We start from the raw sequence: 57671 nt of genomic DNA on the forward strand, positions 1-57671 counted from the left end.
GACTCCTGCTGGACGGCCTTGCCCGCGGAGGTGGAGGCCCCGGCGACCCCGGCGCACTTGCCGCTGTTGCCGGCGGCCAGGCGGAAGCCGCTGCCTTGGGTGGACAGGTTCCAGGTCTGGTTGCTCGCGCCGGTGCAGCCGGAGACCGTGAGCTGCACGCCGTCGGAGCCGCTGCTGCCCGGAACCGTGAGGCACAGGCCGCTCGCGCCGTTCACGATCCGGTAGGCGCCCGCACTGGGTGCCGCGTTGGAGACGCCGGTGAAGACGCCGCCGACCAGGGCGGCGACCCCGACGACGGTGCCGATCACCCCGACTCCGGTTCTGGTACTCCTTCTCAAAACCGAGCTCCTCGCAGGTCGTGCAGGACCCCTGACCGAGGCGGTGGCGGCGCCACTCCTGGTCCCGCTGGGGGAATTCATGAATGTGAACGACATCCATGAACAGGAACGCGGCTTAAGTTACGGACCACGGGAACCCGGGTCAATGCCACGTGTCACACGATGACGATCCGCTTCAGGACGCTCGCCGATTTGGCCAGGTGGGAGCCGACACGCCACGGCCTTCTCCGTGAAATTTTCATGAAACACGAGCCGCCGGGGTCGCGCCCCGGCGCACGGCCTTCGCGCCACCGGCCATCCGGGAACCCACGGATGTAGGTGAGATCACACCATGACCGGGCTCAGGACCACGCGCTTCCGGCGCTATGTTTTGTACCGACTGGTCAGTTCAAAGAAGGGAGAGTCGACGTGGATGCCGGGGGCTCGGGGAACGTCGCCACACCCTCTGCCGGAACACCCTCCGATCCGCCCCGCGCGGTCTTCGGGGGTGTCGAGGTGGCGGCGCGCGGGCTGGGCGTGCGGGGCGGTCACGGCTGGGTCTACCGGCACGTCTCGCTGCGCGCGGCTCCCGGTACGCTCACCGTCGTCACGGGTGAGGCGGGCAGCGGCCGTACGAGCCTGCTGCTCACCCTCGCGGGACGGATGAAGCCCGCCGAGGGGACGCTCACCGTGGGCGGCCTCGCGGCACCCCGCAGAATCAGGCAGGTCTCGGCCCTGGGGCTCTTCCCCCAGGTGAACCCCCTCGACGACGCCCTGTCCGTACGCGAGCACCTGCAGGAGCGGTCGCGCACGCACGGGTTCCTGTGGCGCAGGCGGCACCCTGATGCGGCACGGTCGGCGCTCACCCACGCCGGGCTCGATCCGGACGCGCTGCCCCACGGTGATCGGACGCCGGTCAGAGAGCTCATCCGTGGTCAGGCGGTGCGGCTGGGCGTCGCGCTCGCCCTGCTCGACCAGCCCGGCCTGCTCCTCGTGGACGACGCCGACACCGGGATCCCCGCGGGCAGGCGCCACGAGCTGTGGGACACGCTCCGCGGCCTGGCCGACGGGGGGCTCACGATCATCGCGGCGTGCACGGACGCCGAAGAGGCGGCCGGCGTCGCCACCGCACTGCTGCCGCTGCCCGTTCCCCCGCCCCCGGTCGCCGGGGACGCGGTCGCCGGGGACGCGGTCACCGGGGACGACACCGAGAAAGGTGAACGGCGATGAGCGTCCCCCTTCCCGGCCGGCTCGAACTGCGCAGGTTCATGCGCTCGCGGCTCACCAGGGCCGCGCTGGTCGCCGTCGTCATGCTGCCGCTGCTGTACGCGGGGCTCTATCTGTGGTCGTTCTGGGATCCCCAGGCGAACCTGAACCGCGTGCCGGTGGCCCTCGTGGTGGAGGATCGTCCCGCCACGGCCACCGGCGCCGCGCAGGGCCCGGCGAACACGGTGGACGCGGGCCGGGAGCTCGCCGCCGAACTGGAAGAGCGCGAGGTGTTCGCCTGGCACCGAGTCGACGCGGCCGAGGCTGACAGAGGCGTCCGCGAGGGCCGTTACTACCTGTCGCTCACGATTCCCGCCGGCTTCAGCGCCGACCTCGCCTCGCCCTCCGGTGACGGCACGCCGCGCCCTGCCCAGCTCGGCGTACGCGTGGACACCGGGCGCAGCTACATCATGCGGACGATCTCGGACGCGGTGTTCCGCGAGGTCAAGGAGGCGGCCGGGCGCAGCGCGGTCAAGGACTACCTGGACCAGATCTTCCTGTCCTTCGGCGAGCTGCACGACAAGACCGCCCAGGCGGCCGACGGAGCCGACCGGTTGCACGACGGAGCCGCCGCCGCGAGCGACGGAGCCGCCTCGCTGGCCGAGGGGCTCGGGTCCGCGCAGGACGCGACCGGCACGCTGTCATCCGGGGCGGACGCCCTTCACAGCGGGTCGGAACGGCTGGCGAGCGGGCTGCACCAGGCCAGGACCGGCTCGGCCTCCCTGTCCGCCGGCCTGTCGAAGGCGGCCACCGGCGCGGCCGACCTCCGCAAGGGCCTGTCCGCTCTCGACAAGGGGGCGGCCAAACTGGCCGAGGGTAATCGCGAGGTCTACCGCCAGGTCCACGCCCTGTCTCCCACCGTCAACCGGGCGGCCGACACGTACGTCCCCGTGCTGAAGAAGAACGGCGACCGCATCCGGCAGGCCGCGCTCACCCTCGCGCAGGGCGCCGACGGCTTCGCGGACGCGCTCGACGGCCTGCCGCAGGAGGTGCGGGGCTCGGCCGGCGGGGCCCGGCAGGACCTGCGTGCCGTCGAGCGCTGGCTGAACGCCCATCCGGACGCCGACCCCGAGCTACGCGCGCTGGTGGAGCGGGCCGCCGGGTCGGCCGGCGATCTCGCGTCGGCGGCCGGTCGGCTGGAGGACCGCCTCGGCGCCCAGACGGGCAGGCTCGACGACCTCGCCGGCACGGCACGGGCGGTCGCGGACGACGCCCGCGAGCTCGCCTCCGCCGCGCCCGGCCTCGGCGGCGCACTGGAGGACGCCCGCGACACGTTCAACCAGCTGGACAAGGGGCTCGGGCAACTGGCCGACGGAGCGTCCGACCTCCGTGACGGCGCGGGCAAGGCGCTGAACGGGGCCTCCTCGCTGTCGCACGGCCTCGGCACGCTGAACAACGGCGCCCGGAGCCTGTCCACCGGCCTCGCCAGGCTCGGCAACGGAGCGAGCGACCTCACCACCGGACTCGCCTCACTCGCCTCCGGTGCGGGCAAGCTCGACAACGGCATCGGCAAGCTGCAGCGGGGGGCGGGCACGCTCGACTCCGGGCTGGTCAAGCTGACCGACGGCTCGGGCGAGCTGGCCGGCAAGCTCGGCGACGGAGCCGCCCGGATCCCCGACTACGGCACCCGGGAGCGCGACAGCCGCACGGACATGATGAGCGACCCCGTCCGGCTCGCCACCGAGGTGGACAACGAGGTGGACAACTACGGGACCGGGTTCGCGCCGTTCTTCGTGCCGCTCGCGCTGTGGGTCGGCGCGATGGTGACGTACATGGTGCTGCGGCCGCTCAACCCGCGCCTGCTCGCCGGGTCGGCGCCGGCGTGGCGCACGGCCCTCGCGGGCTGGCTGCCGGGGCTCGCGATGGGGACGCTCCAGGTGGCGGTGCTGCTCGCCGTGCTGCGCTTCGGCCTTGGGCTGGAGGCGGCGAACTGGCCGGGCGTGGTGGCCTTCCTGGTGCTGGTCGCGGCGGCGTTCCTCGCCGTCGTGCAGGCGGTCAACGCGCTGCTCGGGCCGCCCGGACGGGTGGCGGTGCTGGCGCTGCTCATGCTGCAGCTCACCTCGTCGGCGGGCACCTATCCGATCGAGACCTCCCCCGGGTTCTTCCAGGCCATTTCGCCGTGGCTGCCGATGAGCTGGGTGGTGTCGGCGATGCGCCGGCTCATCAGCGGCGGCGACACCGCCGTGGTGTGGCAGGCTTGCGGCGTGCTGTCCGCGTTCGTCGCCCTCGGTCTCGCCCTCACCGTGCTCGCCGTCCACCGCGGCCGAACGTGGTCGATGCGCCGCCTCAAGCCGGAGCTCTCGCTGTGAGCCGCCCCGCGGACGGCCCGGGCGAGGACCGCGGCACGCCCGGCGGCGAGGCGGAAGAACCCCCCGCCGGCCGGTCCGGCGGTCCCGGCGCGGTGCGGGCGTCCGGCGGCAGGCGCGCCGAGACCCGGCAGAGGCTCTACCGGGCCGCGGCCGACCTCATCGCCGAGCAGGGATTCGCCGCCACGACCGTCGACGCGATCGCCGAACGCGCCGGAGTGGCCAAGGGCACCGTCTTCTACAACTTCGGCAGCAAGGAGGCGTTGTTCGCCGGCCTGCTCGACCACGGGATCGAGCGGCTCGCCGGCGCCCTCGCCGAGGTCGCGCGCGGCCCCGCGACCTCTCCGGTCGCCGTGCTCGACGCGCTCATGCTCGCCCAGCTCCGCTTCTTCGACGAGTACGGGCCGTTCGCGCGGGTGCTGCTGGCCGAGATGTGGCGGGCGGCGTGGCAGGACGCCGTCTTGCGGCTACGGACGAGCGTGCTCGCGGTGTACGAACGCGTCCTCGCGGACGCGGTGGCGGCAGGCGAGCTGCGCTCGGGGTTCGACACCGGCACCGCCGCCACGGCCGTCTTCGGCATGGTGCTCACCGTCGCCATCGAGCGCCGAGCGCTGCGCCCCGACCAGCCGGTCGAGGACGTGCACGCGACCCTGGCCGAGCTCGTCCACCGGCGCATCTCGCCCTGAACGGGCGCGACGTCAGAGGAAGATGTCGTCCACGGACGTCGCGGTGGCCGCCCGGCGGATCCACTTGCCGAGTATGTGCAGGTCAGAGCATCGGTTGATCCGCTCACGCGCTTCTGAAGGGATCTCCAAGCCCCGCGCGTCGAGCACGGCGAGGATCGCCTCGATCTCGCCCTCCGCGCGGCCCTCTTCCCGACCCTGTTCGCGGCCCTGCTCCAGACCCTTGTTCACCCATTCGGAGAAATAACGGTCACCGATGACCTTCTCGTAGTCGGCTGACGCCGTCATCAAGAGCTCCTTCAGTCGTTCGCCCGCTACTTGGGCACGAACAGATTTACCCAAAGTGATCAAGCAATTACACACGATCACCGAATTCTGTGGATGAGTGGGGAACGGGGCTGGGGCGTTAGCGAGACGAGATGATCGGCAACTAACGTGATCCGCCGTTCGTCGGGATAAATGCAGGTATCCCGTGGCAATGGAGGAGACCGTGTACCCCCCACCGCAGCAGAAGCGCCGCCGCAGCGTGGCTCCGTTCGTCATCGCGGTCATCTTCGCGGGAGCGCTCATCGTCGGACTGAAGCTGCTGTTCGGCGGGACGTCGGGCAGCGGGGACGCCGGCCGCGACGAGGGCGGGAACGCGACCAGGCGCGCCTGCGACGACGACGGGATCACGCTGACCATCGCCGCCTCCAGCGAGAAGGCCGAGCTGCTGCGCACGATGGCCAACGACTACAACGGCCACAAGGTGGACGGGCAGTGCGTGGACGTGATCGTGAACTCCAAGGCGTCGGGCGGGGCGATGCAGGCTCTGGCACGCGGCTGGGACGAGCGGCAGGACGGCCCGAAGCCGGACGTCTGGACGCCGGCGAGCACCGGCTGGGTGACCCTCCTGCGACAGCGCGTCGAGGGCGGCGACCAGGCGTCGCCGGTGTCCGCGGACAACCCGACGATGGCCACGTCCCCGCTGGTCATCGCGATGCCGAAGCCGATGGCGCAGGCGCTCGGCTGGCCGACGAAGAAGATCGGCTGGTCGGACGTCCTGGACCTCGCCAACGACCCGAGGGGCTGGGCGAAGTACGACCACCCCGAGTGGGGAAAGTTCCGTCTCGGCAAGACGAACCCGAACTTCTCCACTTCCGGCCTGAACGCGACCATCGGGGCGTACTTCGCGGCCACCGGGCTGTCGGGCGACCTGACGGAGCGGGACGTCGCCGCGGCGAAGACGCGTGACTTCGTCAAGGGAGTCGAGCGGTCCATCGTCCACTACGGCGACACCACGTTGACCTTCCTGTCCAACCTCCAGCACGCCGACGACTCGGGGACGGCCATGTCGTACATCTCCGCCGTGACGGTGGAGGAGAAGTCGGTGTGGGACTACAACCAGGGCAACCCGACGGGCGATCCGAAGACGCTCGGCGACCACGCCAAGCCGAAGGTCCCGCTGGTGGCCGTCTACCCCAAGGAGGGCACGCTCTTCTCCGACCACCCGTACGCGGTGCTGTCCTGGGCGGACGCGGCGAAGAAGGCCGCTGCGGCGGACTTCCTGAAGTACCTTCAGGCGCCCGAGCGGCAGCGGGAGTTCGAGAAGTACGCCTTCCGGTCGCACGACGGCAAGCCGGGCGACCTCATCACGACCGCCAACGGCCTCGACCCCAAGCAGCCGGCGACCACGCTCAGCACGCCGACCCCGCAGGTGCTCGACCGGATCCTCGGGAGCTGGGCCGAGCTGCGCAAGCCCGCCAACGTGCTGATGGTGATGGACGTCTCCGGCTCGATGGGCGCCGACGTCGCCGGCACCGGCAAGACCAAGCTCGACCTCGCCAAGCAGGCCGCGATCAACGCGTTGCCGCAGTTCGGCCCGAACGACCGCGTCGGCCTGTGGATGTTCAGCCTCAAGCAGGACGGCGACAAGGACTACCGCGAGCTCGTCCCCCTGAGCAGGAACAACCCGTCGCGGCTCAAGAGCCGCATCAACGGCCTGATCCCCAACGGCGGCACGGGGTTGTACGACACGGCCCTCGCGTCGTTCCAGCACGTAATGCGGCACCAGAACGGCGACGCCATCAACGCGGTCGTGTTCCTGACAGACGGCAAGAACGAGGACAACAACTCCATCTCGCTGAAGAACCTGCTGCCCGACCTGCGTAAGGAGGCCGGACAGGAGACCGTGCGGATGTTCACCATCGCGTACGGCGGTGACGCCGACCTGGACGTCCTGCGGAAGATTTCGCAGGCCACCGACGCGGCGGCCTACGATTCACGCAAGCCGGGGAGCATCGACGAGGTGTTCACCGCGGTCATCTCCAACTTCTGAACGACCTTCACCCTCCGACCTGGGAGCCCCCTTGTCCCGCTTCACCGAGGAACTGCGCGACCCCTGGGCGCTGCTCCTGGGCGCCACGGCGGCCGGCGCGGCCTGGGCCGTCGACCTCCATCCGGCGGGCGTGGCCGTCGCCGGGGTCGCGGTGTGGCTCATCAAGGCGTTCGCCTCCGCGTGGCAGTCCACGGAGGGCGAGAGCCGTAAGGAACCGCAGGCCCCGCCGGTCACGAAGGACAGCGCGGAGGAGGCGTGGCTGCGGCGGGCGGAGCGGGCCGCGGCGTCCTTCGCCGACCTGACCGCCTCCATGCGCGGGCAGCTCCTGCTCGACCGGATCGCGGCCATGCGCCCGCAGGTGGACGACACCGTCGAGACCCTGCGCCGGCTGGCGGGTCACGCCTCCGTCACCGGCTCGGCGCTGGCCCGCTTCGACCCACGGTTCCTGGAGCAGGAACGCGCACGGCTCACGCAGGCGCGGCGGACGGCCCGGCAGGAGGTCGCGGGCGAACTCGACCGGTCGATCGCCGCCCTGGACGCGCAGCGGGAGGTGTACGACCGGTTGTCGGGCGCGCGGGAGCGGGTGCTGGCCCGGCTGCAGTCGGGCGCCCTCAGCCTGGAGGGCCTGGTCGCGCGGGCCGTCGAGATCTCCGCCATGACCGCGACCTCCGACGGCGCGGGCGGCGGCGCCCGGGCGCTCGACGACCTGACCTCGGAGCTCGAACTCACCCGTCAGAGCCTGCACGAGGTCGAGGAGGCCACCCGCCACGACCTCGGTCCCTGATCGCCCGCTCAGGCGAGGGATGCGGTCGCAGCGTGCCACAGACCGGCTCTGTCCAGTTCGCCGACCTGCCAGGTGCGGGAACGGAGCGTGCCCCGATGCCGGTAGTCGCGCATGATGTCGACATGCGCGCGCAGCCGCACGAACTCCCGTAGATCGCTCTCACCGCGCCACACCGACAGCGAACCGACCCGGCGGCCGGGCAGGTCCGGCCACAGCCACATGCCGACCGCGCCGGGCAGCGACGCCACAGGCGGCCCAGCGTCAGGCCGCGCCGCGCGATGCCGGGCAGGTCGAGCATCCGGTCCATCCGGAGGTCCGTCAGCGCGGCCACCAGCGGTCCCGGCCGCGCCGCGTCGGGCCCGGCGATCCAGCGCGACCTCAGCACGGCGCCGCCTCCCGCAGCACCGCGGGCGCCGTACGCAGCAGAGGGGCGGCGGCCGTGCGGATCACGTCGCTGAACGGCGCCGGCCGGAAAGTGGCCGGATCCAGGTTGACGTTGACGCGATAACCCTCGGCGTGCACCGTAACTTGGTCCGGGGCGCGGTCCGCGGACAGCACGCGGAAGCCGTACACCCCGCTGGTGCGTCCCATCCGCTCCAGCCAGAAGTGCACCAGCCGCTCGCCCGGCTCCGCGATGGGCGCGTGGTAGGTCACCTTGAACTCGCGTACGGCCATGAGCACGTCGGGGAACGCGGACCGGGCGGGGTCGGACGCCCAGCCGAGCCGGTGCCAGTACGCGCCGATGGCCCGCTCGACGAGCAGGGCGTAGCGCGAGTTGTGCAGCAGCCCCATCGCGTCGAGGTCGTCGAAATGCACCTGGACGGGCTCGTGTACGCCACCTGCGGTCATGTCAGTCCTCCGGGAGAAGCGCGGGGTCGGGGCAGAGCGCGCGCAGGCGCTGCAGCACGCCACGTCGGGCGTGGACGAGGGCCTGCGCCCCGTCGTACAACCGGGAGTGGATGATCACCATCTCGCCGAGCGCGTCGATCTCGTAGGCCAGCTGGGCCGGATCGACGCCGCCGGCCACCTCACCCAGCGTCACGGCCTCCGCGACCAGCCGGCGGATCAGCCCCTGCCACTCGTGCATGGCCCGCGCGAGCCGGTCGCGGACGGCCCCGGGGCGGTCGTCGAACTCGGCCTGCACAGCGAAGAAGAAGCACCCGCCGGGCAGCACACCGGCGCCGTAGAAAGCCAGCCGTGCCTCGTGCAGCGCGAACAGGCGCCGTACGCCCGCGGGGACACCCAGCGCGGGCCCCACCACCTGCTCGGTCCACTGCCGGGCGGCCCACTCCACAGCGTCGAGCTGCAGTTGCTCCTTGTCCCGCCAGTGGGCGAAGAGTCCGGACTTGCTGACGCCGGTCGCCGTCGCCAGCCGCCCGAGGGAGAGCCCGTCCAGCCCCTCGACCGAGGCCAGCTCCACCGCCTGCCGCAGGATCGTCTCGCGGCTGCGCAACCCGCGCAGCCGCCGGCCGTCTTGTGTCACCCGGACAAACTATATGAACGACCGGTCGGTCGTCTAGTTGGCCGCGAGGAGCCGGGCGAGTTCGGCCGGGCCGGCGTTGCCGCCCGTGCAGACGACGGCGACCCTGCGCCCGGCGAATTCCTCGCGCCGCGCCAGCAGCCCGGCGAGGGCCGCCGCCCCCGCGCCCTCGGCGAGCGTGTGGGCCTCGGTGAGCAGCAGGCGCTGGGCCCGCAGGATCTCGTCGTCGTCCACCAGGACGAAGTCGGCCAGGCCGTCCCGCATCACCGCCTGCGGGGTCGCGAACGCCGACCCGGTGGCGAGTCCCTCCACGACGGTCTTGACCGGCCGGCTCACCGGTTCTCCCAACCGCCACGAGTCGTACGCGGCCGGGGCCTGGGCCGACTGGACGGCGATCACCCGGCAGCCCGGCGCGAGCGCGGCGGCGGCGAGGCACGCGGCGGCGGCCCCGCTGCCGCTGCCCACGGGCACGAACACCGCCTCCAGGTCCGGCCGGGCGGCGAACATCTCGGCATAGAGCGTGCCCACCCCGGCCAGGATGTCCGGCTCGTCGGCCGGGCTGATGAGCCGCCGTCCCGTCCGCTCGGCCAGGTCGCGGGCGTGCTCGCCGGTCTCCACCATGGTCGCGCCCCGGACCTCGACGGCCGCCCCGAGCGCCTCGACCGCCGCGACCTTGGCGGGGTTCGGGTTCTCCGGCATCAGGACCGAGCAGGGCACGCCGTACAGGCGGCAGGCGTACGCGACGGACTGGGCGTGGTTGCCGGTCGAGTACGTGACGACCCCACGACCGCGGCCGGCCATTCGGGCCAGCAGCGTGATGCCGCCGCGGACCTTGAACGCCCCCGTGGGCTGGACGTTCTCGTGCTTCACGTGGATCTCCGTGCCGACCGCCGCGTTGAGCACGGGATAGGACCACATGGGCGTCTCGGGCAGGTGCGGGGCGATGAGCCGCCGGGCGTCCAGGATGTCGCGAATATCGGTCATGACCATAAGCCTGGCCTCCAGCCCCACAATAGGTCCAACTGAAGTTTCCGGGCGAAACCATAGACGGGATCGATGAATGCCACTCGACGTCGTGCGACTGCGTGTGCTCGTGGCCGTGGCCAGGACCGGCACGGTGACCGCCGCGGCGCGGGAACTGCACTATTCGCAGCCCTCGGTGAGCCACCATCTCGCCCGTCTGGAGGCGGAGACGGGCGCGAAGCTGGTGCAGCGGGTGGGCCGCGGCATCCGCCTCACCGAGGCGGGACGCCTGCTCGCCGAGCGCGGCGCGGAGATCCTCGGCCGCCTCGACGCGGCGTCCGCGGAGCTCGCCGCGCACGTCGGGCTGCGGACCGGACGCGTACGGCTGGCCGCGTTCCCCTCGGCCCTCGGCACGTTCGTCCCGGCCGCCGCCGCGCGGCTCGCCGACGATCACTCCGGGCTGGACCTGCGGCTCATGGAGGCCGAGCCGCCCGAGGCGCTGCGGCTGCTGCGCGCGGGCCGGGTGGACGTGGCCGTGGTCTTCCGGTACGGCGAGGCCGGTCCGGAGGACGACGGCGTCCGGCTGGTCCACCTGCTCGACGACCCGAGCTTCCTCGTCGTCCCCGCCGCGCACGACGGTCCCGGGGACCTGGCGGCGTACGCGGACGGGCCGTGGATCGCGGGGTGCGAGCGGTGCCGCGCCCATCTGCTCGCGCTGTGCGCCGAGACGGGCTTCGAGCCGCGCGTCTCGTTCACCACCGACGACTACGTGGCCGTGCAGGCCATGGTCGCGGCCGGTCTGGGCGTGGCGATCCTCCCCCGGCTGGCGCTGTCGGCCCATCGCCATCCCGGCGTACGCCTGGCCGAACTGCCGGGCTCGGCCCGCCAGGTCTACGCCGCGACGTACGGCGAGCCGCCCGACCCGCCCGCCGTCGCCGCGCTGGTCACCGCCCTCCTTCCCCCGCGAGATGCGTGATACGTCTGCGGAGGCGGCCGATGATCCACTAGAAATTGGACATGCGGAAAACGTCGCTGTTTACGTCCATATCTGAGGATCGGGAAGGTCTGAACAGGAGGAACTTCCTCCAGATGGGCGCCTTCGCGGTGCCCGCCCTCGCGTTCGGTTCGAAGACGCTCCCCGCGCCCGTCGTGGAGGCCACCGGGGTGGCGCCCGCCTCGCTCGCCGGGTTCGACACGCTGATGAAGACCTACATCAAGGACCGGGGGATCACCTGCGGGCAGCTCGCCGTCTCCAAGGGCGGCAAGCTGGTGCTCGCCAGGGGCTACCGCTACTCCGACGGCAGCCATGCCGTTCCCGCCGTGTCGCCCACATCGCTGTTTCGCATCGCGAGCCTGAGCAAGCACATCACCGCCATCGCGATCATGCGGCTCGTCCGGGAGGGCAAGCTCAGCCTGACCGCCTCGGCCGCGACGCTCCTGGGCCTGTCCACCGCGGCCGACTCCCGGCTGGCGAAGGTGACCGTGTGGCGGCTGCTGCAGCACACCGGGGGCTGGGACCGGGACGTCTCCGGCGACTACCTGCACATGGACCGCACCATCGCCAAGGCGCTCGGCGTGCCGCTGCCGATCACCCCGGACCATATCGTCACGTACGCGAGCGCCCGGCCGCTGGACTTCGCCCCCGGCACGAAGTTCGCCTACAGCAACTACGGCTATCTGCTGCTGGGCCGGATCATCGAGAAGGTCTCGGGGACGAGCTACGAGACCTACGTCAGGCAGAAGGTCCTGGCGCCCCTCGGCATCACCCGTCCGCGGCTGGGCCGTACGCTCCGGTCGCAGGCCGCCTCCGGCGAGGTCGTGTACGAGTCGCGGTACACGGGCCAGACCGTCCTCGACGAGACCGGCCAGGTCCTGCCCGCGCCGTACGGCGGCGGGTTCGGCATGGCCTGCCAGGGCCCCAACGGGGGGTGGATCGCCTCGGCGGTCGACCTGGTGCGCCTGGCGAAGGCGCTCGACGCGCCGAACGCCGTGCTCGATTCGACCTCCATCGGCAGGATGCTCGCCAAGCCCGAGATCGGCGTGAACCAGTACGGCTCCTGGTACGGCGCCGGTCTGTGGGTGCGCCAGGTGACGGGACACGTCAACACCTGGCACGACGGCTCACAGCCCGGCACCTACACCTACATCGCCCGCCTGCAGAACGGCGTCACCTACGCCGCCCTGTTCAACCGGCGGGAGGAGAGCGGATCCCCCGACTTCGACGTGCTCGCCGACCTGTTCAACGCGCAGATCGGCAAGGTGACGAGCTGGCCCGCGACCGATCTCAGCTCGCGCTATTTCTGACGCCGCCTGCTTCCGGCGCCGCCTGCTTCCGACGCCGGTTCAGCTCGGGCTCGGGGCGGGCGACGGCGTGGCGGCGTCGTTGTCCGACTCCCTGACGGTCCACAGGGCGACACCGCTGCCCGGCAGCTGACTGATCCGGGACAAGAACGCGGCGGTGCCGTCCGTGGCGTCGTCGTCCTCCGCCGCGAAGACGGTGAGGGGCTGCCAGATGTCCCATCGGTCCGCGGGGAAGAGCAACCGCGGGCCGATCGACAGATCCGTGTCGCCGAGCAGCCGCTCGCTGTCCACGGTCACCCAGCCGTACGACGGCCTCTGGCTGAGCCGTACGTGGATGACCGCCGAGCCGCCTTCGGGCACGACGATGTCGGCGGGCGAGACGACGACGCTCGGCGTGGGGCTCGCGCTCGGAGACGGGACGGGGGTGGGAGCCGGGGAGGGCGGCACACGGACCGCACACGGCGCTCCGTTGACGGCGAAATCCGCCGGCGGCGGGTTGCTTCCGCGCCAGGTTCCGGCGAACCCGACGGCGGCCGACGCGCCGGGCGATATCGAACCGGCCGGGACCGAGGCGGCGACCAGGCGGCCGGACTGCGCCCACTGCGCCGACCAGCCGTACGTGAGCCGCTGCGAGCCGGGAAACGTGAACGTGAGCGTCCAGCCCGCGATGTGGTCGCCGGTGTTGGCCACGTTCACGCCGGCGGTGAAGCCGCCCCCGTCCTCGCCCCACTGGGAGGTGGCGTAGGTGACCTCGCAGGACACCGCGGCACCGGCCGTGCCGGGGACGAGCCCGGTCGCGACGGACACCGTGACCACGACGGCCGCGAGGACGGCCGGGCGGCGCAACCGGCCGCGGGCGAATCGCATCAAGCACCTCCATGACGACTGCCGACCACACCGTGCCGCCGCCCTCCACTCGTCGGCGCTGCCCCCAGCGTCGGGTGTCCTCCGCCCGCTGTACAGGAACTCCGGCGGCCCGCCCTCGCCGTGGGTGACCGGACGCGTGGCGGCCGTCCCCGCCTACCTCGGCGAACGCCGACGACGGCGGCCGGGGCCGGGCGGCCGCCGCACGTGAAGACCGGTGAAAGATTCAGATGAGACGGTCCCCGCGCCGGGTTCCGGCCCTCATGTGTTCATGTCTGGGGTGCAGGGGCACCTGCCGCCCTGGTCCTCGTGTGCACACACTGATCGCCCTCGCCGTTGGACGAGCTCTTCCGGAGAACGGCGCGGCCGGGGCGTCAACCGGCCTGGCGGAGCTCGGCGGCGTTCGGGCCTTCCGCACAGGCGGCGGCCAGTTCGTCCAGCGACAGGCCGAGCGCGGCGGCGAGCGCCGCGACGGTGAAGAAGGCCGGAGTCGGCGCTCGGCCGGTCTCGATCTTGCGCAGCGTCTCGGCCGAGAGACCGGCCGCCGCGGCGACCTCGACCATGCTGCGCTCGCCGCGCGCCTGCCGGAGCAGGACACCGAATCGCTCCCCCCGCTGCCGCTCCTCGGGGGTCAGGGGCACTCTCACCATGACCGTGATACTAATACCGGTATAGTTATTGGCGCCACTTGAAAGGGTCATGTCATGGTGGAGATCAAAACCGATGCCGCGCTGGACGCGATGCGAGAGGCGGGGCGTGTGGTGGCCCGCATCCTCGACGCCGTACGGCGGGCCGCGGCCATCGGGGTGCGGCTGACGGACCTGGACGAGACGGCGCGGGCGGTGCTGCGTGAAGCGGGGGCGCGCTCGCCGTTCCTCGGCTATCGGCCGCACTTCGCGCCCACCCCCTTTCCCGCCGTGATCTGCGTGTCCGTCAACGACGCCATCGTGCACGGCATCCCCACCGACTACCGGCTGCGTGACGGTGACGTCGTCGGCGTCGACTGCGGCGCAGAACTCGACGGCTGGACGGGCGACGCCGCCGTCACGTTCATCGTGGGCACGCCGCGCCCCGGTGACGCGGAGCTCGTCGACACCACGCGCCGGGCCCTGGACGCGGGGATCGCCGCCGCGACCGTGGGCAACCGCATCGGGGACATCTCCGCGGCGATCGGCGCGATCGCCCAGGAGGCCGGGTACGGCATGCCCAAGGACTTCGGCGGCCACGGCATCGGCCGCCACATGCACGAGGACCCCTCGGTGCCGAACCACGGCCGTCCGGGCCGGGGCTATCCCCTGCGGCACGGCCTCACGCTCGCCATCGAGCCGATGTTCATCGCCGGAGGCCGGGACGGCTACCGCACGGCGGCCGACGGCTGGACGCTGCACAGCGTGGACGGCAGCAGGGCCGCCCACATGGAGCACACCATCGCGATCACCGAGGACGGCCCCCGCGTGCTGACCGCGCTCTGAGGTCCGCGGAAACGATTCGGAGGCGATCCGGCGGAAAGGGAACTCTCGCCGGAAATACGAGTGCTCGGGCGAGCCGGTTGTCCCTACCATCCGAGCATGCCGACTCTGCCTACGGTCGCCCTGTTCGCGGCCGCCACGCTGGCGTTGCTCCTGGTTCCGGGGCCCGCCGTGCTCTACATCGTCACCCGCAGCGTGGCCCAGGGCCGTACGGCGGGGCTGGTGTCCGTCCTCGGCGTCCACGCCGGCTCGCTGGTGCACATCGCCGCCGCGGCCTTCGGGATCACCGCGCTGCTCGCCGCCTCGGCCACGGCGTTCGCCGTCGTCAAGTACCTGGGCGCGGCCTACCTTCTCTACCTGGGGATCCGCAAGCTGGTGCGGCGGCCCGAGGCGGAGGACGCCGAGGTCAGACACGCCTCGAACTCCAGACTGTTCGGCGAGGGGTTCGTGGTCAACGTGCTGAACCCGAAGACGGCCATGTTCTTCCTCGCGTTCCTGCCGCAGTTCGTCGATCCGGCCCGTGGTCCCGTGGCCCCGCAGGTGCTCGTGCTCGGGGCCGTGTGGGTCACGCTCGGCATGGCCAGCGACGGCACGTACGCGCTGCTGGCCTCGGTCCTCGCCGGGCGGCTGCGCTCCTCGGCGCGGGCGCGGCGGCGGCTCGACCGGGGCAGCGGCGTCGTCTATCTCGGTCTCGGCGCCGTGGCGGCCCTGACCGGCGAAAGCGCCAAGGTCTGACGGGCGTGAACGCCATGCCCTGACGGGCGTGAACGCCATGCCCTGACGGGCGTGCGCCATGCCCTGACGGGACGGCAGCGCCTCGGTTCTGCACGGGCGATGCGCCGCCGCGTACAACCGGGACATTTGTACTGCCGCAATCGGGATCGCTGAATCTGTCCGGCTCCTCCGGCTTTGGAGACGCTTGATGCGCACACGGAGACGCGCTGGAGGAGCCCGATGACCGAGACCCTGACCGCCCCGGCGAGAGCCGAGCAGCCCCGGCGAGGCACCCTCCGCACGGTGCTCATGCCGCTGGCGCTCGACGTCGCCGCGCCGATGGCGTGCTACTACCTCCTGCACGGCGCGTTCGGCGCGAGCGAGGTCGCCGCGCTGGGCGTGAGCGGCGTGATCCCGGCCGTCCGGGTGGTCGCCGGGATCGTCAGGGACCGCACGCTGAACGGGCTGGCCGGGCTGACGCTGGCGGTCAACGTGGCGGGCATCGCGCTGAGCTTCGTCACCGGCGACGCCCGCATGATGATCGCCAAGGACTCGGCCCTCAGCGGCGTGATCAGCCTGTTCATGATGCTCACGGCGTTCACCGCGCGCCCGGTGATGACTCCGGGCATGCGCGCGTTCATCACCCGGGGGAACCCGGTGCGGGAGGCCGCCTGGGAACGGCTCGCGAGCTCCGCCCGGTTCCGCCGCGCCGAGCGCCGCTTCACCGGCATCTGGGGCGGGGCGATGCTCGCCGATTGCGTGGCCCGGCTGATCGGCGCGTTCACGCTGCCGGTGTCCACCATGGTCTGGCTGTCCAACGTGCTGCTGATCGCCGCCCTCGTGGTGGGGCTCCTGGTCGCGGGCGCGTTCGGCTCCGGGCCGATCATGATGATGGTCAACAACGAAGCGAAGGGTGTGCGATGAGAGGCAAGGGCATCAACTACGACACCGGTTTCCTCCCGGGCGGGAACATCAGCCGGAAGACCTTCGACCCGGAGACGGTCCGCGCGGAGATGCGGGTCATCGCCGATGAGCTGCACTGCACGGCCGTCCGCATCACCGGCGGGCACCCCGAACGACTCAGCGTCGCCGCGCGGCACGCCGCCGACGCCGGGCTGGAGGTGTGGTTCGCGCCCTTCCCCTGCGAGATGACCACACGGGAGCTGGCGCCGTACTTCCTCGAATGCGCCGAACGGGCCGAGGATGTGCGGCGCGACGGCGCGGAGGTGGTGCTCGTGACCGGGTGCGAGCTGAGCTTCTTCGGGGCCGGCTTCCTGCCCGGGGAGACCTTCTTCGACCGCATGGCCGCACTCAGCTCGGGGGATCCCGACCTGTACGCCCGATTCGCCGAGATCCCCGCGCGGTTGAACTCCTTCCTGGCGGAGACCGCCGAGGCCGTCCGCGCCGTGTTCGGCGGGCGGGTGACGTACGCCTCGGGCGAGTGGGAGGACGTCGACTGGAGCCCGTTCGACATCGTCGCGGTGGACGCCTACCGCGACGATCGCAACGCCGCGACCTACCGCGAGGAGCTGCGTTCCCGCTTCCGGTACGGCAAGCCGGTGGCGGTCACCGAGTTCGGCACGTGCGCCTACACAGGGGCAGGCGCACGCGGCGGCATGGCATGGGCCATCGTGGACCACACCGCGAATCCGCCCCGGCTGGACGGCGACTACCGCCGCGACGAGGGCGAGCAGGTCCGCTACCTGCGCGAACTGCTCACCGTGTTCGAGGAGGAGGGCGTGGACAGCGCCTTCTGGTTCACCTTCGCCGGCTACAACACGACGTACGACCCGGACCCGCGCAGCGACCTCGACATGTCCTCCTACGGGGTGGTCCGGCTGCTGAAGGACGGCGGACGGGAGCCCAAGGAGGTCTTCCACGCCCTCGCCGCCGCCTACTCCGGCTGACCCGCCCCGGCGGCGACCCGGCCGGCCCACCGGTAGTCGGCCTTGCCCGCCGGGGAGCGGGCGATCTCCTCCACGAACGCGTAGGTCCGCGGCACCTTGTAGCCCGACAGCCGGATCCGGCAGTGGGCGTCGAGCTGCCGCGCCGTCGGCGCGGTGCCGGCGTACGGCTGGACGACGGCCGCGACCCGCGAGCCCCAGCGTTCGTCGGGGATGCCGGTCACCACGGCGTCGAACACGGCGGGATGCCCCTTGAGCACCGCCTCGACCTCCTCGGGGAAGACCTTCTCCCCTCCCGTGTTGATGCACTGGGACCCGCGGCCGAGGATGCGGATCGTGCCGTCCTCCTCGACCGTCGCGAGGTCGCCGGTGAGCAGCCACCGGACGCCGTGCGCGTCGGCCACGAAGGTGCGGGCGGTCTTGTCCGGGTCGTTGTGATAGCCGAAGGCGATCCTGCCGCTCCTGGCCACTGTGCCGATCCGCCCGGAGCCCGGCTCGACCGGGGTCAGCGTCTCGTCCAGCACGGCGACGGTCGCGCCGGCGTTGGGCCGGTACCGCAGGCCGGACTCGGGCGACGACCCGTCCACGCCCGACGCGGTGAAACCGGACTCGGTCGAGCCGAAGTTGTCGAGGATCATCCTCCCGGGCAGGAGCTCCTCCAGCCGCGCGCACGGCGCCGCTGAGGATCGCCCCGGTCGAGCCGACCACGAACAGCGACGACAGGTCGTAGGACCCGGCGGCGATCTCGTCGGCGAGCGGGCGGGCCATCGCGTCGCCGGTGATGTTCAGGCTGACGACCTTCTCCCGGTCGATCGCGCGCAGCACCGCGGCCGCGTCGAACCTCCGGACGTAGACCATCGCGTTGCCCATCCACCAGGCGATGAAGGTGCCCATCTGGGCCGCGCCGTGCATCAGCGGGGCCGCCGTCATCATGACGATCGGCGACGCGCCGCGCGCCTGCTCGATCACCGCCTCGGGCGTCTTCAGCGGCTCGCCGTACGGGTTGCCGCCGCCGAAGGCGTAGAAGAGGTCCTCCGACCGCCACATCACGCCCTTGGGCATGCCGGTCGTGCCGCCGGTGTAGATGACGTACACGTCGTCGCCGGATCGCGGCCCGAATCCCCTGCCCTCGGGTTCCCCCGCCACCGCGTCCTCGTACGGCACCGCTCCCGGCACGGCCGACGCGCCGCCGACGGCGACGAGGTGACGGAGCCCGGGGACCTCGCGCGCGGTGGCCGCGACCCGGTCGCCGAACTCCACGTCGAACAGCAGGGCCGCGATGCCGGAGTCCCGGTAGAGATAGAGCAGCTCCGACTCGACGTACCGGTAGTTGACGTTGACCGGCACGGCCCGCAGCTTCAGCGTCGCCAGCAGGGCCGCGACGTACTCCACCCCGTTGTGGAGCTGCATGCCCACGTGTGTGCCGTGGCCCACGCCGTGCGCGGCCAGGTGGTGGGCGAGCCGGTTGGCGCAGGCGTCGAGCTCGGCATAGGTCAGCCGGTCGTCGCCGCAGACCACCGCCACACGGTCCCCGACGGCGTCGGCAAGCCCCTCGAAAAGATCGGCGTGGTTGAACTCCATCCGGCGGACCTCCCGCGCTCAGGGTTTACTGCTGCCGACGATCCACATCGCGAAGAACTGAGCGCCTCCCCCGTACGCGTGGCCGAGCGCGAGGCGCGCCCCCTCGACCTGGTGCTCCCCCGCCATGCCCCGCACCTGCAGCGCGGCCTCGGCGAAGCGGATGAGACCCGAGGCGCCGATCGGGTTGGACGACAGGACGCCGCCGGAGGCGTTCCACGGGGTGTCGCCGCCGAGTGCCGTGCACCCGGCCTCGGTGAGCTTCCAGCCCTCCCCCTCGGCGGCGAAGCCGAGGTTCTCCAGCCACATCGGCTCATACCAGGAGAACGGCACGTACACCTCGGCGACGTCGATCTCCCGGCGCGGGTCGGTGACACCGGCCTGGCGGTAGACGTCGGCGGCGCAGTCGCGGCCCGCCCGCGGGCTGACGACGTCGCGACCGGCCACCATGATGGGCTCCGAGCGCATCGCCGTGCCGTGGATCCAGGCGGGCGTGCCGGTCACCATGTCCTCGGCCGCGAGCACGATCGCGCAGGCGCCGTCGGAGGACGGGCAGGTCTCCAGGTAGCGGATCGGCTCCCACAGCATCGGGGTCGACTCGACCATCTCCCGGTCGATCCCGGGGATGCGCAGATGGGCGTACGGGTTCTTCAGCGCGTTGAGCCGGTCCTTGACCGCGACCAGCGTGCCGATGTGGTCCGGCGCGCCCGACCTGCGCATGTACTCCCTGATGTGCGGCGCGAAGTAGCCGCCCGCCCCCACGACCAGGGAGGCGTTGAAGGGCAGGTGCGTGGTCAGGGCCCACGTGGCGTTCGACTCCGACTGCTTCTCGAAGGCGACCACCAGCACCCGCCCGTGCACCCCGGCCTGCACGAGCGAGGCGCCGACCAGCGCGGTCGACCCGCCGACCGAGCCCGCCGTGTGCACGCGCATCACCGGCTTGCCGGCTCCGCCGAGTGCGTCGGCGAGGTAGGCCTCCGGCATCATCACGCCCTCGAACAGGTCGGGGGCCTTGCCGATGACGACCGCGTCGATGTCGGCGAACGTCAGGCCGGCGTCCTCGAGCGCCCGCAGGGCGGCCTCGCGGACCAGCCCGGCCAGCGACACGTCCCGCCGTCTGGTCTGATAGCGGGTCTGGCCCACGCCGATGACGGCACAGCGGTTTCCCACGGCGACTCCTACAGAGACTGGTCGAGGACGACGCCTTCGAGCACGGCGACGAGGTTCTGCTGCAGGCACGGTCCCGAGGTGGCGTGCGCCACCGCGCGGTCCGCCGAACCGTCGAGGATCCGCCGGGCCGCCTCCCCGATCCGGATCAGGCCGGTGGCCATGACGGGGTTGGCCGCCAGCGGCCCGCCCGACGGGTTGACCATCACGTCGCCGGACAGGCCGAGCGCCTCGCGCAGGATCGGCTCCTCGTGGCTGAACTGGGTGTGGAGTTCCGCCACGTCGACCTGGCCCTTGCCCACCCCGGCCGCCCGGCCCGCATCCGCGGTGGACACCGACCGGGACAGGTCGCGCATGCCCAGGTAGTGGGGCTCGGCGCGGTGCGCGATGCCGGTGATCCAGGCGGGGCGCCCGGCCAGCTCACGGGCGGGCTCCCCGGCGGCCAGCACCACGGCCGCCACCCCGTCCGTGACCGGCGCCACGTCGTACGGCCGCAGCGGCTCGACCGCGAACTCCTCCCCTGAAGGATCTGGCAGGTCGAGGGCGCAGGGGTTGGCCCGGCCGTCGGCCCGGCTGCGCCGCACGATCTCGTCCAGCACCGCTCTGTCCGCATTCACCGCTGCGGCCTGCAACGCGGCGTACGACACCTGGTCGAGCCCGAGCGGCGCCAGGTAGTACGGATCAAGCTGAAGCGCCATGATCGCCCGGATGTCCGACATCGACGACTTGCCGAAGCCGTAGACCAGGGCGGTGTCGATGTCGCCGTGCTGGAGCCGCACCCACGCCTCGTAGAGCGCGAAGGCGCCGTCCATCTCGACGTGGCTCTCGCTGATGGGCGGCCAGGCGCCGACCGCGTCGAGCGCCGAGACGAACGAGAACGGCGCGCCCGCCAGATAGTCGCAGGAGCCGGAACAGGTGAAGCCGAACCTCTTCAACCCGGTCGCCCGCTTGACCTCGTCGATGACCGGCAGCAGCAGCTCCGGCTCGGCCGCCCCGGTGTCGTGGCCGGTGTGGACGGTCTGGGCGAAGGCGACGACCGCGACCTCGCGCATCAGGCACCTCCGGTGGAGTCGTCGAGGTCGGCGTCCGGCTCCCCGGTCGGCTCGAACCACTTCACATTGGTCATCGACAGCGTCCGCTCCTCGGGCGGCACCCACACGGCGCGCACCCGCATGCCCTGCCGCACCTCGCGCGCCGGCACCCCGCCGATCAGCGCGATCACCGGCGTGTCCGCGCCGTCCAGCAGCACGTACGCGGAGACGAACGGCACCTCGGGGGCCCGGGGATCGGGCAGGTTGTTGATCGCGAACGTGGTGACCGTGCCGGTGTCGGCGACCTCCACCTCCTCCTCGATCACCGAGCCGCACGCGGGGCACGACTCGCGGTAGGGCACGTAGACGGCGGCGCAGTCGGTGCACCGGCCGCCGACGAACCTCCCGTCGCGCACACCCTTCAGGAACCGGGTGAGCGCCCGTCCCGGCGTGACGCGATACTCGGCGCGTACGGGCGCGACGAGCGAGGTGACCTCGGGCACAAAGCACTCGATGTCCGTGATGTGCCCGGTGGTGACGCCCCGCCAGCGCGGGCGCACCCGCAGCCCCGGTCGCAGCGCCTTCGGGCTGCCCGCGTCCACCGCGTGCACGAGGGCGGTGTCGGCGCCGTCGAGTTCGATCAGCGCCCAGGCGAACGGCCGGTCGAGCGGATGGCCGGGGCGCGGGGAGCCGACCCAGGCCCACGCCTCGACGGTCCCGGCCGGGCCGACCTCCACGTACTCCTCGGTGACCGGCTCGCCCGTGTCCGGGTCGTATTCCAGCGGCGGCACCAGCACCCGCCCGCCGGCCGTACGGACCCCGACCAGCCGCCGGTCGCGCAGCTCGGTGAGGAACCGCCCGATGACCGGCCCGGTCGTCCGGGTGTAACCGCCGGGGAACTCCAGGACGTGCGTCGCGACCAGGTCCCCGGACACGTCAGACGGCACGGCCCCTTCAGATGACACGGCCCCTTCAGATGACACGGTCCCTGCCTTCCCAGTAGGGGGCGCGGAGCTTGCGCTTGAGCAGCTTGCCGTTCGGCTCGCGGGGCATCTCGCCGATGAAGTCGATCGAGCTCGGCCATTTCATCCGGGCCAGGCGGCCCTCCAGCGAGCCGAGGATCTCCGCGGCCAGTTCGGGGCCGGGCGCCGCACCCGGCGCGGGCTCGATGACGGCCTTGACGGCCTCGCCCCACTCGTCGTCCGGGACGCCGAACACGGCGGCGTCGGCCACCTTCGGGTGGACGAGCAACTCCTTCTCGATCTCGGCCGGGTAGATGTTGGCCCCACCCGAGATGATCACGTCGGCCTTGCGGTCGCAGAGATACAGGAACCCGTGCTCGTCCAGGTAGCCGATGTCCCCGACCGTGAAGTAGGCGGTGTCTCCACCGATCCCCCTTCGGGCGCCCACCCCCGCCTCCAGCCGATTGGCCGCGGTCTTCTCCGGGTCGCCCTTGTATTCGAACGAGAGGCCCAGCTTCATGTAGACCGTGCCGGGCGTGCCCGCGGGCACCGGTGCGAGCTCGTCGTCCACGATGAGCAGCTCGCTGTTCGGCCAGGCCTTCCCGACCGTGCCCGGCCGCTTCTTCCAGTCCTCGGGGGTGGCGATCGTGCCGCCGCCCTCGGTGGCGGCGTAGTACTCGTAGATCACATCGCCCCACCACTCCAGCATCTGCCACTTGACCGGCACCGGGCAGGGCGCGGCGGCGTGGATCATCCAGCGCAACGACGACAGGTCGTAGGAGCGCCGCGTCTCCTCGGGCAGCGACAGCAGCCGTTTGAAGTGCGTGGGAACCATGTGGGAGTTCGTCACGCGGTGGCGCTCGCACAGGCGCAGGGTCTCCTCGGCATCCCACTTGTCCATGAAGACGAGCGTGTGCCCCATGTGCAGGGCCGTACCGGCGAACTGGGTGACCGCGGTGTGGTAGCTCGGCGAGGTGACCAGGTGGACGTTCGGCCGGGCCGGCGTCACGCCGAACAGCCGCAGCAGCCCCGCCATCAGCTCGGCGGCGTCGTCGGGGTCGAGGCCGGTGAGCGCCCGGCGCACGCCCTTCGGCCTGCCGGTGGTGCCCGAGGTGTAGTGCATGGTGGCCCCGGCCGTACGGTCGGGGGGCGGGGTGTCCGGCCTGCCGTCGACCAGCTCGGCCACCGGCCGGAAACCCTCGGCCTCGCCGTACGAAAAGCACCGGTCAGGAGCGATTCCCGCCTCCCGCGCGCCCCTGACGGCCGCCGCGGCGTACCGCTCGTGAGCGAAGAACGCGGCGGCCTCGCTGTCGGCGACGATGTAACCGATCTCGGGCCCGGTGAGGTGCCAGTTGACCGGCGTGTAGTACCACCCTGCCTGCAAAGCGGCGAGATAGAGCACGAGACCGTCCGCGCCGTTGGGCAGCAGCCCGCAGACGCCGTCCCCGGGCCGCAGGCCCAGTGCGCGCAGGCCGTGCACCACGCGGTTGGCCCGGGCCAGCAACTCGCCCGCGGAGTGTTCCGTTCCGTCCGGATCGACCGCGGCGATCCACGCCGGGTCGGCCTGCGCGAGCCTCCAGAAACCGAGTGAGCCCATGTGCCAGCCCCTCCACCGCCGCATCGCGTGTCGTGGGCGTCCGCGGCGTGAGCGGCCCCGGCGTGAAGCACGCCGGTACGACGCCGACAAGACCTGGCAATGCGGAGCGGCTCAGACGAGAATCGGTTCTAGTTCTTGCGGGCAGAGTAACCCCGCGCGCCATGGCAAACAAGCGCTTGATCGATCCGGTGACGCCACCCCGCTGGAGGACACCTGTGGAGCTCCTGCCCATCAGCACCCCGCACTGCCGCATCGAGCGCGACGGTCACGTGGTGGTCGTCACGATGGACCGTCCCGAGGCCAGGAACGCGCTCTCGCAGGACATGCTGGTGGGGCTGGCCGAGGCATGGCAGTACATCTCCGACGAGCCGGAGGTGCGGGTCGGCATCCTCACCGGTGCGAACGGCACGTTCTGCTCCGGGGCCGACCTCAAGGCGATGGGCACGCCGTCCGAGGACGAGCGGGTGCGCCGCCGGGCCGCCGAGATCCCCGGCTACCACTGGAAGGGCCTGCTGCGCGATCCCGAGGCGCTGCCCGCCAAGCCCGTCGTGTGCGCGGTCGAGGGGTACGCCGTGGCGGGCGGCACCGAGTTGCTCGTCGGCACCGACCTGCGCGTCGTCGCCGAAAGCGCCACGCTCGGGCTGTTCGAGGCCAGGCGTGCGCTGTTCCCCATGGGCGGCAGCGCCGTACGGCTGCCGCGCCAGATTCCGTACGCGTTCGCCATGGACGTGCTGCTCACGGGCAGGGCGATCACGGCGGCCGAGGCGCTCTCGATGGGTATGGTCAACCGGATCGTGCCGGACGGCCGGGCGCTGGAGGCGGCCCGCGAGATCGCCGGCCAGGTGGCCGCCTGCGGGCCGCTGGCCGTGCAGGCGATCCTGCGCGCCTACCGCGAGACGCTGGGCATGCCGGAGGCCGAGGCGCTCAAGGTCTCCGACGCGATCGGCTGGCCGGTCATCGGCTCCGAGGACGCCAAGGAGGGCGCGCGCGCTTTCCGCGACAAGCGTCCGCCCACCTACCAGGGCCGATAGCCGCTCGATGGCGGCACGGACCCGGCCGGCCCTCATTCGGTCGGCGGGGCCGGCTCGGTGTCGGTCCAGCCGGACTCCAGCACCACGTCGACCCGATCGCCGCCGTCCGGCGTCCCGCTGATTTCGGCCGTCAGCACCTTGGAGGTGCCGGGGTCGATGATCAGCCTGCTCCGGGGGGTTCCGTCCCCCTGGAGCAGGAAGGTCACGGCGACACCCGGGCGCCCCCGCGGGTCGGTGGCCGGGCCTTCGACCCGCACCGTGGGCAGCGTCGCCAGCGCTCGGTAGGCGGCGCCGCGCACCTGCGGGGAGGCGGGCAGTTCGTACAGCAGCGAGGCCAGGGTGCGCGGCAGTGCGTCTTCCACCGGACCGGGGCCGTGGTCCCTGCGGATGGCCTCGAGGGCCCGCCTCTTCAGCGCTTCGGGGTCGGCCGGCAACGCCGCGATCTCCTGCACGGTCATGGGCATGGCACTCCAGTGGAGCCTCTGCTTCCCCTTGTTCTGGAAGAACCCGCTCTCGCCGGGGGAGGTGGAGTAGACACCGCCGTCCGGCCCGATCGGCCATTCGGCCGGCGAGCCGTCCCTGCGCCATGCCTCCGGGTTCAGAGGGCGTGTGGCCAACCGCCTGACGCCGTGCCAGGTCCGGCCGTCCTTGGCCGCCCACGTCTGCAAGAGGCTGGAGGTCTCCAGGTAGTAGCCGTCGCCGTTCTTGCCGTACGGCCCCGCCGATCCCACGTCCAGCTCCTTGAGGTGCCAGTAGGCCCCTTCCGGTGCGGCTTCGGCCCTGGCGGCGGCGGCCAGCAGGATCGACCCGCCCGACAGGGCGGTGACGCCGGTTGTGGCCGTGGGAGCAGGCGACGGGGTGCCGACGCCCTGACCGACGAAGACCGCCGCCGCGACCGCGGCCGCCGCGAGCCCGAGGGCACCGGCCCGCCACGGCAGGCGCCGCCGGACCGTCCGGTGCCGGCGTGCCGGGGTCGCCGTGATCAGCTCACGCAGCTCGCGCGCGCCGGGTCCCTGATCCGCCGCGCGCGGTGCCGGGTCGATGGCCCTGACCAGGTTGTCGATGTCACTCATGCTTCCCCCATCGCGATCGTCAAGGACGCCTGCCGCTCCAGCGCCGCCGCCAGCCGCTTGCGCGCCCGATGCAGCCGGGTCCGGGCGGCGATGGCCGTACACCCCACAACCTTGGCGATCCGCTCGCTGGTCAGTCCTTCCCAGCAGGCCAGCGCCAGGACTTCGCGGTCACGCTCGGGCAACTCGTCGAAGGCGGCGCGGACGTGCTCGAGATCGACCGGTCGAACCGGCCGATCGGCGGCCAGTTCCGCTCGCAGCCGCTCGGCGAGCACGGCCCTGCGGAGATCGCCGCGCTGCTGGTTGGCCAGCACGCGGCGGGCCACGCCGTACAGCCACAACAGCGCCTCTTCGCCCTCGGGCACGTCGTCGATGCGCCGCCAGGCGGTGAGAAACGTCTCGGAGATGACGTCGGCCGTGTCGTCGGGGGAACCGGTGCGGCGGGCGGCGTACTGACGTATCGCCGGGTAATACGCGTCATAGATCGCCTCGAAGCGATCCCGGTGTGTCACAGAATCTCCTCACCGAAAGGTGCCGGACACCTGGTAAATGTCCGGCACCTCTCGGACTGTGGCACCCGTCTACCGACGGCACACCTCCGCCCGCCGCGTCAGGAGCGGGCCTGGATCATGGCGTGGGTGCCGGTGGTGCGCCATGGGCGGCCGCTCGCGTCCAGCTCCGCCAGCGTCTGCTCGGGAACGCCGACGAGCGCGTCGGACTTCAGCGTGCGCAGCGCGACGACCGGCCCGGGGAAGTAGGCGGTGACCTCGGCGAACGGCGTGGTCACCGGCCACATCCGGTCGCCGACGAGCCTGCGGTAGTTCAGGTCGCCCTTCATGACGGTCAGCGATGCCGACGCGAACTCCTTGCGCAGGTCGTCCGGCATGTCGGAGTAGGGCAGCGGCGCGCAGGCGAAGGGGTGCGCCCGCAGCGTGAGACGTCCCTCCTCCATCGCGCCCCAGAGGCGGGCGCCGGCCTCTCCGGCCCGGCCGGGCGCGGCGGCGAGCCGCCGCAGGCACGCGAGCACGTCGGCCGGGGTGGCGTCGGAGACGAAATACGGGACGGGCTTCACGTGGAGGACGATCTCGCCCGCGAGCCCGCACGTGAGGAGGTGGTCGGCCAGCACCAGATCGGGCAGCAGTTCGCGGCCCGCGTTGTCGGCGACCAGGCAGATTCTGCCCGGCGCGGCGGCCTCGAGAAGCGACCACAGCAGCGGGCCGTCATCCACCACCAGGCCGTTCGCGCGCTCGTGGTCGCCCTGCAGCGTGATGCCGAAGGACAGGTCGGCACGGTTGCCCCAGAGCGCGCCGAGCAGCAGCGCCCCGGCCCGCTCGTCCGCGGACAGCGCCGCCATCTCGTCGAGCGCCGCCAGCTCCCCGTCCACGACCGGGCCGTCGAGTTCGGCCTGCTTCATCGGGCCGAACGGATCGACCCCGCGCCACGGGCCGTCACCGAAGTATCCGGTGGCCTCCAGCAGCTTCCGGTAGAAGTAGCTCTCCCCCCACAGGAACGGCACGTCGACATAGCGGCGGCCGATCCTGCCGCGGCCCCACTCGGCCCAGGCGGCGCCGTCGTGCGCCGACGGCTCCAGCGGCTCCATGACGTCACGGACGACCTCGTCGAGCAGCCGGTCGAGCGCGCGCCGCCGGTCGGGGTCGTACGGCAGCGCCCGCGCGACCTGGCGGACGAGGACGGGATGCCGTTCCCTGAAGACGGTCAGGGCGTAGGAGCCGGGGACGTTCCCCATGATCGGCGGCGGGATGGGCGGCGCGTCCGCCACGGTCTCGTCACCGGCACGGCTCATTTCGGCGTCCTCCCCCAGCTCGCGGGACATCCCCAGCAGTAAAGCGCAGGGCGTCGCGCGGCCGGGGGGCGGGGCCCTCACTCGTCCTGGGTGATGCGGCCGAGGCGCTCCATGGCCTCGACGTACTCCTCCACCATCTCGAAGACGACCTGTCTGGCCGGCTTGACCTGGTTCATCGCGCCGATGATCTGCCCGGCCGGGAACGTGGCCAGCTCCGTCGCGTCCGACCTGCCGATCCGCCGCAACGCGTCGGAGATCAGCATGAACTGCAGCGGCATCGGCAGCGTGCCGGGCGACTCGGCCGACTCCCACGCGTCGGTCCACTCGTTCTTCAGCAGGCGGGCGGGCTTGCCGGTCCAGCTCCGCGACCTGACCGTGTCGCGGGAGGTGGCCGCGATGATGCGCTGCCGCACGGTCTCTGAGGTGTCGGCCTCCTCCACGGCCAGCCAGATCGAGCCGGTCCACACGCCCTCCGCGCCGAGCGCCATGCCCGCGGCCATCTGGCGGCCGGAGCCGATGCCGCCCGCGGCCAGGACCGGCACGTCCACCGCGTCGGCCACCTGCGGGATGAGCACCATCGTGGAGATCTCGCCCGTGTGGCCGCCCGCCTCGGTGCCCTGCGCCACGACGACGTCCACGCCGACCTCGACCTGCTTGATCGCGTGCCGGGGCGTGGAGGCGAGCGCGGCCACCTTCACGCCCTTCGCGTGCGCCTGCTCCACGACGTCGGCGGGCGGCGGGCCGAGGGCGTTGGCGAGCAGCGCGATGGGATGCCGCAGCGCGACCTCGACCTGCGGCCGGGCCGTCGCGTCGGTCCAGCCGAGCAGCACCTTGCCCGAGTCGGAGCCGTCCAGCGGCGGCACGCCGTGCCGGGTCAGCAGGTCCTCCACGAAGGCCCGGTGGCCCTGCGGGATCATCCCCTGCAGCCGCGCCACCAGTTCGGCCGGGGAGTCCACGTCGAGGTCCGCCCCCGCGTAGGAGGCGGGCATCACCACGTCCACGCCGTACGGACGGCCGTCCACGTGGTCGTCGATCCACTTGAGCTCGATCTCGAGCTCCTCCGGGGTGAAGTACAGGGCACCGAGCACCCCCATGCCGCCGGCGCGGCTGACCGCGGCGACGACGTCCCGGCAGTGGCTGAAGGCGAAGATGGGGAACTCGATACCGAACATGTCGGTGACACGTGTCCGCATGCCTCGAACGTACGACGGCCCCCCAGGAACTGCAACGCGTTCTAGCAACCCGCGTCCCCCGCCTCCTACCATCCGGTAACCACTCTGCGCGACGGAGACCTTGTGAGAACACGTTGCAGTCAACGAGGCGTCCCCGTGGAGTCACGCACGCGCACCAACAGCAACAGGAGTGACGGCGGCTCACGCGTTAAAGTCAAATTTCATGACAACGCGGGATTGCGGCCATAGCACCGGGGCCGTACCGTCCCTCTATGGATCTGGAGATCCGCCACCTGAGAATCGTGCACGCGGTCGCCGAAGCCGGGAGCGTCACGAAAGCGGCCACCCGGCTCGGCCTCGCCCAACCGTCGCTCACCGCTCAGCTCAAGCGCATCGAGCGCTCACTCGGGGGTCCGCTGTTCGAACGCGACCGCAACGGCGCCCGTCCCACTCCTCTCGGCGAGATGGTGCTGGCCCGCGCCCGGGTGCTGCTACCCGCCGTACGGGACCTCCAAGAGGACGCGGTGCGGTTCGCCAACACCTCGGTCAAGCTGCCCGGCTGCCGTATCGGCGCGACGAACGGGCCCATACTCGGCGGGCTCGTGGAGCGCCTGACCGCCGACCAGCCCGGCATCCCGGTCACCACCCGCACCTCCTGGTCGGCCGGTGAGCTGACCGCGCTCGCGGTGGCGGGCCGGCTCGACTTCGTGCTGCTCGGGACGTGCGGCGACAGCCCGCCTCCCCCGGCCGAGGCGATGAACTGGACCACGGTCGGCACCGACCCGGTCTTCGTGCTCCTGTCCGAGGACCACCCCCTCGCCGGGGAGAGGGAACTGGAGCTGTCCACCCTCGCCGGCGAGCACTGGACGGTCGCCCCCGGGGACGGCTGTTTCGCCGACTGCTTCGCCGCCGCCTGCGCGCGGGCCGGGTTCGTCCCCGAGTCCATCTACGAGACGGACGTGGCGACCTGCCTGCACCTGGTCGGGGTGGGTAAGGCCGTCGCCCTGTGCCAGGCCACCTTCCGGCTCACCGCCGGGCTGGTCATGATGCCGCTGGCCGGTGCGCCGCTGCGCTGGCGGCACCTGCTCGGCTGGCACGCCGACTCGTTGGGCGCGCGGGCCGCCGCACCCGTCATCGCCGCCCACGCCCGGGCCGCGTACGCCGACGCGGTGCGCCGCAGCGCCCGCTACGCCGACTGGCTCGTCACCAACCCCGAATACGGAGCCGTCCCCTAGGTCGCCCGCGAGGCCCCGGCCGGGACCGGAGCCACGGTCCCCTTGCGGCGATACCGGCGGACGGCCTGGACGTCCTCGCGGGTGCGCTCCTGCTCCACGGCGTCCCCCTGGCCGCCCGGGCGGAGAGCCGGCGGTGGGACCGGCCACCCCCTTCACACGACGGGAGCCGGTTCTCCAGTGTACGGAAACGGCCAATTACGGCCCAGCGAATCCCCAGACGCCGGCGGTTCCATAACTCGGTGATAGGGGCGAATTGATAGATCCACGTGACAGCGGAGGTCGGTTACGTTGACGGCACCCCCCAGAGACAAGGAGAGCCCCCATGCTCCACAGACGCACCGTACTCGCCGGATGCGCTCTGGCCGTCACGGCCCTCGCCACGGTCGCCACCCCCGCCATGGCCGAGCCGAACAACTCTCCCGCCTCCTCCGCCGTCAAGCCGCCGCCCGCGATGGTGGAGGCCATGCAGCGCGACCTCGGGCTCACCCCCGCCCAGGTCGACGCCCGGCTGGCCAACGAGGCGAAGGCCATGGCCACCGAGGCCAAGGTGCGCGCCGCGCTCGGTGACGCCTACGCCGGATCCTGGGTCTCCGGCACCACCTCGGAGAGCTTCATCGTCGCCACCTCCGACGCCTCCAAGGCCGGCGCGATCCTGGCCTCCGGCGCGCAGCCGAAGATCGTCGGCCGCAACCTGGCCACGCTCGACTCCGCCGAGGCCGCACTGGACCGGGCCGCCGCCGGCGCGCCCGCCTCGACCTCCGTCTGGTACGTCGACGTGGTCAGCAACAGCGTCGTCGTGCTGTCGTCGGACACCGCCGAGGCCGAGGCGTTCGTGGCCGCGAGCGGCGCCGACAAGTCGGCCGTACGCGTCGAGCGGTCGAACGAGCAGCCGCAGACCTTCTACAATGTGCGCGGCGGCGACGCCTACTACATCGGCAGCTCGGCCCGGTGCTCGATCGGCTTCTCCGTACGCAGGGGAAGCACGCCCGGATTCGTCAGCGCCGGTCACTGCGCCACGGCCGGCAGCAGCCTGTCCGGCTACAACCGGGTCTCCATGGGCAGCTTCCAGGGCTACTCGTTCCCCGGCAACGACTACTCGTGGGCCGCGGTCAACAGCAACTGGACGGTCACGCCGTACGTCAACAACTACAGCGGCGGCAACGTCACCGTGAAGGGCTCGTCGGCGGCGCCCGTCGGCTCGTCGATCTGCCGGTCCGGCTCGACCACCGGCTGGCACTGCGGCACCGTCGGGCAGCTCAACGCCAGCGTCCGCTACTCGCAGGGCACGGTCAGCGGCCTGACCCGGACCAACGTCTGCGCCGAGCCCGGTGACTCCGGCGGCTCGTTCATCTCGGGCAGCCAGGCCCAGGGCATGACCTCCGGCGGCTCGGGCAACTGCTCCTCCGGCGGCACCACCTACTTCCAGCCCGTCAACGAGGCTCTCTCGGCCTACGGACTGACCCTCGTCACCGGCTGACCACCCCCTCCGTCGTCGTGATCAACGCCCTCCGTGACCATGCAATCGCATGGTCACGGAGGGCCTTTCGCGTACGGCTACTTGCCGGGCTCGGGGTCGCGGGGGAGGCCGAGCATGCGCTCGGCGATGATGTTGAGCTGCACCTCCGTGGTACCGCCGTAGATGGTCATCGCGCGGGTGGCGAGCACGGCGCGGTTCCAGTAGCCGGCGTCGCCGAGCTTCCAGTCGGCGGCGGTGACGGCGGCCGGGCCGAGCAACGAGACCGCCACCTCGGAGACGTGCTGCGCGTGCGCGGTGGACAGCAGCTTGCGCACCGACGCGTCGGCGCCCGGCTCGCTGCCGGCGAGCTGCTTGAGGGTCACCCGCAGCGACAGCGCGTTGATCGAGTGCGCCTCGCAGACGACGCGGGCGAGGTCCTGCCGCTCGGCGGCGGTGAGCTCACGGCCCAGCCGGCCCACCAGGCCGAGCAGGTCGGGCACCGAGGCCCCGGTGCCGCCCGAGCCGGACGACAGCGAGACCCGCTCGTTCGACAGCGTGTTCCTGGCGACCCGCCAGCCCTCGTTCACCTCGCCGACGACCAACTCGTCCGGCACGAAGACGTCGTCGAGGAACACCTCGTTGAACAGGTTCTCCCCGGTCATCTCGGTCAGCGGCCGCACGGTGACGCCGGGCCCCTTCATGTCCACCAGGAAGTACGTGATGCCGTCGTGCTTGGGCTTGGAGGTGTCGGACCGCGCGATGCAGATGGCCCATTCGGCGACGTGCGCCACCGAGGTCCAGATCTTCTGGCCGTTGAGCTTCCAGCCGCCCTCGACCTTCTCCGCCTTCATCTGCAGCGACGCGAGGTCGGAGCCGGCCTCCGGCTCGGAGAAGAGCTGGCACCAGATCAGCTCGCCGCTCAGCGTCGGCGGCAGGAACCGCTCCTGCTGCTCCGCCGTCCCGTACGTGACCAGCGACGGCACCACCCACGCACCGATGATCATCTGCGGCGGCTTGATCCTGGCCGCCCTGATCTCCTGGTGGATGAGCACCTGCTCCAGCGGCGAGGCCGCGCGGCCCCAGGGCTTGGGCAGGTGCGGCATGACGAATCCCGCCTTGGCCAGCGCCCTCTTCTGCTCCACGCCCTCCAGAGCGGCGAGCTCGGCGAGCTCCGCCCGGATAGCCTCGCGCAGCGGCTCCGACTCCTCCGGCAGGTCGATCTCCATCTCGCGGCTCACGCCCCCCAGCGCGAGCGCGGCCACCCGGTCGGACCACTCGGAGGAGGAGCCGAGCAGCGCGCGGATGGTCAGCGCCCGGCGGTAGTACAGGTGCGCGTCGTGCTCGAAGGTGTAGCCGATGCCGCCGAACGTCTGGATCGCGTCCTTGGCGCACTGCACGGCGGCGTCGGGCGCCATGACGGCGGCGATGGCGGCGGCGTAGTCGCGCTCTGCCCCCTCCGCCCGGGTGGCGTCCCAGACCGTGGCGCGGGCCTGCTCCAACGCCACCAGCATCCGCGAGATCTTGTGCTTGATGCCCTGGAACTGGCCGATCGGGCGGCCGAACTGCACCCGGACCTTTGCGTAGTCGGCGGCGGCGGCCACGCACCAGGCGGCCACCCCGGCCGCGTCCGCGCCGAGGACGATCGCGGCCACGTTGCGCACCCCGGCGCCCGTCAGGCCGGTCAGCACCCGCTCGGCGGGCACCCGTACGCCGTCCAGCTCGACCTTGGCCACGCCGCGGGTGAGGTCGAGCGACTTGACCGCGGTGACCGTCGCCTCGGTGGCGTCGATCGCCACCCACTCCTCGCCGGCGTCCGTCGTCACCGGCAGGACGAGCACGTCCGCGACGGCCGCGCCGAGGACGTGTCCGGCCGTGCCGCCGATCGTCAGCGCGTCGCCGTCATGCGCACCGGTGATCTCCCCGTCGAGCGCCACCGCGCCGGTCAGCGAGCCGTCCGCGAGACCGGGCAGCAGGTCGGCCTGCGCCTTGCCCTCCGAGGCGAGGATCGCGGCGCTCGCGAGCACGGTCGGCACCATCGGCCCGGGCGCCACCCGCTCCGACAGCGCCTCGATCGCCACGGCCGCCTCCAGCAGTCCGTAGCCGGAGCCGCCGTACTCCTCGGGGATGTGCAGCCCGAGCAGTCCCTGACCGGCGAGAGCGGACCAGAAGGCCGGACGCTCCTCCGTTCCCGGGTCGGCGAGAACACCCACCGCGCTCCGCACCAGGTCGGCGGGCACGGCCCGCTCGGCCCATCCGGTCACCGACTCGCGAAGCGCCTCGTGCTCCTCGCTCAGCCCGATCGCCATAAGATCCTCCAGCACTCGGTCGTGTCCGCGAATCCAGCCCCGCCGCGCGGCCCGGGCTCGCGACGGGCGGCACTCGCGGACGCTCCCTGGATTCCTTTTATAGAACCATATTCTAGAGGAATATTCGCTGGCTAGGCGGTGCCTTCACCCTCGGGTATCGACCGTCCCGGGCACCCGTCATGACCTGCGCCTGTCCCGGCGCGCCGCCTTGCGGCGCCTGTTCTCGCAGGTAGACAGGGGACTATGCAGCTCTCACGGAAGGTCCTCCGTACGGTCGCCGGTTCGGCCGCGGCCGTGCTGGTCGCGGGAGGATGTGCGCCGGGGACCACCCCGGGTGAGGCCTCCCCTCCGCCGGCGTCTCCCACAGGGGGGAGGACGGGTACGGCCCCGCCCTTGCCCGCCCGCCCGATCGAGCTCGAAACGACCTACGAGCAGGTCATCAAGAGGGTCCTTCCGTCCATCGTGCAGATCACCACCGGAGAGGCGCTGGGCTCCGGCATCGTCTACGACACCGACGGCCACATCCTGACGAACGCCCATGTCGTGGGGGCCGCCACGGAGTTCCAGGTCACGCTGGCGACCGGCGGCAAGCCGAGGAGGGCCCACCTGGTGAGCTCCTATCCGGCCGGCGACCTGGCGATGATCCAGGTCGAGAACGCGACCGGGCTGACGCCCGCGACCTTCGGTCGTTCGGCGAATCTCAAGGTCGGGCAGATCGTGCTCGCGATGGGCAACCCGCTCGGCTTCTCCGGCAGCGTGACGCAGGGCATCGTGTCGGCCCTGGGCCGCACCGTGACGGGTGAGAAGCACGCGGGCGGCGGGGCCGCGACGATCGCCAACGCCGTCCAGACCTCCGCGCCCATCAACCCCGGCAACAGCGGCGGGGCGCTGGTGGACCTGTCCGGCCAGGTCATCGGCATCCCGACGCTGGCCGCGGTCGATCCCCAGCAGGGCGCCGCACCCGGTCTCGGCTTCGCGATCCCGAGCGACACCGCGACCGACGTGGCCCGGCAGATCATCCGGTACGGCCGGGTCGTCAACAGCCACCGGGCGGCCCTCGGCGTGCGCGTCGGCACCGCGGTCGACGCGAGCGGCGAGCCGGTCGGTGTGGCCGTCGGCTCGGTGTCCCCCGGCGGCGGCGCGGACAGGGCCGGCATCCGCCCCGGCGACGTGATCGTGAAGGTGGAGGGCACGCCCACCCCCACCGCCAGCGCCCTGAGCCAGATCCTGGCCACGCTCAAGCCGGGCGACAGGGTGCGGGTGGAGCTGATGCGCCCGGACGGCACCAGGAAAACGATCAACGTGGTGCTCAGCGAGCTGCCGGCCGGAGGATGACCCCGAACCTGACAAATCGGTGTGAAATACGGCGATATCGCTTGGGGTGGACTCCTACCCGGTTGTTACGGTCGTTCCGTGATCTCCCCGGAACTCACCCGGTTCATCGCCGGGCTGCCCAAGGCGGAACTGCACGTGCACCACATCGGTGCGGCGTCACCGCACATCGTCGCCGAACTCGCCGCGCGGTACGAGGGGACGACTGACGTGCCCGCCGACCCCGCGCTGGTCGAGGCGTTCTACGACTTCCGCGACTTCGCCCATTTCCTCCAGGTCTATCCGCAGATCGTGGACCTGGTGAAGACCCCCGAGGACCTGTGGACGCTGATCCACGGCGTGGGCGGCGACCTGGCCGCCCAGCAGGTGCGGTACGCCGAGCTCACGATCACACCGCAGCCCCACCTGGCCCGGGGCTTCGCCCCTCAGGAGTTCTGCGAGGTGATCGAGGACGCCCGCCGCAGGGTCGAGGCGGACTTCGGCACCATGTTGCGCTGGTGCTTCGACATCCCCGGAATCCCCGGCCCGCCCGCCGACGAGACGCTGTCCGTCGCGCTCGACCAGCGGCCGGACGGCCTGGTCAGCCTGGGTCTCGGCGGCGCGGAGGCCGGGGTGCCCCGGTCGTGGTTCGCGCCGCACTTCGCCGCGGCACGCGCCGCCGGGCTGCACTCGGTGCCGCACGCCGGCGAGGTCGTCGGCGCCGAGTACGTCTGGCAGGCCGTACGCGACCTGGGCGCCGAGCGGATCGCGCACGGCATCCACAGCGTGGAGGACCCGTCCCTGCTGGATCACCTGGCCGAGCACGGGATCACGCTGGAGATCTGCCCCACCTCCAACGTCTGCACCCGGGCCGTGCCCAGCCTGGCCGAGCACCCGCTGCCCGCGCTGGTCGCGGCCGGGGTGCCGATCACGGTGAACACCGACGACCCGCCCATGTTCGGCACCGACCTGAACCGGGAGTACGCCGTGGCGGCCGAGCTGCTCTCCCTCGACGAGAAGGGCGTCGCCGACCTGGCCCGCGCCGCGGTGGAGGCGTCCTTCCTCAACGCCGAGGGCAAGTCGGCCCTGCTCGCGGAGATCGACGCCTACGTCGCTCAGAACTCGTCGGCACCGCTCACCTGAACGACGTCGAAGACGTGCCGGGAGGCGGCGCAGACCGTCTCCAGCACGTGGATCGGCAGGTCGTCGGCCGAGTAGGCGGCCCGCACGATCTGGACCACCCACTCGCCGGGCTCCAGTTCCAGCGTGGCCGCCTCGTCGCCCCCGGGCGGCCGGGCCACCAGGTGCTCCTCCGCACGGCCGAACCGGTGACCGAGCTCCTCGATACGCGCCTGCAGGCTCGGAGCCAGGAAGCCCGGCTCGCACAGCGGCGTGCCCGCGAAAAGATCGAGCCGCAGGAAGCTCGTGGCGACCCGCACCGGCACGTCACCCGCGAGCAGCAGCTTGCGCCGCGCCAGCACCGGCGTGCCGGGCTCGACCCTGAGCCCGGCGGCCACGTGCTCCGACGACGGCTCCGGGCCGACGTACAGCATCCTGCGACCGGCCCGCACCCCCTGCCGCTCCGCCTCCGTCAGGAACAACGAGGCCGATCCCCGTACGGCCGGCTCCGACGGCAGCGACCGCCGCACCACGATTCTCGGCTCCCCCACGGCAGCCTCCTCCCACGTATCGCCCCGACAGTACTCGTCACGCCTGAAGCCACTGCGGAGGTGAGCTCCACGGGGTGACGCCGGCCTCGTCGGCGACCGCCGCGAACGCGATCGGCGAAAAGCCCGGGATGTCTAGGATCGAGCCCGTGGACAAGGTCGGCGGGAGACGTTTGGCGGAGGCGCTGCGCGCCCTGCGGGCGGACCTGCTCACGCTCGCGCCCCAGCCGTTGCCGCCCCTGCGCGGGCCCCGGCCGCTCAGATGGCTGCCGCATGCGCTGATCGTGCTCCTCGCCGCCCTCCTCGCCGCGACCGCCGAGGACACTCCCGCGCTGCCGTTCGCGATCGCTCACGCGGCCGTGCTGATCGTGGCGCTGCGCCTGCCGCTGCCCGCGTGGTGGCTGTCCACCGCGTTCCTCGCGTGCACGGCCACGACCGCCTACTCCCCCGCGCACTCGGGCGAGCCGTGGCCGTGGACGGTGCACGCGGGCGTCCTGTTCCTCGTGGCGTTGCGCAACCGGCGCCGGGTGGCGGCCGAGACGCTGCTACTCGGGGTGCCGACGGCCTGGGGTGTCTGGTCGGCCGGGGGTCACACCACGCTCTGGCTGGACATCACGATCCCCTCCTTCGTCATCGAGGTGCTGCCCCTCTTCGCGGCCGCCGTGCTCACCGGCACCGCCGTACGCGCCCGGCGGGTGGCCCGCGAGCGGCTGGCCGAGCAGGAGGCGGCGGTCGTCCGGGAGCGGGAACGGCGGACCCTGCTGGAGGAGCGCGCCCGGATCGCCAGGGAGTTGCACGACGTCGTGGCGCACCACATGTCCGTCATCTCCGTGCAGGCCGACGCCGCGCCATACCGGGTGCCCGACCCGCCGCAGGAGCTGGTCGCCTCCTTCGCCGTCATCCGGCAGAACGCACTGGAGGCGCTCACCGAGCTGCGCCGCGTGCTCGGGGTGCTGCGCGCCGAGACCTCACCGGGCGCACCGGGCACCGAAGCACCGGGCACCGTCGCTCCGCAGCCCACACTGGCCGACCTCGACGGCCTCGTGGCGAACGTACGCGCCGCCGGCCTCGACGTGGAGACCGAGGTCACCGGGGAGCCCGGCCCGCTGTCGCCGGGCGTGGAGCTGTCGGCCTTCCGCATCGCGCAGGAGGCGCTGAGCAACGCCCTGCGGCACGCGCCCGGGTCACGGGTCCGGGTCGAGATGGCGCACACCGCCACGGCGCTGCGCCTGACCGTGCGCAACGGGCCGGGGCGGCACGCGGCCGCGCCGTCGCCGGGCGCGGGCCACGGCCTGCTCGGGATGCGCGAGCGGGCGGCGATGCTCGGCGGCGACCTCGCCGCCGGTCCCACCCCCGCCGGCGGCTACGAGGTCACCGCCGTACTGCCGTTGTCCGCGCCCGCCACAGCTGTATCCGCCCACACACCCGCCGGCACCGGAGAGGAAGGCCAGTGACCATCCGCGTCGTGATCGCCGACGACCAGGCCATGATCCGTGAGGGGTTCTCCGTCCTGCTCGGCGCCCAGCCCGGCATCGAGGTCGTGGGCGTCGCGGCCGACGGGCTCGACGCCGTCGCCAAGGCGGCCGAACTGCGTCCGGACGTCGTGGTGATGGACATCCGCATGCCCGGCCTGAACGGCATCGAGGCCACCCGGCGGATCACCGCCGACCCCGCCCTCGACGTCAGGGTCCTCGTGCTGACCACGTTCGACCTCGACGAGTACGTGTACGACGCCCTGCGCGCCGGCGCCTGCGGATTCCTGCTCAAGGACGCCTCGGGAGTCCAGCTCGCCGAGGCGGTGCGCGTCGTCGCCGCCGGCGACGCCCTGCTGGCCCCGAACGTCACCCGGCGCCTGATCGAGGAGTTCACCCGGCTCGGCGGAGCGCCCCGGCCGCCCGCGCGGGCCCGGCTGGAGGGCCTCACCGAACGGGAGACCGAGGTGCTCACCCTCATCGCCCACGGCCTGTCGAACGCCGAGATCGCCGCCCGGCTCGTCGTCGCCGAGCAGACCGTGAAGACCCACGTTGGCCGGATCCTCACCAAACTCGGCCTGCGCGACCGCACGCAGGCGGCCGTGTTCGCCTACGAGACCGGCCTGGTCACGCCCGGCCACACCATCATCTGACCGGCACCGCGGCCGTCACGGCCATGACGCGCGTCCCCGGGCTGTGACCGGCCCGGTGACCGTAGGCCGCCGTAACACGAAAAAGCCCGCCGGCTCATGGCCGACGGGCTGCTTCGCTACCGGTGGAGGTGGCGGGAATCGAACCCGCGTCCTTCAACACCAAGACAGGGCTTCTCCGGGTGCAGCCTGTTGCGATTTTCTCGGCCCCGGCGATCTCACAGGCGAGTCGCCGACGGGCTCAGTCACTGTTTGATTTCCCGTACGGCCCCGTGACCGGGCCGGACGGTTGAGCCTTCTAGCGATGTCAGTTCCGGGCCGAAGGCACTCCCGGGCTGACAGAGGTTTCTCGCTGCTTAGGCGGCGAGAGCCAGGGAAGCCTGGCTCACCTCAGTGCTCTTGTTATTGGCACTTATTTGTTTGCGGTCACAGTGTTGACGGGGTTATGTCCGCAGTCCCCGACCCGCTTCCCCTGACTTGCAATGCCGAAGTCGAAACCGGTCACCCCCCTGTTCAGTTGTCAACCCAGCCCCGAAGGCCTGGCGTCACAAGCTTACTCGTGACAACACCTGCGACGCGACTCGAATTCCTTCCCCCCCGGTGCCCCGGGGCCGGGGAGACGCCGAAGCCCCCGGGAACGCGGCCTCTGGCGCGCGTCCCGGGGGCCGACCGGCAGGGTCGAGCCGGTCCAGACGAGCAGGGCTCCCCCCGAGATGGAGCCCTGTCCTCATCACGGCGACTGGGCCCGCAACCCCCCAAGCGGGTCCCAGTCACCTAGAAAGACGCCGGTCGCCGCCCCGATGGTTGCTCGCCTCCGAGCATTTTTCACGTCTGCGGCTGGGCGTCGCGGAAGAAGCTCCCGGCGATGGCCGAAGCGGCCGACACGTCGCCGCTCTGCGCCAGCACGGCGACAGCGACGTCCCCCTGCCAGCCCACGAACCACGAGAGCCTGGTGCGCTCCTTCTTCTCCGTCTGGGTGACCTCGGCGGCCACGCCGTACACGGGGTCGCCGGGGGCGGAGGCGGCGGAGGCCGCGCCGGAGGCCACACCGGCCCGCATGAGCGTACGCAGCTTCGCGGTGATCGCGGGATCGAGGGTCACGGGCTGGGGGGCGACCGGCATGGTGCCCTCCTCGGCCGCCGGATCGGGGGTGGCGGGCGAGGTCACCAGCACCGGCGGCCGCCACGTGCCCGACTTGACGGCCGCGGCGACGAGGGCCATCGCCAGCGGACTCACGCGGGCGCCCTGTCCGGCGAGAATCTTGGCGATCGCGGCGTCCCCGTCGGGGGCCGGGATCGACCCGCTGAAGGTCTTCAGCGGCAGCTTCCAGTCGCCGCCGATGCCGAACTGGGACGCGCTGGCGGACAGCCGCTGCCCACTGATCCGCCGGGCCAGCGACGCCAGGGCGGTCACGCAACCCTGGGCGAAGTCGGTCTGGAAGGTGGGCGTCGTCACGCCGTTGACGCCGGGCTGCTGGAAGCGGGCACCGCCCACGGTGCGATCGGCGCTGCACGGCACCTTCTGCTTGGGGTCCAGACCCGACTGGAGCAGTCCCTGCGCGGCGACGACCGAGAAGGCGGTGCCGGCCGCGAATCTGCCGGCCAGTGCGTCCTTCTCCTGGTGCAGCTGGTTGGCGGAGACGGCCAGCAGCTCACCGGTGGAGGCCTGCACCGCGACGAGCGCGGCCGGGCGGGGCCCCGCCACCGCGGTGTCCCCCGCTCTCTGCAACCGGCTGTCGATCGTGGTCTGGACCGACGAGTTCTCCCGTCCCGGCCACGCCTTGAGCTCCTTGACCAGCTGCCCGGTCGTGTTGTCGAGGATGACGACCCGGGTCTCGGTCGAGCCGGTGAGCTGGTCCTGGTAGGCCTTCTGCAGGCCGTCCCGGCCGAGCGTGTCGCCGGCCCGCTGCGGCCCGCCGAGCCGCTGCTCCGCCTCCGGGGTGATGGCCGTGACCACACCGACGATCTGCGTGGGCGACTTGGGGGCGACCGGCGGGTTGTCGATCTGGAACTCCAGGCCCTGGATGGCCTCCAGCTTGGCCTTGATCTGGGCGAACTTCGTCCGCCCGAACGTCGCGAGGGGGACGAAGTCCTGCGGGGGCGACGACAGGATGCGGCTCAGCAGGCGGTCCTGGGCGAAGCCGGTGACCTTCGACAGCTGATCGCAGAGCCCGCCCGGGTCCTTGACCTTCGCGGGGACGACCCCGGCGACGTGCAGGACGGTCTCGTCCTGCAGCGCGCTGCCGTTGCGGTCGAGGATGGGCTTGCGGCCCTTGGGGACGGTGGCGACCGCGAGCCGCTGCCCGGGGTGCAGGTCGGGGTGGATGACGCTCGGCGACCACCGCACCTTCCACTGGCCGCCCACCAGGTGCAGGGGCAGGTTGCCGTCGTACCGCCAGAGGGGGTTGTTCTCACCGAGGTCCACCTCGGCGTGATAACTCGCCTGCGCGGCGTCGTCGTCCTGGCTGATCCCCCGCAGGGAGAAACGGATCGAGGCGGCGTCCAGTTGCAGGCGGGCGTCCTCCAGCGCCTTGCGCACCGCCGCCTGGTCGCCGTCGGCGCGGCGTGCGGCGGCCGCGTAGTCCCCCGTCTGCCAGCCGACGAGGAAGTCGCGCACCGCCTCGTGCGGCGACGGCTCCTCGAAGCAGCCGGTCAGCAACGGCGCGGTCAGCCCCAGCGCGAGCACGGCACGTACGGCTCTCGCCCGGACGGACAGAGTACGGAACACGGCCTAACGGCCCCCCCGGCGGCGGACCGCGTTCGACATGGCCCGGGCCATCTCGCGGTTGGCCTGCTTCTCCATCAACGTCTGCCGCTTGTCGTAGTCCTTCTTACCCCGGGCGATGCCGATTTCGATCTTCGCCCGGCCGTCCTTGAAATACATCGACAGCGGGATCAGCGTGAGGCCCTTCTCCTTGAGCGTCGCGTCGAGCTTGCCGATCTCCTTGCGGTTCAGCAGCAGCTTGCGCGTGCGCCGGGCGGCGTGGTTGGTCCAGGTGCCCTGGCTGTACTCCGGGATGTACACGTTGATCAGCCAGACCTCGCCGCCCTCGATCGACGCGTAACCGTCGGTCAGGTTGGCCTTTCCCGCCCGCAGGGACTTGACCTCGGTGCCGGTCAGGACGAGCCCGGCCTCGTAGGTGTCCTCGATGAAGAAGTCGTGCCTGGCACGCTTGTTCTGGGCGATCAGCTTGCGCCCGGTCTCACGTGGCATAAGGGGAGCCTACCGTCGCCACGAAGGGCGGAAACGAGGTGCGCGGCCGGTGCGGGATCAGACCCGCAGGTAGCGGCGCAGGGTGACGAACGAGGCGAGCACACAGATCAGCACGCCGATGGCCATGGTGAGAGTGATCACGCCGGCGACCGTGTCCCAGCCGAGGGGCGCCGCCATGTAGGTCTGGATCGACTCGAAGATGGCGATCTTGACGATGATCAGGATCACGCCGGCCAGGACGCCGCCGATGAGACCGGCGATCAGCCCCTCCATCACGAACGGAAGCTGGATGTAGATGTTGGACGCGCCGACCAGCCGCATGATGCCGGTCTCCCTGCGGCGGTTGTACGCCGACAGACGCACCGTGTTGCCGATCAGCAGGGTGGCCGCGATCAACATGAGGGCGGCGATGCCGAGCGCCATGTAACGCAGCTTGTCCATGAAGCCGAAGACCGAGTCGAGCAGGTCGCGCTCGTTGATCACATTCGCGACGCCCGGCTGGCCCTTCAGGCTGCTCGTGACGGCCGCCGCCTTGTCCGGATCCTTCAGCTTGATCCGGTACGACTCCGGCATGTCCTCGACCTTGGTCACCGCCAGCAGGGTCTGGTTGTTCTCCTGCTGCTGCCACTTCTTGTAGGCCTCGGCCTGGGTTTCGAACTCCACCCGCTCGACCTCGGGGAGCCCCTTGATCGTCTGCTCCAGGTTGGCCTTCTCCTCCTGGGTGAGGCCCGCCTTGTTCTTACAGGCGGCGAAGGAGGAGTTCTTGACGCACAGGTAGACCGACACCTCGACCTTGTCGGTCCAGTAGCCCGTGAGCTTCGAGACCTGGGAGTTGATCATCATTCCGACGCCGAGCAGCGCCATGCCGACGGCAACGGTCACGACCACCGCGATGGTCATCGTGAGGTTGCGGCGAAGGCCGATCCAGACCTCGGAGAAGATGAAGTTGGCCCGCATGGTCCCTGTTACTCCTAATACGCCTGGCCGTACACGCCGCGCGACTGGTCGCGGACGATCTTGCCGTCCTCGAGCTCGACCACGCGCTTGCGCATGGAGTCGACGATCGCGGCGTCGTGCGTCGCCATGAGGACGGTCGTGCCGGTCCTGTTGATTCGGTCGAGCACCTTCATGATGCCGATGCTCGTGGCGGGGTCGATGTTCCCGGTGGGCTCGTCGGCGAGCAGGATCATCGGCCGGTTGACGAACGCGCGGGCCATGGCGACCCGCTGCTGCTCGCCACCGGACAGTTCTTCCGGCATCCGGTGCGCCTTGCCCTCCAGGCCGACGAGCTCGATGACCTCGGGCACGACCTTGCGGATGAAGCGGCGCGGCTTGCCGATGACTTCCAGGGCGAACGCAACGTTCTCGTAGACGTTCTTGTTCGGCAGCAGCCGGAAGTCCTGGAACACGCAGCCGATGCGGCGGCGCAGGTGCGGCACCTTGAAGTTGGACAGCTTCGACAGGTCCTTGCCGGCCACGTGGATGGAGCCGCTGTTGGGTCGCTCCTCCTTCAGGACCAGGCGGAGGAAGGTGGACTTCCCCGAGCCTGACGGTCCGACCAGGAACACGAACTCGCCCTTGTCGACGTCCACGCTCACGTGGTCGAGGGCGGGCCGGTTTTGGTTCGCGTAGACCTTGGTGACATTATCGAAATGGATCACGGGCGCATCACGGCTAGCCAGTCTAGGGGGTGGGACGGCCGGTCCGGGGGTCGCCGGTCACTTTGCTCTGGATCGACGTTCCGTTTGGCCGTAGGCCAGTCTAGGGGTAACACTGGCATGGAACGTCCATAACGGAAACAAAACGATTAGCCCTTGGGCGATGGGGCGGTAAAGCTGCTATGAGCTGCGAACATCTGATCTGCGCCGCGTGCGCGGGGCCCGTGGTGGAGGGGCGCTGCCCGGTCTGCCGCGAGGGCCGCGCCAAGGTTCACCACCACGGGTTCATGGGGCTGTCGCCCCTGGTCATCGCGCTGGTCGTGCTACTGGTCGTGGCGCTGACCGCGCTCGCCCACGTCAGCGGTTACTGAGCACTTTCCTTCCCGCGGCGCTCTCCAGCCGGGGCCGCCTACTGGGCGTCGCCGGCCTCCTGGCGGCGCGTCCAGCGGATCTCGCCCTCGATGAACTCGTCGAGGTCGCCGTCCAGCACCGCGGAGGGGTTGCCCGCCTCCACGCCCGTACGCAGGTCCTTGACGATCTGGTAGGGGTGCAGCACGTAGTTGCGGATCTGCGTGCCCCATGACGTCGTCGTCTCGCCGCGCAGCTCGTTCATCGCCGCGGCCTCCTCCTGGCGCTTGCGCTCCAGCAGCTTGGCCTGGAGGACGGCCATCGCCGTCGCGCGGTTCTGCAGCTGCGACCGCTCGTTCTGGCAGGAGACCACGATCCCGGTCGGAAGGTGGGTGATCCGCACGGCCGAGTCGGTCGTGTTGACGCCCTGGCCGCCCGGGCCGGACGACCGGTAGACGTCGATCCGCAGGTCGTCCTCGTTGATGTCGATGTGGTCGGTCTGCTCGACCACGGGCACCACGTCCACGCCCGCGAACGAGGTCTGCCGACGGCCCTGGTTGTCGAACGGGCTGATCCGCACCAGGCGGTGGGTGCCGTGCTCGCCCCTGAGCGTGCCGTACGCGTAGGGGGCCTTGACCGTGAAGGTGGCCGACTTGATGCCGGCCTCCTCGGCGTAGGAGGTCTCGTAGACCTCCGCCGGGTAGCCCTTGCGCTCGGCCCACCGCAGGTACATGCGCAGCAGCATCTGGGCCCAGTCGGCCGCGTCGACGCCGCCCGCCTGCGCGTTGATGGTCACCAGGGCCTCGCGGGCGTCGTACTCGCCCGACAGGAGCGTGCGGACCTCCAGCGCGCCGACCTCGGACCTCAGCGCGGCGAGCTCCCTGTCCGCCTCGGCCAGCGCGTCCTCGTCGCCCTCCTCGGACGCCAGCTCGAACAGGACCGGCAGGTCCTCAAGGCGGCGGCTCAGGCCGTCGACCCGGTTGACCTCGGCCTGCAGGTGGGAGAGCCGGCTGGTGACGCGCTGGGCCTGCTCGGGGTCGTTCCACAGGTCCGGCGCGGCAGTCTGCTCCTCCAACTCGGCGATCTGCTTGCGCAGGGCGTCGACGTCGAGCACGTCCTGAATGCCTTTCAGCGTGCCGCTAAGCTCGTTGATCTCTTCGGCTGGATCGATGACTGCCACGTCTGTAAAGGGTACGCGAATCGGAGACCCTGTCAGGCAGCACGCCTCGGTACGATGTGGATCGATTGCAAGGGGAGGCTGGGGTGAACGGGGTCGTTCGGAACGCGCTGGCCCTTGCCCTCCTCGCCGGTACGGCCGTCGCCTGCTCGGGCGGGGAGCCCGTCCAGCCGCCGGCCAGCCCGGCGGCGGCCACCTCCGCCCTGCCGAGTCCCGCCGAGAGCCCGTCGCCGTCGCCCAGCGCGCCGCCGGTGACGCTGGAGGAGGCCTCCCGGGCGCTCGACGCGTTCCTGGACACCGACGACGTGCTCAGGCAGGCGGGGGCCGGGCGGTGGGCGCTCCTGCTCACCCAGGACGGCCAGCGGCCCATCACGATCGCGGAGATCCACTCCCGCGACGGCAGGCCCGCCCGCTACACATGGGATCGCCGTACGGTGCTCGTGCCCCGGCAGAGCGGCCGCTCGGCCGTCTGGTTCGCCGCAACGGCGCGGCGGCGCGACGCGGCCGGCGAGGTCCGCACCGCCGTGTTCACGTTCGTACGGCAGGGCCGGGACGGGCCGTGGCGCAACAGCTTCGCGTCCCTGCTCTACCCCGGCGAGAAGCCGCCCTCGGTCGCCCTCGACGCGGAGGGGTACGCCACGGCGCTGGAGTCGCGCGACGCCTCGGTGGTCATCAGCCCCAACCTGATGGGCCCGCTGCACGCCACCGTCGCCGAGGAGGGCCCCAAGGGCTACGCCTCCGGGCTGATCGCCCCAGGCCCGCAGACGACGGGCTTCTACGACGAGATCAGCGAGACCAAGGAGACGGCGAAGGCCGCCGACTGCATGAACTACGAGTCGATCTTCGCCTCGGCCCCCAACTACCCGATCTTCGCGCTGCGCACGAGCGACGGCGGCGCGATGATGCTGTACACGCTGGTCCGCACGTCCTCGTGGACCCCGAGCCCGCAGGGCCTCAAGTGCGGCGAGGGGCGTCCGGTGACGGTCCCCGCGGCGGCGCGGTGGCTGCTGAGCTCCACCAAGGACCTGTTCATCCGGCAGAAGCGGCAGATCGTCGAGACCCAGCAGTACGTGAGCGCGGTGCCGCCCAAGGCGTCCACCGCGCCCGCGCACATCGTCGGCTACGAAGGCATCGTCACCGGCGGTTCCAACCGCTGATCGGCGGGCGCCGTCACTCCTCCGCGTGGGGGAGGTTGCTGGTGGACACCAGCGTCCGCACCGCGCGCAGCGCGACCGACAGCGTCGCCAGGTCGAAGGTGTCGCTCTCCCAGATCTCCGACAGCGTCTGCCGCGACCGCGTCACGGCGGCCTGGTTGGCCTCCGTCCAGCTCGCCAGCCGCTCCTCCGGCGACAGACCCGGCCGGCTGTGGATCAGCACGTCCCTGGTCAGGGTCGCGTGGGCGGCGTACAGATCGTCCCGCAGCGCGGCCCTGGCCATCGAGTTCCACCGGCTGTCGCGCGGCAGCGCGATCACCCGCTCCCGCAGCCGGGCGAGCTGGAGCCGGTCGGCCAGGTCGAAGTAGACCTCGGCCACCTCGCTCACCGGCCGGCCCGTGTACGCCGCGATCTCCACGAGGTCGAACGTGGAGTAGGCCGGGACCATCGCCGCGACGCGCTCGGCCAGCTCACCGGGCACTCCCCTGGCCACGAAGGAGTCCCTGCGCTCCTCGTACGCCATGAGGTCGGGCCCGGTCAGCAACTTGGGCAGGTGGGGCAGCAGGCCGCCGGCGCCGTCGATGAAGTAGCGGGCCGTGGAGGCGAGGTCGAGCGGGGGGCGGCGGTTGCCGAGCAGCCAGCGGGTGCCGCGCTCGGACAGCTTGCGGCCCTCCAGCAGCATCGCGAGCTGGGTCGCGGTGTCGACCTCGTTGTCCAGCTCCTCGACCTGGCGCACGAACGACGTCAGGTCGAAGACCTCCCGCGTCACCAGGTAGGCCCGCACGATGTCGGGCGTCGAGGCGCCGGTCTCCTCGCCGAACCGGTAGACGAGGCTCGTGCCGCCGAAGTTCACCAGGTCGTTCACGATCCGGGTCGTGATGATCTCCCGCCGCAGCGGGTGGGAGTCCATGTACGCCCGGAAGCGGTCGCGCAGCGCCGAGGGGAAATACGACACCAGCCAGGACGCCAGCGACGGGTCGTCGGGGATGTCCGACTGCAGCAGCTCCGCGTCCACCACGAGCTTGGTGTAGGCGAGCAGCACCGCGAACTCGGGGTTGGTGAGCCCGAGCCCGGCCTGGCGCCGCTCCGCGAGGACCTTGTCCGACGGCAGGAACTCCAGCTCCCGGTCGACCAGCCCGGCGCGTTCCAGCTTCCGCAGGTAGCGGGAGTGGATGTGCAGCATCTCCGGCGCCTGGGCGCGGGCCGCCGCGAGCACGACGTTCTGGGCGTAGTTGTCCTCCAGCACCAGCCTGCCCACCTCGTCGGTCATGTCGAGGAAGAGCTGGTTGCGCTGCTTGTCGGTCATGTCGCCGTCGCGGACGACCTGGTCGAGCAGGATCTTGATGTTCACCTCGTGGTCGGAGGTGTCCACACCGGCCGAGTTGTCGATGAAGTCGGTGTTGATCAGCCCGCCGTTCAGCGCGAACTCGATCCTCGCCCGCTGGGTGAAGCCGAGGTTGCCGCCCTCGCCCACGACCTTGCAGCGCAGGTCGGCCGCGTTGATCCGCAGCGCGTCGTTGGCCTTGTCGCCCACATCGGCGTGGGTCTCCGACGACGCCTTGACGTACGTGCCGATGCCGCCGTTCCACAGCAGGTCGACGGGGGCCCGCAGGATCGCGCTGATCAGGTCGTTGGGGGCGAGCGCGGTGACGCCGTGCGGCAGGCCGAGCGCGGCGCGCGTCTGCGGCGAGACGGGGATGGACTTGGCGGTGCGCGGCCACACGCCGCCGCCGGCCGAGATGAGCGACCGGTCGTAGTCGTCCCAGGAGCTTCTGGGCAGCTCGAACAGCCGCCGCCGCTCGGCGAAGCTCCGCGCGGCGTCGGGGTCGGGGTCGACGAACACGTGCCGATGGTCGAAGGCCGCCACGAGCCGGATGTGCTCCGACAGGAGCATGCCGTTGCCGAACACGTCACCGGACATGTCGCCCACGCCGGCCACGGTGAAGTCGGTGGTCTGCACGTTCACGCCGAGCGTGCGGAAGTGGTACTTCACCGATTCCCAGGCGCCCCTGGCGGTGATGCCCATGGCCTTGTGGTCGTAGCCCACCGACCCGCCGGAGGCGAAGGCGTCGCCGAGCCAGTAGCCGTACTCCTTGGCCACCGCGTTGGCGATGTCGGAGAACGTCGCGGTGCCCTTGTCGGCGGCCACCACGAGGTAGGTGTCGTCGCCGTCGTGCCGCACGACGTCGGACGGCGGCACGACCTGCCCCGCGACCAGGTTGTCGGTCAGGTCGAGCAGGCCGGAGATGAACTGGCGGTAGCAGGTGACGCCCTCGGCCATCATCTCGTCGCGCCCGCCCGCGGGGGGCTGTTTGACGACGAAGCCGCCCTTCGAGCCGGTCGGCACGATGACCGTGTTCTTCACCATCTGCGCCTTGACCAGGCCGAGGATCTCCGTGCGGAAGTCCTCCATGCGGTCCGACCAGCGCAGGCCGCCTCGGGCGACCTTGCCGAAACGCAGGTGCACGCCCTCGACGCGGGGCGAGTACACGAAGATCTCGTACTTCGGCTTGGGCCGCGGCAGCACGCTGATCGCCTGCGGGTCGACCTTCAGGGAGATGTACGGCTTGCGCCTGCCGGTGACGAACTGGCTGCCCGCGGCCCCGGCGTCGCGCCCGCCCACCGTGTCCTTTCCTGAGCGGGCGGCCTGGAAGACGTTAGTGCGCAGCGTCGCCTGGATCATCTCCAGGTAGGCCCGCAGGATGCGGTCCTCGTCGAGCGAGGCGACCTCGTCAAGCGAGGCGAGGATCTCCTCGGTCAGCGCGTCGCAGACCTCCGGCCTGCCGTCGTCGGGCCGCCGCGGGTCGAGCCTGGCCTCGAACAGCCGCACCAGCAGCCGGGCCAGCCGCACGTTGCCCCGCAGCACCTTCTCGATGTACGACTGGCTGAACGTGGTGCCGGCCTGCCGCAGATACTTGGCGTACGCCCGGAGGATCTCGGCCTGCTCCCACGTGAGCCCGCCGGCCAGCACGAGCGCGTTGAAGCCGTCGTTTTCCACCTCGCCGCGCCACAGCACGCCGAACGCGTCCTGGAACAGTCGCTTGAACTCGTCGCGGTGCACCTCCTCCGACGGGGTGTACCGCAGGCCGAAGTCGTAGATCCAGGCGTCCCGGGTGTCGGGGTTGTGGTCGCGGTCGATCTCGTACGGCCGCTCGTCCACCACCTCGACGCCCATCCGCGTGAGCAGCGGGAGCACCCGGGACAGCGAGATCGGCGCGCCCAGCCGGTAGAGCTTGAACCGCCGCTCCCCCTCGGCCGCGCCGTACGGCTCGTAGAGGTTCATGCCGATGGCGTTCGGGTCCTCGCCGAGCGCCTCCAGCCGCTTGAGGTCGGCGACGGCCGTACGCGCGGGGAAGTCGGCCTTGTAGCCCTCGGGGAAGGCGACGCCGTAGCGGCGTAGCAGCCGGGGGGCGTCCTCCTCCGGGCACAGCTCGCCGATCGCGGCGGCGAGGTCGTCCTCCCACGTGCGGGTGGTGGCGGCCAGCCGCGCCTCCAGCTCCTCGACGTCGACCGGCGTCTCGCCGATCGGTGTGCCCCGCTCGCCGCGGATCACGACGTACAGCCGGGCCAGCGCCGACTCACCGATCATCGTGCTGTAGTCGAGCGAGGTGCCGCCGAGCGCCTTCATCAGGATCCGCTGCATGTGCAGGCGGACCTTGGTGGTGTAGCGGTCGCGCGGCAGGAAGATCAGGCAGGAGATGTAGCGGCCGTAGTCGTCGCGGCGCAGGAACAGCTTGACCTGCTTGCGCTCGCGCAGCCGCAGCACACCGAGGGCGATCGGCAGCAGCTCGTCCACGGAGATCTGGAAGAGCTCGGTGCGCGGGTAGGTCTCCAGGATCTCCATCAGATCCTTGCCGTCGTGGCTGTCGGGCGACAGCCCGGCCCGCTCCAGCATCGCGGCCAGCTTGCGCCGCAGGACCGGGATGCGGGAGATCGACTCGTTGTACGCCACGTGGGTGAACAGCCCGAGGAACCGCCGCTCGCCGATCACCTCGCCCTCGGGCGAGAACACCTTGATCCCGACGTAGTCGAGATAGTGGGGCTTGTAGACGGTGGCACGGCTGTTGGCCTTGGTGACGATCAGCAGCTGTTTCTCCCGCGCCTTCGCGCGGACCTTCGGCGGCAGGGCCGCGAAGCTGGCCGATCCGGCCTTGTCGGCCCGCAGGATGCCGAGCCCGGTGCCGGGCAGGCCGCGTAGCACGGCGCCGCCGTCGGTGTCCTCCAGCCGGTACTCGCGATAGCCGAGGAACGTGAAGTGGCCGTCGGCCAGCCAGCGCAGCAGCTCCATGCCGTCCTCGACCTGCGCGGGGTCGAGCGGCGGCGGGTTGACCGCCAGGTCCTCGGCGGTCTGCACGGCCAGCGCCCGCATCTTGGCGAAGTCCTCGACCGCGCAGCGCACGTCGAGCAGCACCCGCTGGAGGTCGTTTTCCAGCTCCTTGAGCACGGCGGGGTCGGCCTGCCGGTCGATCTCGATGTGCATCCACGACTCGCGGATGACCTGCCCGGTCACGTTCTCCTGGTCGGGGCCGAGCAGCTCGCCGGTCATGTCCCGGCACACCCGCATCTGCGGGTGGACGATCAGATGGGTGCCGATCTCGTGCCGGTCCAGCTCGGTCGTCACCGAGTCGACCAGGAACGGCATGTCGTCGGTGACGATCTGGACCACCGTGCGGCCCGGGTCCCAGCCGCACTCCTCAAGGGTGGGGGTGTAGGCGCGGACCAGTGCGCGTCCCTGCGGCCGGTGCTGGGCGAGGTGGCGGTGGGCCATCGCGGGACCGTACACGTCCACCGGGTCGCGGTGGGCCAGGTCCTCCGGCGGGACGTTGCGGTAGTACCGCCTCAGGAAGGCCAGGGGGTCCTCGCCCTCCACCTGCAGCGCTCCCGGCGCGTGCGCGCACCTCTCGGCGGCGGTGCGGAGAAGCTCATCCAAAGCTTCATCCGATTCCTGCCGATCTAGCGCCATTTCGAGCGGCATGTCGCTACTCACTCCCTTGTGAGGATTCAAAGCCAGGCCCGGAGTTCCCAGAGCAGGGGAAAGAAGTGCAAGCGCGTCCTCCCCCTCAAGTACGGTGCCCCGGACGAGCCTCCCGTACCGGATTTCGTGCCGATCTGGCGCTCCACCATCTGCACGTGTCTCATCCGCCAGAGGGCGGTCGTCTCGTCGTGCGTGAGGAGATCTTCGGCCAGGTCCCACAGATCGTCGTACGATCCCCGGTCCCGGGCCACGGCAAGCAGGGATTCCATGAGCTGCTCGTCGGAGACCGGCAGGCCGCGCCGGGAGAGAGCGGTGAGGTAAGCATCCCACAGCGTGGGTTCCTCCAGCCGCCGCCGCAGCCGGGCGAGTTCCGCGTCGCTCGCGTCCCGCAGCCGGGCGAGGTACGCCGGGTCCTTGACGCCCGAGAGGAACTCGAGCTCACGGAACTGCACCGACTGGAAACCGCTCGCGGGGGCGAGGACCGACCGGAACTCCAGGAAGTCCTGCGGCGTCATGGTCTCCAGCACCTGGACCTGGTCGACCAGGACCTTCTCCACCGCGTGGACCCGGCGGAACAGGTGCCTCGCGCGCCAGAGCGCGCCCTCGATCATCGCGTCCCTGATCCGCTCCAGCTCGTGCAGGAGGAGCTTGAACCACAGCTCGTAGACCTGGTGGACGGTGATGAACAGCAGCTCGTCGCTGGCTCCGGACCGCTGCTCCTGCTGGGCGAGCAGCTCCGGCAGGCGCAGATAGCCGCCGTAGGACAGACGCCCGCCCTCCTCGCCGAAGCTGCGGGGCGGGGGCAGGACGTCCCCGGACCCGGCCCGGCCGTACGGCGTCGCAGGCATGCGCCACTCCTCCACGATGGGCGCGTCCCTTCCGATCCCCATTGATCGAAAGCCCGGCACCACCGCACCCGATACCACCCCATAACGGCACAAACGTCAACTTCATTCGTGCCCACTAACCAGGGGTCGGTCGCGGCCCATTGAGCGGCCCATTCAAGTGCCCCATTTAACCAGCCCCACCCCCGTCGAGGGGGCTCATGCGGGCGCCTCCCGCCCTCAGGCCGACCGCTGCTCAGGCTGAGTGTGCGGGTGCCGGAGCTGGCTCAAGTCCAGCTCTACCCGCCGCCCCCGCACGGTGACCACGATGCTGGCGCTCTCCGCACCTGTCGCCATTAGATAGTCGAACAGCGTGGACAGCAACATGTCGCCACGATTCTCGAGCCTGGACACCACACCCTGTCCCACACCCAGCTTCTTGGCCACCTCCACCTGCGTCATCTGGCCGGCCTTACGGATCATCGCAAGGTTCATGGCATAGGTGCGGTCCATCTCTTCGGCGGCCCGGTGCGTCTCCGCGACGCCGGCGGCGATGTCCGGGTCGGAGAGGATTCGGTCCAGGTGGTCATTGCCGCGTACGAACGCCTCCGGCTGAGACTCGGTCATGGCTTCTCCTCGTAGGACGTCTCCCGTATCCACTGGTCGATCAGGGGATCGGCGCGGGCGGCGACGCTGTTGTAGAACAGATCTCCCAAACGAGCCTTACCTGCAGCGAACAGCGCGACGACCACCTTTCCGCTACCGGGCGGAAACCAGCAAATCAACCGTACGGCCACCTCCGGGTGATAAGCGTGAGAGACCCGCCAGAGCAGGTAGCGGCGGGACTGCCGCACCCAGCGAAGAGTGGCGGTTTCCGACTCGGCAGCCGGCGGCTCGGTGAGCCGACGCAACTGATCCAGCGCTCGCGCCGCGAAGATCAGAATCAGCTTCGACCGCGGATCCCCACCCCGAGCCTTCTCCTCGAGCCGATCCAGCCAGGATCCGAAGTCAGCCGGCCAATCGATGTCCACACTGCCATTATGGCACAGGAGCCATATGTATCACAGGGCATAATAAGGCCCTGTCGTCGAGATCCCCTTCACCAAGGGATGCCCCCGGAAAGCATCGAGCCACCAAACACCTCGGGTCAGGTCAGTGCGGGACAGCATCGCGCGCAGCGCGGCGGATGAGGAAAGTCCGGACTTCCGGATTACAAAACGGTTCGAACTTATCGAAGTTGCTTTCGATTCGCGTACGATCATGCGTCGTGGATGATCATCGCCCGGGGCGTACGGCCGTCTTCGTGGACCAGAGCGGGCGCCGGGCCAAGATCTTGACAGCCGCCGCGGTCGGCGGGGCCATCGTTGTCCTCGCGCTGACGCTCACGCTGGTGAGCGGGGCGCTGGCCGGACCCGAGCTGCCCCCGATGGGGTGGCTCGACGCGCAGGGGCGGCAGAGCGTGGAACGCTCTCCTGCCGGCTCACCCGCTCCGTCCCGCGGGTCCGAGCGCCGGCGTGTTCTCCGGGCGAGCGGCACGCCGCGCGCGACGGCGACTCGGGTGACGCGGGCGACCTCCACTCGCGGTCTGCCGAACAGGGCGCCCTCCCCCTCTCCTTCCGTCAGGACGAGCGCGACGCCTTCGGCGGGCCCGGAGCCGGACGTGCGGATCTCCTCCTCCGGCCGGTCCACGTCCGCGCCGTCTCCGGCGGCGACAAGCCCGGAAAGTCCGAAGAGCCCTGCGAACCCGGGGAGCCCTGGCAGCCCGGCGACCACCGCGCCCGCCGGAGAGGCGACGCGGACCCCCGCGCCGGAGCCCAGCACCGTGCAGACGCTTCCGCAACAGCCCGGGCAGACGCCCGCGGCTCCTCAATGAGGCGTCGATGAGGCCCCGGCGCAGGGTCGTCGCGCACAGACCTGCCGAACGCAGAACCCCCGAACGCAGAACCGCCGAACGCAGAACCGCCGAACGCAGAACCGCCGAGCGCAGAACCCCCGAACGGAAGCCGGCCGAGCGCAGGGTCACCGAGCGCGGGCTCGCCGAGCCGCGCGGACACTGGTTCCTCGTCGCGATCGCCGCGCTGCTCATGACCGGAGCCCTGCTGCTCAACGCGTACGCGCACAACGTCGTCGGGGAGACTCAGCCACCCCCGGGGGACTTCGGCGACTCGGTGGAGCTGGAACGGATCCGCTCCGGCGGCCCTCTGGTCAACGTCTCGGGATCCCGGCCGCTCAGCGCGCGGCCGGGGTCCCGCAGGGTGGCGCTCACCTTCGACGACGGCCCCGATCCGCGCTGGACTCCCCGGCTGCTCGACCTGCTCCGCGAGCACCACGCGAAGGCGACCTTCTTCGTGCTGGGAGCCCACGTCGCCGAGCATCCCGGGCTCACCCGCCGCCTGGTCGCCGAAGGGCACGAGATCGGCGACCACACCTACACCCACGCCGACCTCGCCGCCGTACCGGCCTGGCGGGCTCGGCTGGAGATGTCCCTGACGCAGAAGACGCTGGCCGCGGCGGCCGGGATCCACACCCGCCTCGCCCGCATGCCGTACTCCTCAACGCCGGGAGCGGCGGGGTTCGGGCAGCTCGCCACGATGCGGCTGCTCGGCGACGAGGGATACCTCGTGACGTTCACCGACGTGGACACCCAGGACTGGAGCCGTCCGCCCGTGGACGAGATGGTCCTCGCGTCCCTCGCACGCACGGCCGGGGGGGAGGGCGCAGTGATCATGTTCCACGACGCGGGGGGCGACCGCACCCGGACGCTGGCCGCCGTCGACCGGCTGCTCACCCGGCTGGAGAAGAAGGGGTACGCCGCGACCACGCTCACCGACGCCGTCGGACTCCCCACCGCGCACACTCCCGCCGCCGCCGGCGAGCGCGTCCTCGGCACGGTCCTGGGGTTCGCCCAGCGCGCCTCCTTCGCCTTCGTCCGGGTGCTCGGCTGGTTCCTCGCCGCGGCCGGTGTGCTCACCCTGCTCCGGCTGGTCCTCTTCGTCGCGCTGGCGTGGGCGCACGCCCGCAGGGCACGCCGGAGACCCGCGACCGCCGGCGTTCCCGGCTGGGCGGCCCCGCCACCGGTCTCGGTGATCGTTCCCGCCTACAACGAGGCGGCGGGCATCGAGGCGACGGTGCGGTCCCTGGTCGGGACCGACTACCCCGGTACGGTCGAGGTGGTCGTCGTGGACGACGGCTCGACCGACGAGACGGGACCGATCGCCGCCTCGCTCGAGCTGCCCGGGGTCCGGGTGGTCCGGCAGCCGAACGCGGGTAAACCCGCCGCGCTCACCACCGGGATCGCCCACGCCGCCCACGACGTCCTCGTCATGGTGGACGGCGACACCGTCTTCGAACCTTCGACCATCGGCCACCTCGTACGGCCGCTCGCCGACCGGACGGTCGGCGCGGTCAGCGGCAACACCAAGGTCGGTAACCGGCGCGGGCTGATCGGGCGCTGGCAGCACGTCGAGTACGTCGTCGGGTTCAACCTGGACCGCCGCGCGTTCGACCTGCTCGGCTGCATGGCGACGGTGCCGGGGGCGATCGGCGCGTTCCGCCGCGAGGCGGTGGCCTCGGCCGGCGGCGTCAGCGCGGACACCCTCGCCGAGGACACCGATCTCACGATGGCGATCTGCCGCAGGGGCTGGCGGGTGGTCTACGAGGAGCGGGCCCGCGCGTGGACCGAGGCGCCCGCCTCGCTCGGACAGCTGTGGCGGCAGCGGTACCGGTGGTGCTACGGCACGCTGCAGGCGATCTGGAAGCATCGCGGCGCGGTCCTGGAGCGCCGCCCGTTCGGCCGGAGGTGCCTCGGATATCTCACGCTGTTCCAGGTGATCCTGCCGCTGCTGGCCCCCGTCGTCGACGTCATGGCCCTCTACGGGCTGCTCGTCGGCGACCCCCTTCCCGTGGTAGCGGTGTGGGCCGGCTTCGTCGCGGTGCAGGCGCTCACCGGGTGGTACGCGTTGCGCCTGGACGCCGAACGGGCCTCGGCGCTGTGGGTGCTGCCGCTGCAGCAGCTCGTCTACCGGCAGCTGATGTATCTGGTCGTCATCCAGTCCGTGGCCACCGCGGTCCTGGGGGCGCGGCTGCGCTGGCACAGCGTCCGCAGGGAGGGCACGTTCGCTCCGGCGCTCCCCTCCGCCGCGTCCGCCGTTCCCGCCCCGGGTCGCGGACGCGGGCCGGGCAGGGGCGCGAACACCCGGAGGAGACGGAGCCGTCCTTGACGGCGGCGAACATGCCGGGAGGCTCCTGCACCGGAAGTGATGGCACTGTAACCAACCAGACCGGATCAATGTGCGTCTCAACGAGGTAGATCACCACCTCGGGAGTACGACCATGATCGACAGACGGAGTTTCCTTCGCGTTTCGGCGCTGGCCGGTGCCGCCGTCGTTTCCGGCCCGGTGTCCGCGGCTTTCGCGGCCGGTCCCCGTCCCGCCGACTGGTCCGCGCTCGGCCGGGGGCTGGACGGAAAGCTGATCCGGCCCGGCGACGCGTCGTACGACAACGCGCGCCGGGTCTTCAACTCGGCCTTCGACTCCGCACGACCGGCCGGGGTGGCCTACTGCACGACGACCGCGGACGTGTCGGAGTGCCTGGCGTTCGCCCGCCGGTACGGCGTGCCGGTGACCTCCCGGTCGGGCGGCCACAGCTACGCGGGCTGGTCCACGGGCAGCGGTCTCGTCATCGACGTGTCGCCGATGAGCGGCGTGTCCTACTCGGGCGGCCACGCCACGGTCGGCGCCGGCGCCCGCCTCGTCGACGTGTACGCCAAGCTGGCCGCGCACGGCGTCAGCATCCCGGCGGGCTCCTGCCCGTCGGTCGGCGTCGCCGGGCTCACGCTGGGCGGCGGCATCGGCGTGGTGTCGCGGCAGTACGGCCTGACCTGCGACGTGCTGGAATCGCTGAAGGTCGTCACGGCGGACGGGAAGACGCTGACCTGCTCGCCGAGCTCGCACCCGGACCTCTACTGGGCCTCCCGCGGAGGCGGCGGCGGCAACTTCGGCGTGGCGACGTCGTTCACGTTCCGCACCCATCGGACGCGGTCGGTGACCCTGTTCTTCCTGCACTGGCCCTGGTCGAAGGCGGCGGCCGTGCTGAAGGCCTGGCAGGCGTGGGCGCCCTCCGCGCCCGACGCGCTGTGGTCCAACTGCCACCTCAACCACGACCCGGGCTTGAACGTGATGGTCGGCGGACTGTACATCGGCGGCAAGACGGCGTGCGAGAACCTGCTGCAGAAGCTCGTCGACCGTGTCGGCTCCGGCCCTTCGACCCGCTATGTCGCGGTCTCCGCGTACGACCACGCGATGATGGTCGAGGCGGGCTGCGCGTCGATGTCGGTGGCGCAGTGCCACCGGCCCGGCACGCTCCCCGGCCAGAACGCGAGCGGAAAACTCGTCCGCGACTCGTTCTCGGCCAAGTCGCACTTCGCCTACACCCCGCTGACGTCC

50 protein-coding genes, 1 other RNA gene and 1 pseudogene (1 of these 52 running past the window's edge) are annotated in these 57671 nt (G+C 71.4%); 22 read left to right on the forward strand and 30 right to left on the reverse strand.

Annotated elements, in window-relative coordinates; all coding sequences use genetic code 11:
- Window positions 1-338 (reverse strand): RICIN domain-containing protein (locus tag AB0O28_RS29940; RefSeq protein ID WP_363645892.1); only part of this gene is annotated, 338 nt, incomplete at its 3' end.
- Between the two features lie 408 nt (window positions 339-746).
- On the opposite strand from AB0O28_RS29940, the gene AB0O28_RS29945 reads away from it, so the two are divergent.
- From AB0O28_RS29945 to AB0O28_RS29955, 3 genes are read left to right on the forward strand one after another with little or no spacing between them, the layout of a single operon-like run.
- Window positions 747-1547: an ATP-binding cassette domain-containing protein gene (locus tag AB0O28_RS29945; RefSeq protein ID WP_363645893.1), complete on the forward strand. Its 801-nt coding sequence runs from the start codon at window positions 747-749 to the stop codon at window positions 1545-1547.
- Complete coding sequence (locus tag AB0O28_RS29950; protein ID WP_363645894.1) at window positions 1544-3892, forward strand: YhgE/Pip domain-containing protein; 2349 nt, start codon at window positions 1544-1546, stop codon at window positions 3890-3892. The genes AB0O28_RS29945 and AB0O28_RS29950 overlap by 4 nt, the downstream gene beginning before the upstream one ends.
- Window positions 3889-4575 carry a TetR/AcrR family transcriptional regulator gene (locus AB0O28_RS29955; protein ID WP_363645895.1) on the forward strand — a complete coding sequence of 229 codons (687 nt, stop codon included), beginning with the start codon at window positions 3889-3891 and terminating at the stop codon, window positions 4573-4575. The genes AB0O28_RS29950 and AB0O28_RS29955 overlap by 4 nt, the downstream gene beginning before the upstream one ends.
- A gap of 12 nt (window positions 4576-4587) precedes the next feature.
- Here AB0O28_RS29955 and AB0O28_RS29960 read toward each other — a convergent pair whose 3' ends face one another.
- The gene (locus AB0O28_RS29960; RefSeq protein ID WP_363645896.1) at window positions 4588-4860 is read right to left on the reverse strand and encodes a hypothetical protein; all 273 of its coding nucleotides are present in this window, start codon (window positions 4858-4860) and stop codon (window positions 4588-4590) included.
- 202 nt (window positions 4861-5062) lie between these two features.
- Here AB0O28_RS29960 and AB0O28_RS29965 point away from each other — a divergent pair, with 202 nt between their 5' ends.
- Both AB0O28_RS29965 and AB0O28_RS29970 read left to right on the forward strand, forming a co-directional pair.
- The gene (locus AB0O28_RS29965) at window positions 5063-6889 is read left to right on the forward strand and encodes a substrate-binding and VWA domain-containing protein (protein ID WP_363645897.1); all 1827 of its coding nucleotides are present in this window, start codon (window positions 5063-5065) and stop codon (window positions 6887-6889) included.
- 31 nt (window positions 6890-6920) lie between these two features.
- Complete coding sequence (locus tag AB0O28_RS29970) at window positions 6921-7673, forward strand: hypothetical protein (RefSeq protein WP_363645898.1); 753 nt, start codon at window positions 6921-6923, stop codon at window positions 7671-7673.
- Between the two features lie 8 nt (window positions 7674-7681).
- On the opposite strand, the gene AB0O28_RS29975 is transcribed toward AB0O28_RS29970, so the two are convergent.
- The 4 genes from AB0O28_RS29975 to AB0O28_RS29990 all read right to left on the reverse strand — a co-directional run bounded on the left by AB0O28_RS29975 (window position 7682) and on the right by AB0O28_RS29990 (window position 10137).
- Window positions 7682-7921, reverse strand: coding sequence for a hypothetical protein (locus AB0O28_RS29975; RefSeq protein ID WP_363645899.1), 240 nt, complete (start codon window positions 7919-7921; stop codon window positions 7682-7684).
- Between the two features lie 130 nt (window positions 7922-8051).
- Complete coding sequence (locus AB0O28_RS29980; protein WP_363645900.1) at window positions 8052-8522, reverse strand: thioesterase family protein; 471 nt, start codon at window positions 8520-8522, stop codon at window positions 8052-8054.
- Window position 8523: 1 nt separating this feature from the next.
- Window positions 8524-9156, reverse strand: coding sequence for a TetR/AcrR family transcriptional regulator (locus AB0O28_RS29985; protein ID WP_363645901.1), 633 nt, complete (start codon window positions 9154-9156; stop codon window positions 8524-8526).
- A 33-nt stretch (window positions 9157-9189) separates the two neighbouring features.
- Window positions 9190-10137: a pyridoxal-phosphate dependent enzyme gene (locus AB0O28_RS29990; protein ID WP_363645902.1), complete on the reverse strand. Its 948-nt coding sequence runs from the start codon at window positions 10135-10137 to the stop codon at window positions 9190-9192.
- A 76-nt stretch (window positions 10138-10213) separates the two neighbouring features.
- On the opposite strand from AB0O28_RS29990, the gene AB0O28_RS29995 reads away from it, so the two are divergent.
- Both AB0O28_RS29995 and AB0O28_RS30000 read left to right on the forward strand, forming a co-directional pair.
- Window positions 10214-11092, forward strand: a complete 879-nt coding sequence (locus AB0O28_RS29995) for a LysR family transcriptional regulator (protein ID WP_363645903.1) — start codon at window positions 10214-10216, stop codon at window positions 11090-11092.
- A gap of 113 nt (window positions 11093-11205) precedes the next feature.
- Window positions 11206-12420: a serine hydrolase domain-containing protein gene (locus tag AB0O28_RS30000; protein ID WP_363645904.1), complete on the forward strand. Its 1215-nt coding sequence runs from the start codon at window positions 11206-11208 to the stop codon at window positions 12418-12420.
- A 39-nt stretch (window positions 12421-12459) separates the two neighbouring features.
- On the opposite strand, the gene AB0O28_RS30005 is transcribed toward AB0O28_RS30000, so the two are convergent.
- Both AB0O28_RS30005 and AB0O28_RS30010 read right to left on the reverse strand, forming a co-directional pair.
- On the reverse strand, window positions 12460-13284 hold the full coding sequence (locus AB0O28_RS30005) for a cellulose binding domain-containing protein (protein ID WP_363645905.1): 825 nt from the start codon (window positions 13282-13284) through the stop codon (window positions 12460-12462).
- 371 nt (window positions 13285-13655) lie between these two features.
- A complete protein-coding gene (locus AB0O28_RS30010) occupies window positions 13656-13931 on the reverse strand; it encodes a helix-turn-helix transcriptional regulator (RefSeq protein ID WP_363645906.1) in 276 nt (91 codons plus the stop codon).
- Between the two features lie 54 nt (window positions 13932-13985).
- Here AB0O28_RS30010 and map point away from each other — a divergent pair, with 54 nt between their 5' ends.
- The 4 genes from map to AB0O28_RS30030 all read left to right on the forward strand — a co-directional run bounded on the left by map (window position 13986) and on the right by AB0O28_RS30030 (window position 17371).
- A complete protein-coding gene (gene map, locus AB0O28_RS30015; protein WP_363645908.1) occupies window positions 13986-14753 on the forward strand; it encodes a type I methionyl aminopeptidase in 768 nt (255 codons plus the stop codon).
- A gap of 96 nt (window positions 14754-14849) precedes the next feature.
- Complete coding sequence (locus tag AB0O28_RS30020) at window positions 14850-15485, forward strand: LysE family translocator (RefSeq protein WP_363645909.1); 636 nt, start codon at window positions 14850-14852, stop codon at window positions 15483-15485.
- A gap of 219 nt (window positions 15486-15704) precedes the next feature.
- The gene (locus tag AB0O28_RS30025) at window positions 15705-16388 is read left to right on the forward strand and encodes a VC0807 family protein (RefSeq protein ID WP_363645910.1); all 684 of its coding nucleotides are present in this window, start codon (window positions 15705-15707) and stop codon (window positions 16386-16388) included.
- Window positions 16385-17371 carry a hypothetical protein gene (locus tag AB0O28_RS30030; protein WP_363645911.1) on the forward strand — a complete coding sequence of 329 codons (987 nt, stop codon included), beginning with the start codon at window positions 16385-16387 and terminating at the stop codon, window positions 17369-17371. The genes AB0O28_RS30025 and AB0O28_RS30030 overlap by 4 nt, the downstream gene beginning before the upstream one ends.
- On the opposite strand, the pseudogene AB0O28_RS30035 reads toward AB0O28_RS30030, so the two are convergent.
- The 5 genes and pseudogenes from AB0O28_RS30035 to AB0O28_RS30055 form a co-directional block, all read right to left on the reverse strand.
- Window positions 17359-18949 (reverse strand): annotated as a pseudogene (locus AB0O28_RS30035) (acyl-CoA synthetase). The gene AB0O28_RS30030 and the pseudogene AB0O28_RS30035 overlap by 13 nt on opposite strands.
- A gap of 18 nt (window positions 18950-18967) precedes the next feature.
- A complete protein-coding gene (locus AB0O28_RS30040) occupies window positions 18968-20116 on the reverse strand; it encodes a thiolase domain-containing protein (protein WP_363645912.1) in 1149 nt (382 codons plus the stop codon).
- A gap of 8 nt (window positions 20117-20124) precedes the next feature.
- Window positions 20125-21165 carry a thiolase domain-containing protein gene (locus AB0O28_RS30045; protein ID WP_363645914.1) on the reverse strand — a complete coding sequence of 347 codons (1041 nt, stop codon included), beginning with the start codon at window positions 21163-21165 and terminating at the stop codon, window positions 20125-20127.
- Window positions 21165-22091 (reverse strand): OB-fold domain-containing protein, encoded by a 927-nt coding sequence (locus AB0O28_RS30050; protein ID WP_363645915.1) that lies wholly within the window; start codon window positions 22089-22091, stop codon window positions 21165-21167. The genes AB0O28_RS30045 and AB0O28_RS30050 overlap by 1 nt, the downstream gene beginning before the upstream one ends.
- Window positions 22092-22116: 25 nt before the next feature.
- The gene (locus tag AB0O28_RS30055) at window positions 22117-23703 is read right to left on the reverse strand and encodes an acyl-CoA synthetase (RefSeq protein ID WP_363645916.1); all 1587 of its coding nucleotides are present in this window, start codon (window positions 23701-23703) and stop codon (window positions 22117-22119) included.
- 215 nt (window positions 23704-23918) lie between these two features.
- Here AB0O28_RS30055 and AB0O28_RS30060 point away from each other — a divergent pair, with 215 nt between their 5' ends.
- Window positions 23919-24734, forward strand: coding sequence for a crotonase/enoyl-CoA hydratase family protein (locus AB0O28_RS30060; protein WP_363645918.1), 816 nt, complete (start codon window positions 23919-23921; stop codon window positions 24732-24734).
- A 32-nt stretch (window positions 24735-24766) separates the two neighbouring features.
- Here the strand turns inward: AB0O28_RS30060 and AB0O28_RS30065 are convergent, their stop codons facing one another.
- From AB0O28_RS30065 to AB0O28_RS30080, 4 genes are all read right to left on the reverse strand, one after another.
- Window positions 24767-25807 carry a CU044_5270 family protein gene (locus AB0O28_RS30065; protein ID WP_363645919.1) on the reverse strand — a complete coding sequence of 347 codons (1041 nt, stop codon included), beginning with the start codon at window positions 25805-25807 and terminating at the stop codon, window positions 24767-24769.
- A complete protein-coding gene (locus tag AB0O28_RS30070; RefSeq protein ID WP_363645920.1) occupies window positions 25804-26316 on the reverse strand; it encodes an RNA polymerase sigma factor in 513 nt (170 codons plus the stop codon). Before AB0O28_RS30070 ends, AB0O28_RS30065 begins: the two co-directional genes overlap by 4 nt.
- Window positions 26317-26414: 98 nt before the next feature.
- Window positions 26415-27638 carry a damage-control phosphatase ARMT1 family protein gene (locus AB0O28_RS30075; RefSeq protein ID WP_363645921.1) on the reverse strand — a complete coding sequence of 408 codons (1224 nt, stop codon included), beginning with the start codon at window positions 27636-27638 and terminating at the stop codon, window positions 26415-26417.
- Window positions 27639-27685: 47 nt separating this feature from the next.
- The gene (locus tag AB0O28_RS30080; protein WP_363645922.1) at window positions 27686-28801 is read right to left on the reverse strand and encodes a nitronate monooxygenase family protein; all 1116 of its coding nucleotides are present in this window, start codon (window positions 28799-28801) and stop codon (window positions 27686-27688) included.
- Window positions 28802-29052: 251 nt separating this feature from the next.
- Here AB0O28_RS30080 and AB0O28_RS30085 point away from each other — a divergent pair, with 251 nt between their 5' ends.
- Window positions 29053-30015, forward strand: a complete 963-nt coding sequence (locus tag AB0O28_RS30085) for a LysR family transcriptional regulator (RefSeq protein WP_363645923.1) — start codon at window positions 29053-29055, stop codon at window positions 30013-30015.
- A 322-nt stretch (window positions 30016-30337) separates the two neighbouring features.
- On the forward strand, window positions 30338-31492 hold the full coding sequence (locus tag AB0O28_RS30090; protein ID WP_363645924.1) for a S1 family peptidase: 1155 nt from the start codon (window positions 30338-30340) through the stop codon (window positions 31490-31492).
- Between the two features lie 77 nt (window positions 31493-31569).
- Here the strand turns inward: AB0O28_RS30090 and AB0O28_RS30095 are convergent, their stop codons facing one another.
- Window positions 31570-33777, reverse strand: coding sequence for an acyl-CoA dehydrogenase (locus AB0O28_RS30095; protein ID WP_363645925.1), 2208 nt, complete (start codon window positions 33775-33777; stop codon window positions 31570-31572).
- Between the two features lie 393 nt (window positions 33778-34170).
- Here AB0O28_RS30095 and AB0O28_RS30100 point away from each other — a divergent pair, with 393 nt between their 5' ends.
- Both AB0O28_RS30100 and AB0O28_RS30105 read left to right on the forward strand, forming a co-directional pair.
- Window positions 34171-35112, forward strand: coding sequence for a trypsin-like peptidase domain-containing protein (locus AB0O28_RS30100; RefSeq protein WP_363645926.1), 942 nt, complete (start codon window positions 34171-34173; stop codon window positions 35110-35112).
- Window positions 35113-35190: 78 nt separating this feature from the next.
- Window positions 35191-36231, forward strand: a complete 1041-nt coding sequence (locus AB0O28_RS30105) for an adenosine deaminase (protein WP_363645927.1) — start codon at window positions 35191-35193, stop codon at window positions 36229-36231.
- Here the strand turns inward: AB0O28_RS30105 and AB0O28_RS30110 are convergent.
- Window positions 36204-36758: a UTRA domain-containing protein gene (locus AB0O28_RS30110; RefSeq protein WP_363645928.1), complete on the reverse strand. Its 555-nt coding sequence runs from the start codon at window positions 36756-36758 to the stop codon at window positions 36204-36206. The two genes, AB0O28_RS30105 and AB0O28_RS30110, sit on opposite strands and share 28 nt — an antisense overlap.
- A gap of 146 nt (window positions 36759-36904) precedes the next feature.
- Here AB0O28_RS30110 and AB0O28_RS30115 point away from each other — a divergent pair, with 146 nt between their 5' ends.
- Together AB0O28_RS30115 and AB0O28_RS30120 are read left to right on the forward strand one after the other, a co-directional pair.
- Window positions 36905-38209, forward strand: coding sequence for a sensor histidine kinase (locus AB0O28_RS30115; protein WP_363645929.1), 1305 nt, complete (start codon window positions 36905-36907; stop codon window positions 38207-38209).
- Window positions 38206-38880 (forward strand): response regulator transcription factor, encoded by a 675-nt coding sequence (locus tag AB0O28_RS30120; protein WP_363645930.1) that lies wholly within the window; start codon window positions 38206-38208, stop codon window positions 38878-38880. Before AB0O28_RS30115 ends, AB0O28_RS30120 begins: the two co-directional genes overlap by 4 nt.
- Before the next feature lie 120 nt (window positions 38881-39000).
- On the opposite strand, the gene ssrA is transcribed toward AB0O28_RS30120, so the two are convergent.
- From ssrA to ftsE, 5 genes are all read right to left on the reverse strand, one after another.
- Window positions 39001-39386: a transfer-messenger RNA gene (gene ssrA / locus AB0O28_RS30125) on the reverse strand.
- A 316-nt stretch (window positions 39387-39702) separates the two neighbouring features.
- Window positions 39703-41604, reverse strand: coding sequence for a penicillin-binding transpeptidase domain-containing protein (locus AB0O28_RS30130; RefSeq protein ID WP_363645931.1), 1902 nt, complete (start codon window positions 41602-41604; stop codon window positions 39703-39705).
- A gap of 3 nt (window positions 41605-41607) precedes the next feature.
- Window positions 41608-42090, reverse strand: coding sequence for an SsrA-binding protein SmpB (smpB, locus tag AB0O28_RS30135; RefSeq protein ID WP_363645932.1), 483 nt, complete (start codon window positions 42088-42090; stop codon window positions 41608-41610).
- 57 nt (window positions 42091-42147) lie between these two features.
- Window positions 42148-43047 carry a permease-like cell division protein FtsX gene (gene ftsX, locus AB0O28_RS30140; protein ID WP_363645933.1) on the reverse strand — a complete coding sequence of 300 codons (900 nt, stop codon included), beginning with the start codon at window positions 43045-43047 and terminating at the stop codon, window positions 42148-42150.
- 14 nt (window positions 43048-43061) lie between these two features.
- A complete protein-coding gene (ftsE, locus tag AB0O28_RS30145; protein WP_079315626.1) occupies window positions 43062-43751 on the reverse strand; it encodes a cell division ATP-binding protein FtsE in 690 nt (229 codons plus the stop codon).
- Window positions 43752-43930: 179 nt separating this feature from the next.
- On the opposite strand from ftsE, the gene AB0O28_RS30150 reads away from it, so the two are divergent.
- A complete protein-coding gene (locus AB0O28_RS30150; protein WP_363645934.1) occupies window positions 43931-44119 on the forward strand; it encodes a hypothetical protein in 189 nt (62 codons plus the stop codon).
- Between the two features lie 38 nt (window positions 44120-44157).
- Here the strand turns inward: AB0O28_RS30150 and prfB are convergent, their stop codons facing one another.
- Complete coding sequence (prfB, locus tag AB0O28_RS30155; RefSeq protein WP_363645935.1) at window positions 44158-45276, reverse strand: peptide chain release factor 2; 1119 nt, start codon at window positions 45274-45276, stop codon at window positions 44158-44160.
- An 83-nt stretch (window positions 45277-45359) separates the two neighbouring features.
- On the opposite strand from prfB, the gene AB0O28_RS30160 reads away from it, so the two are divergent.
- Window positions 45360-46430, forward strand: a complete 1071-nt coding sequence (locus AB0O28_RS30160) for a hypothetical protein (protein WP_363645936.1) — start codon at window positions 45360-45362, stop codon at window positions 46428-46430.
- Between the two features lie 13 nt (window positions 46431-46443).
- Here AB0O28_RS30160 and AB0O28_RS30165 read toward each other — a convergent pair whose 3' ends face one another.
- The 5 genes from AB0O28_RS30165 to AB0O28_RS30185 form a co-directional block, all read right to left on the reverse strand.
- Complete coding sequence (locus AB0O28_RS30165; protein WP_363645937.1) at window positions 46444-51402, reverse strand: NAD-glutamate dehydrogenase; 4959 nt, start codon at window positions 51400-51402, stop codon at window positions 46444-46446.
- Between the two features lie 26 nt (window positions 51403-51428).
- Window positions 51429-52250, reverse strand: coding sequence for a tryptophan 2,3-dioxygenase family protein (locus AB0O28_RS30170; protein ID WP_363645938.1), 822 nt, complete (start codon window positions 52248-52250; stop codon window positions 51429-51431).
- Between the two features lie 216 nt (window positions 52251-52466).
- A complete protein-coding gene (locus AB0O28_RS30175; RefSeq protein ID WP_363645939.1) occupies window positions 52467-52853 on the reverse strand; it encodes a helix-turn-helix domain-containing protein in 387 nt (128 codons plus the stop codon).
- Complete coding sequence (locus AB0O28_RS30180; protein ID WP_363645940.1) at window positions 52850-53257, reverse strand: hypothetical protein; 408 nt, start codon at window positions 53255-53257, stop codon at window positions 52850-52852. The genes AB0O28_RS30175 and AB0O28_RS30180 overlap by 4 nt, the downstream gene beginning before the upstream one ends.
- 244 nt (window positions 53258-53501) lie before the next feature.
- The gene (locus tag AB0O28_RS30185) at window positions 53502-54047 is read right to left on the reverse strand and encodes a hypothetical protein (RefSeq protein ID WP_363645941.1); all 546 of its coding nucleotides are present in this window, start codon (window positions 54045-54047) and stop codon (window positions 53502-53504) included.
- Window positions 54048-54106: 59 nt separating this feature from the next.
- On the opposite strand from AB0O28_RS30185, the gene AB0O28_RS30190 reads away from it, so the two are divergent.
- The gene (locus AB0O28_RS30190; protein ID WP_363645942.1) at window positions 54107-56446 is read left to right on the forward strand and encodes a bifunctional polysaccharide deacetylase/glycosyltransferase family 2 protein; all 2340 of its coding nucleotides are present in this window, start codon (window positions 54107-54109) and stop codon (window positions 56444-56446) included.
- 112 nt (window positions 56447-56558) lie between these two features.
- Window positions 56559-57671, forward strand: the 5' portion of a protein-coding gene (locus AB0O28_RS30195) for an FAD-binding oxidoreductase (RefSeq protein ID WP_363645943.1). The gene runs 354 nt beyond the window's last position; the window shows 1113 of its 1467 coding nt (coding positions 1-1113); the start codon lies at window positions 56559-56561; its stop codon lies off the right edge, out of view.

This window comes from Microbispora sp. NPDC088329 (assembly GCF_040685655.1).
GTDB lineage: Bacteria > Actinomycetota > Actinomycetes > Streptosporangiales > Streptosporangiaceae > Microbispora.

Coding starts and splice junctions, on each gene's coding strand:
- AB0O28_RS29950 (WP_363645894.1), top strand. CDS start 1,544: ATGAGCGTCCCCCTTCCCGGCCGGCTCGAACTGCGCAGGTTCATGCGC.
- AB0O28_RS29960 (WP_363645896.1), bottom strand. CDS start 4,860: ATGACGGCGTCAGCCGACTACGAGAAGGTCATCGGTGACCGTTATTTC.
- AB0O28_RS29980 (WP_363645900.1), bottom strand. CDS start 8,522: ATGACCGCAGGTGGCGTACACGAGCCCGTCCAGGTGCATTTCGACGAC.
- AB0O28_RS29990 (WP_363645902.1), bottom strand. CDS start 10,137: ATGACCGATATTCGCGACATCCTGGACGCCCGGCGGCTCATCGCCCCG.
- AB0O28_RS29995 (WP_363645903.1), top strand. CDS start 10,214: ATGCCACTCGACGTCGTGCGACTGCGTGTGCTCGTGGCCGTGGCCAGG.
- AB0O28_RS30000 (WP_363645904.1), top strand. CDS start 11,206: ATGGGCGCCTTCGCGGTGCCCGCCCTCGCGTTCGGTTCGAAGACGCTC.
- AB0O28_RS30005 (WP_363645905.1), bottom strand. CDS start 13,284: ATGCGATTCGCCCGCGGCCGGTTGCGCCGCCCGGCCGTCCTCGCGGCC.
- AB0O28_RS30010 (WP_363645906.1), bottom strand. CDS start 13,931: ATGGTGAGAGTGCCCCTGACCCCCGAGGAGCGGCAGCGGGGGGAGCGA.
- map (WP_363645908.1), top strand. CDS start 13,986: ATGGTGGAGATCAAAACCGATGCCGCGCTGGACGCGATGCGAGAGGCG.
- AB0O28_RS30020 (WP_363645909.1), top strand. CDS start 14,850: ATGCCGACTCTGCCTACGGTCGCCCTGTTCGCGGCCGCCACGCTGGCG.
- AB0O28_RS30025 (WP_363645910.1), top strand. CDS start 15,705: ATGACCGAGACCCTGACCGCCCCGGCGAGAGCCGAGCAGCCCCGGCGA.
- AB0O28_RS30030 (WP_363645911.1), top strand. CDS start 16,385: ATGAGAGGCAAGGGCATCAACTACGACACCGGTTTCCTCCCGGGCGGG.
- AB0O28_RS30045 (WP_363645914.1), bottom strand. CDS start 21,165: ATGCGCGAGGTCGCGGTCGTCGCCTTCGCCCAGACCGTCCACACCGGC.
- AB0O28_RS30055 (WP_363645916.1), bottom strand. CDS start 23,703: ATGGGCTCACTCGGTTTCTGGAGGCTCGCGCAGGCCGACCCGGCGTGG.
- AB0O28_RS30065 (WP_363645919.1), bottom strand. CDS start 25,807: ATGAGTGACATCGACAACCTGGTCAGGGCCATCGACCCGGCACCGCGC.
- AB0O28_RS30075 (WP_363645921.1), bottom strand. CDS start 27,638: ATGTCCCGCGAGCTGGGGGAGGACGCCGAAATGAGCCGTGCCGGTGAC.
- AB0O28_RS30080 (WP_363645922.1), bottom strand. CDS start 28,801: ATGCGGACACGTGTCACCGACATGTTCGGTATCGAGTTCCCCATCTTC.
- AB0O28_RS30085 (WP_363645923.1), top strand. CDS start 29,053: ATGGATCTGGAGATCCGCCACCTGAGAATCGTGCACGCGGTCGCCGAA.
- AB0O28_RS30090 (WP_363645924.1), top strand. CDS start 30,338: ATGCTCCACAGACGCACCGTACTCGCCGGATGCGCTCTGGCCGTCACG.
- AB0O28_RS30095 (WP_363645925.1), bottom strand. CDS start 33,777: ATGGCGATCGGGCTGAGCGAGGAGCACGAGGCGCTTCGCGAGTCGGTG.
- smpB (WP_363645932.1), bottom strand. CDS start 42,090: ATGCCACGTGAGACCGGGCGCAAGCTGATCGCCCAGAACAAGCGTGCC.
- ftsX (WP_363645933.1), bottom strand. CDS start 43,047: ATGCGGGCCAACTTCATCTTCTCCGAGGTCTGGATCGGCCTTCGCCGC.
- AB0O28_RS30150 (WP_363645934.1), top strand. CDS start 43,931: ATGAGCTGCGAACATCTGATCTGCGCCGCGTGCGCGGGGCCCGTGGTG.
- AB0O28_RS30165 (WP_363645937.1), bottom strand. CDS start 51,402: ATGCCGCTCGAAATGGCGCTAGATCGGCAGGAATCGGATGAAGCTTTG.
- AB0O28_RS30170 (WP_363645938.1), bottom strand. CDS start 52,250: ATGCCTGCGACGCCGTACGGCCGGGCCGGGTCCGGGGACGTCCTGCCC.
- AB0O28_RS30175 (WP_363645939.1), bottom strand. CDS start 52,853: ATGACCGAGTCTCAGCCGGAGGCGTTCGTACGCGGCAATGACCACCTG.
- AB0O28_RS30190 (WP_363645942.1), top strand. CDS start 54,107: ATGAGGCCCCGGCGCAGGGTCGTCGCGCACAGACCTGCCGAACGCAGA.